Annotated in this window: 47 protein-coding genes and 1 tRNA gene (1 of these 48 running past the window's edge); 21 read left to right on the top strand and 27 right to left on the bottom strand. The window is 59.2% G+C overall.

All coding sequences use genetic code 11. The features are described 5' to 3' along the window. A protein-coding gene (locus AC0QKW_RS22440; protein ID WP_473153334.1) for a class I SAM-dependent methyltransferase crosses the window boundary here: on the bottom strand, window positions 1–307 show its start. Its footprint begins 653 nt before the window's first position; only the first 307 of its 960 coding nucleotides appear in the window; the start codon lies at window positions 305–307; the stop codon falls past the left edge of the window. A gap of 69 nt (window positions 308–376) precedes the next feature. Next, window positions 377–1,789: an NAD(P)/FAD-dependent oxidoreductase gene (locus tag AC0QKW_RS22435; protein WP_473153333.1), complete on the bottom strand. Its 1,413-nt coding sequence runs from the start codon at window positions 1,787–1,789 to the stop codon at window positions 377–379. 436 nt (window positions 1,790–2,225) lie between these two features. Between AC0QKW_RS22435 and AC0QKW_RS22430 the strand changes: the two genes are divergently transcribed. Further along, window positions 2,226–4,034, top strand: coding sequence for an aspartate kinase (locus AC0QKW_RS22430; protein WP_473153332.1), 1,809 nt, complete (start codon window positions 2,226–2,228; stop codon window positions 4,032–4,034). A gap of 307 nt (window positions 4,035–4,341) precedes the next feature. Here AC0QKW_RS22430 and AC0QKW_RS22425 read toward each other — a convergent pair whose 3' ends face one another. Both AC0QKW_RS22425 and AC0QKW_RS22420 read right to left on the bottom strand, forming a co-directional pair. Further along, the gene (locus tag AC0QKW_RS22425) at window positions 4,342–4,686 is read right to left on the bottom strand and encodes a DUF1815 family protein (protein WP_473153331.1); all 345 of its coding nucleotides are present in this window, start codon (window positions 4,684–4,686) and stop codon (window positions 4,342–4,344) included. Between the two features lie 451 nt (window positions 4,687–5,137). Continuing rightward, a complete protein-coding gene (locus AC0QKW_RS22420; protein ID WP_473153330.1) occupies window positions 5,138–6,928 on the bottom strand; it encodes an ABC transporter ATP-binding protein/permease in 1,791 nt (596 codons plus the stop codon). A 199-nt stretch (window positions 6,929–7,127) separates the two neighbouring features. Between AC0QKW_RS22420 and AC0QKW_RS22415 the strand changes: the two genes are divergently transcribed. After that, window positions 7,128–7,739 (top strand): PAP/fibrillin family protein, encoded by a 612-nt coding sequence (locus tag AC0QKW_RS22415; protein ID WP_473153329.1) that lies wholly within the window; start codon window positions 7,128–7,130, stop codon window positions 7,737–7,739. A 3-nt stretch (window positions 7,740–7,742) separates the two neighbouring features. Here AC0QKW_RS22415 and AC0QKW_RS22410 read toward each other — a convergent pair whose 3' ends face one another. Further along, entirely contained in the window at window positions 7,743–10,247 is a 2,505-nt protein-coding gene (locus tag AC0QKW_RS22410; protein WP_473153328.1) for an endonuclease MutS2, read from the bottom strand. 327 nt (window positions 10,248–10,574) lie between these two features. Here AC0QKW_RS22410 and AC0QKW_RS22405 point away from each other — a divergent pair, with 327 nt between their 5' ends. Then, window positions 10,575–12,473 (top strand): diguanylate cyclase domain-containing protein, encoded by a 1,899-nt coding sequence (locus AC0QKW_RS22405; RefSeq protein ID WP_473153327.1) that lies wholly within the window; start codon window positions 10,575–10,577, stop codon window positions 12,471–12,473. Here AC0QKW_RS22405 and AC0QKW_RS22400 read toward each other — a convergent pair. Next, a complete protein-coding gene (locus tag AC0QKW_RS22400; RefSeq protein ID WP_473153326.1) occupies window positions 12,470–16,042 on the bottom strand; it encodes an EAL domain-containing protein in 3,573 nt (1,190 codons plus the stop codon). The two genes, AC0QKW_RS22405 and AC0QKW_RS22400, sit on opposite strands and share 4 nt — an antisense overlap. Window positions 16,043–16,343: 301 nt before the next feature. On the opposite strand from AC0QKW_RS22400, the gene arsS reads away from it, so the two are divergent. Continuing rightward, complete coding sequence (gene arsS, locus AC0QKW_RS22395) at window positions 16,344–17,348, top strand: arsenosugar biosynthesis radical SAM (seleno)protein ArsS (protein ID WP_473153325.1); 1,005 nt, start codon at window positions 16,344–16,346, stop codon at window positions 17,346–17,348. 107 nt (window positions 17,349–17,455) lie between these two features. Here arsS and AC0QKW_RS22390 read toward each other — a convergent pair whose 3' ends face one another. Then, window positions 17,456–18,136: a riboflavin synthase gene (locus tag AC0QKW_RS22390; RefSeq protein WP_473153324.1), complete on the bottom strand. Its 681-nt coding sequence runs from the start codon at window positions 18,134–18,136 to the stop codon at window positions 17,456–17,458. Window positions 18,137–18,470: 334 nt separating this feature from the next. Here AC0QKW_RS22390 and AC0QKW_RS22385 point away from each other — a divergent pair, with 334 nt between their 5' ends. The 7 genes from AC0QKW_RS22385 (at window position 18,471) to AC0QKW_RS22355 (ending at window position 24,807) form a co-directional block, all read left to right on the top strand. Then, window positions 18,471–18,995, top strand: a complete 525-nt coding sequence (locus AC0QKW_RS22385) for a bifunctional nuclease family protein (RefSeq protein ID WP_473153323.1) — start codon at window positions 18,471–18,473, stop codon at window positions 18,993–18,995. 6 nt (window positions 18,996–19,001) lie between these two features. Then, on the top strand, window positions 19,002–20,129 hold the full coding sequence (locus AC0QKW_RS22380) for an aldo/keto reductase (protein WP_473153322.1): 1,128 nt from the start codon (window positions 19,002–19,004) through the stop codon (window positions 20,127–20,129). 116 nt (window positions 20,130–20,245) lie between these two features. Beyond that, complete coding sequence (locus AC0QKW_RS22375; RefSeq protein ID WP_473153321.1) at window positions 20,246–21,394, top strand: pyridoxal-phosphate-dependent aminotransferase family protein; 1,149 nt, start codon at window positions 20,246–20,248, stop codon at window positions 21,392–21,394. Between the two features lie 237 nt (window positions 21,395–21,631). Next, window positions 21,632–21,949, top strand: coding sequence for an ATP-dependent Clp protease adapter ClpS (clpS, locus tag AC0QKW_RS22370; RefSeq protein WP_473153320.1), 318 nt, complete (start codon window positions 21,632–21,634; stop codon window positions 21,947–21,949). Between the two features lie 27 nt (window positions 21,950–21,976). Beyond that, complete coding sequence (locus AC0QKW_RS22365) at window positions 21,977–22,276, top strand: DUF2103 domain-containing protein (RefSeq protein ID WP_473153319.1); 300 nt, start codon at window positions 21,977–21,979, stop codon at window positions 22,274–22,276. Continuing rightward, on the top strand, window positions 22,273–23,463 hold the full coding sequence (locus AC0QKW_RS22360) for a tRNA (guanine-N1)-methyltransferase (protein WP_473153318.1): 1,191 nt from the start codon (window positions 22,273–22,275) through the stop codon (window positions 23,461–23,463). Before AC0QKW_RS22365 ends, AC0QKW_RS22360 begins: the two co-directional genes overlap by 4 nt. 63 nt (window positions 23,464–23,526) lie before the next feature. Beyond that, window positions 23,527–24,807, top strand: a complete 1,281-nt coding sequence (locus tag AC0QKW_RS22355) for a serpin family protein (RefSeq protein ID WP_473153317.1) — start codon at window positions 23,527–23,529, stop codon at window positions 24,805–24,807. A 23-nt stretch (window positions 24,808–24,830) separates the two neighbouring features. Here the strand turns inward: AC0QKW_RS22355 and AC0QKW_RS22350 are convergent, their stop codons facing one another. The 3 genes from AC0QKW_RS22350 to AC0QKW_RS22340 all read right to left on the bottom strand — a co-directional run bounded on the left by AC0QKW_RS22350 (window position 24,831) and on the right by AC0QKW_RS22340 (window position 27,207). Continuing rightward, a complete protein-coding gene (locus tag AC0QKW_RS22350) occupies window positions 24,831–26,144 on the bottom strand; it encodes a hypothetical protein (protein WP_473153316.1) in 1,314 nt (437 codons plus the stop codon). Window positions 26,145–26,367: 223 nt separating this feature from the next. After that, entirely contained in the window at window positions 26,368–26,790 is a 423-nt protein-coding gene (locus AC0QKW_RS22345; protein ID WP_473153315.1) for a CAAD domain-containing protein, read from the bottom strand. A 240-nt stretch (window positions 26,791–27,030) separates the two neighbouring features. After that, complete coding sequence (locus tag AC0QKW_RS22340) at window positions 27,031–27,207, bottom strand: hypothetical protein (RefSeq protein WP_473153314.1); 177 nt, start codon at window positions 27,205–27,207, stop codon at window positions 27,031–27,033. A 65-nt stretch (window positions 27,208–27,272) separates the two neighbouring features. Between AC0QKW_RS22340 and hflX the strand changes: the two genes are divergently transcribed. Further along, window positions 27,273–28,958, top strand: coding sequence for a GTPase HflX (gene hflX, locus AC0QKW_RS22335; protein ID WP_473153659.1), 1,686 nt, complete (start codon window positions 27,273–27,275; stop codon window positions 28,956–28,958). 213 nt (window positions 28,959–29,171) lie between these two features. On the opposite strand, the gene AC0QKW_RS22330 is transcribed toward hflX, so the two are convergent. From AC0QKW_RS22330 to rpmI, 8 genes are all read right to left on the bottom strand, one after another. Then, a complete protein-coding gene (locus tag AC0QKW_RS22330) occupies window positions 29,172–30,116 on the bottom strand; it encodes a DUF1517 domain-containing protein (protein ID WP_473153313.1) in 945 nt (314 codons plus the stop codon). A gap of 127 nt (window positions 30,117–30,243) precedes the next feature. Beyond that, window positions 30,244–30,468: a sulfur carrier protein ThiS gene (gene thiS, locus AC0QKW_RS22325; protein WP_473153312.1), complete on the bottom strand. Its 225-nt coding sequence runs from the start codon at window positions 30,466–30,468 to the stop codon at window positions 30,244–30,246. Next, entirely contained in the window at window positions 30,468–31,553 is a 1,086-nt protein-coding gene (locus AC0QKW_RS22320) for a thiamine phosphate synthase (RefSeq protein WP_473153311.1), read from the bottom strand. Before AC0QKW_RS22320 ends, thiS begins: the two co-directional genes overlap by 1 nt. A gap of 58 nt (window positions 31,554–31,611) precedes the next feature. Further along, window positions 31,612–31,773, bottom strand: coding sequence for a hypothetical protein (locus tag AC0QKW_RS22315; RefSeq protein ID WP_473153310.1), 162 nt, complete (start codon window positions 31,771–31,773; stop codon window positions 31,612–31,614). A gap of 245 nt (window positions 31,774–32,018) precedes the next feature. Further along, complete coding sequence (locus AC0QKW_RS22310) at window positions 32,019–32,555, bottom strand: tetratricopeptide repeat protein (RefSeq protein WP_473153309.1); 537 nt, start codon at window positions 32,553–32,555, stop codon at window positions 32,019–32,021. A 43-nt stretch (window positions 32,556–32,598) separates the two neighbouring features. Further along, window positions 32,599–33,366, bottom strand: a complete 768-nt coding sequence (locus tag AC0QKW_RS22305) for a transporter substrate-binding domain-containing protein (RefSeq protein WP_473153308.1) — start codon at window positions 33,364–33,366, stop codon at window positions 32,599–32,601. Window positions 33,367–33,406: 40 nt separating this feature from the next. Further along, window positions 33,407–33,757 carry a 50S ribosomal protein L20 gene (rplT, locus tag AC0QKW_RS22300; protein ID WP_473153307.1) on the bottom strand — a complete coding sequence of 117 codons (351 nt, stop codon included), beginning with the start codon at window positions 33,755–33,757 and terminating at the stop codon, window positions 33,407–33,409. A 139-nt stretch (window positions 33,758–33,896) separates the two neighbouring features. Beyond that, window positions 33,897–34,094 (bottom strand): 50S ribosomal protein L35, encoded by a 198-nt coding sequence (gene rpmI / locus AC0QKW_RS22295; protein ID WP_473153306.1) that lies wholly within the window; start codon window positions 34,092–34,094, stop codon window positions 33,897–33,899. Between the two features lie 259 nt (window positions 34,095–34,353). On the opposite strand from rpmI, the gene AC0QKW_RS22290 reads away from it, so the two are divergent. Then, window positions 34,354–34,425: transfer RNA gene (locus AC0QKW_RS22290), tRNA-Asn, on the top strand. Window positions 34,426–34,962: 537 nt separating this feature from the next. Further along, window positions 34,963–35,685 (top strand): response regulator transcription factor, encoded by a 723-nt coding sequence (locus AC0QKW_RS22285; RefSeq protein ID WP_473153305.1) that lies wholly within the window; start codon window positions 34,963–34,965, stop codon window positions 35,683–35,685. 249 nt (window positions 35,686–35,934) lie between these two features. Here AC0QKW_RS22285 and map read toward each other — a convergent pair whose 3' ends face one another. Continuing rightward, window positions 35,935–36,741 (bottom strand): type I methionyl aminopeptidase, encoded by an 807-nt coding sequence (gene map, locus AC0QKW_RS22280; RefSeq protein ID WP_473153304.1) that lies wholly within the window; start codon window positions 36,739–36,741, stop codon window positions 35,935–35,937. A gap of 407 nt (window positions 36,742–37,148) precedes the next feature. Continuing rightward, window positions 37,149–38,819, bottom strand: coding sequence for a citramalate synthase (gene cimA, locus AC0QKW_RS22275; RefSeq protein ID WP_473153303.1), 1,671 nt, complete (start codon window positions 38,817–38,819; stop codon window positions 37,149–37,151). 130 nt (window positions 38,820–38,949) lie between these two features. On the opposite strand from cimA, the gene AC0QKW_RS22270 reads away from it, so the two are divergent. Continuing rightward, on the top strand, window positions 38,950–39,276 hold the full coding sequence (locus AC0QKW_RS22270) for a 2Fe-2S iron-sulfur cluster-binding protein (RefSeq protein WP_473153302.1): 327 nt from the start codon (window positions 38,950–38,952) through the stop codon (window positions 39,274–39,276). Between the two features lie 5 nt (window positions 39,277–39,281). On the opposite strand, the gene AC0QKW_RS22265 is transcribed toward AC0QKW_RS22270, so the two are convergent. Both AC0QKW_RS22265 and AC0QKW_RS22260 read right to left on the bottom strand, forming a co-directional pair. Then, entirely contained in the window at window positions 39,282–40,697 is a 1,416-nt protein-coding gene (locus AC0QKW_RS22265) for an aromatic ring-hydroxylating dioxygenase subunit alpha (RefSeq protein ID WP_473153658.1), read from the bottom strand. A gap of 233 nt (window positions 40,698–40,930) precedes the next feature. Next, complete coding sequence (locus tag AC0QKW_RS22260) at window positions 40,931–41,671, bottom strand: metal ABC transporter ATP-binding protein (RefSeq protein WP_473153657.1); 741 nt, start codon at window positions 41,669–41,671, stop codon at window positions 40,931–40,933. A 70-nt stretch (window positions 41,672–41,741) separates the two neighbouring features. Here AC0QKW_RS22260 and AC0QKW_RS22255 point away from each other — a divergent pair, with 70 nt between their 5' ends. Beyond that, the gene (locus AC0QKW_RS22255; protein WP_473153301.1) at window positions 41,742–42,839 is read left to right on the top strand and encodes a metal ABC transporter substrate-binding protein; all 1,098 of its coding nucleotides are present in this window, start codon (window positions 41,742–41,744) and stop codon (window positions 42,837–42,839) included. Between the two features lie 28 nt (window positions 42,840–42,867). Here AC0QKW_RS22255 and AC0QKW_RS22250 read toward each other — a convergent pair whose 3' ends face one another. Then, window positions 42,868–44,943: an amylo-alpha-1,6-glucosidase gene (locus AC0QKW_RS22250; protein WP_473153300.1), complete on the bottom strand. Its 2,076-nt coding sequence runs from the start codon at window positions 44,941–44,943 to the stop codon at window positions 42,868–42,870. A 77-nt stretch (window positions 44,944–45,020) separates the two neighbouring features. Here AC0QKW_RS22250 and AC0QKW_RS22245 point away from each other — a divergent pair, with 77 nt between their 5' ends. Next, complete coding sequence (locus AC0QKW_RS22245) at window positions 45,021–45,284, top strand: hypothetical protein (protein ID WP_473153299.1); 264 nt, start codon at window positions 45,021–45,023, stop codon at window positions 45,282–45,284. 23 nt (window positions 45,285–45,307) lie between these two features. Here AC0QKW_RS22245 and AC0QKW_RS22240 read toward each other — a convergent pair whose 3' ends face one another. After that, a complete protein-coding gene (locus AC0QKW_RS22240) occupies window positions 45,308–46,717 on the bottom strand; it encodes a collagen-like protein (protein WP_473153298.1) in 1,410 nt (469 codons plus the stop codon). A 176-nt stretch (window positions 46,718–46,893) separates the two neighbouring features. Next, the gene (gene cobN / locus AC0QKW_RS22235; protein ID WP_473153297.1) at window positions 46,894–50,928 is read right to left on the bottom strand and encodes a cobaltochelatase subunit CobN; all 4,035 of its coding nucleotides are present in this window, start codon (window positions 50,926–50,928) and stop codon (window positions 46,894–46,896) included. A 165-nt stretch (window positions 50,929–51,093) separates the two neighbouring features. Here cobN and AC0QKW_RS22230 point away from each other — a divergent pair, with 165 nt between their 5' ends. Further along, window positions 51,094–53,445 (top strand): hybrid sensor histidine kinase/response regulator, encoded by a 2,352-nt coding sequence (locus AC0QKW_RS22230; protein WP_473153296.1) that lies wholly within the window; start codon window positions 51,094–51,096, stop codon window positions 53,443–53,445. 36 nt (window positions 53,446–53,481) lie between these two features. Here AC0QKW_RS22230 and AC0QKW_RS22225 read toward each other — a convergent pair whose 3' ends face one another. Next, entirely contained in the window at window positions 53,482–53,661 is a 180-nt protein-coding gene (locus AC0QKW_RS22225; protein WP_473153295.1) for a hypothetical protein, read from the bottom strand. A gap of 66 nt (window positions 53,662–53,727) precedes the next feature. Further along, on the bottom strand, window positions 53,728–55,704 hold the full coding sequence (locus AC0QKW_RS22220) for an FAD-dependent oxidoreductase (protein ID WP_473153294.1): 1,977 nt from the start codon (window positions 55,702–55,704) through the stop codon (window positions 53,728–53,730). Between the two features lie 128 nt (window positions 55,705–55,832). Here AC0QKW_RS22220 and AC0QKW_RS22215 point away from each other — a divergent pair, with 128 nt between their 5' ends. The 3 genes from AC0QKW_RS22215 to AC0QKW_RS22205 all read left to right on the top strand — a co-directional run bounded on the left by AC0QKW_RS22215 (window position 55,833) and on the right by AC0QKW_RS22205 (window position 57,483). Beyond that, window positions 55,833–56,213: a helix-turn-helix domain-containing protein gene (locus AC0QKW_RS22215; protein ID WP_473153293.1), complete on the top strand. Its 381-nt coding sequence runs from the start codon at window positions 55,833–55,835 to the stop codon at window positions 56,211–56,213. A gap of 314 nt (window positions 56,214–56,527) precedes the next feature. Then, window positions 56,528–56,713: a TLTLP motif-containing protein gene (locus tag AC0QKW_RS22210; RefSeq protein WP_473153292.1), complete on the top strand. Its 186-nt coding sequence runs from the start codon at window positions 56,528–56,530 to the stop codon at window positions 56,711–56,713. Between the two features lie 260 nt (window positions 56,714–56,973). Then, a complete protein-coding gene (locus AC0QKW_RS22205; RefSeq protein WP_473153291.1) occupies window positions 56,974–57,483 on the top strand; it encodes an inorganic diphosphatase in 510 nt (169 codons plus the stop codon). Window positions 57,484–57,671 lie beyond the last annotated feature (188 nt).

Below are 57,671 nucleotides of genomic sequence, written 5' to 3'. Positions count from 1 at the left end.
CAGCCTCAAATGCCGCCTGCCAGCATAGGTTGCCCTCGCTGTAGGCGTGAAAGGGCACCTGGTAGTAGTCGGGGTAGACTAGGCTTGGGTTGGTCAGCTCGTCCATCCGCTGGCGCATCTCGGGCGTATCCAGCGCCACGCAGGTCTGCCGCCAGGGAATGTCATTTTTCTCGGCGGTTTTGATCATCACCTGGCGGGCCTGGCGCTTCATCAGCGCGTAGAGGGCCGGGGTTTGAATAGCGCGGTTGACAAGGCGCGAGAGCAGGTCGTCGCCAGCCCAATCGGGCTTGAGTTTGGTCGTGGTCATGGAGGGGTACGAGAGCCTTTAAGCTACTGTACCGGATTGACCGGCTGGTGTAGGAAATTCTTCCCAAGGCTATTCTGGGGCTTCGACTTTTTCTATCACCTTTTCGGTAATCAGGCGAGACCCCTGTTTGCGGGTGAGGTAGTTGGCGCCCCACTGGGTCATCACCATGAGTTTGTTGTCAAACTCGATCAGGTAAAAGATGTGTACAAATAGCCAGACAAACCAGGCAGGAAAGCCGGTGAGCTTGGCCCAGGGCAGGTTGACCACGGCGGCATGGCGACCGATCACCGCTAGACTGCCACCATCCTTGTATTCAAAGGGTGGCAGCGTTTCATCGTTGAGCTGCTTTTGAATCAGTTTGGCGACATATTTGCCCTCCTGCATAGCCACAGGGGCCACCCCCGGCAGCGGGCGATTCCCATCTGGGGAGGCGACGTCATCGCTCTGGTGGGCAAAGTGGGCCAGATCACCCACCACAAAAATATTGGGATAGGTGGGCAGGCTGAGGTCGCTGCTGACGATCACGCGACCCGAGCGATCGCGATCGGCCCCGGTGCGATCGGCCAGTAGACCACCCATGCCGGGGTCGCGCACTCCGGCAGCCCACAGTACCGTACCCGCACTCAGCGAAAGCACTTCATCACCCTGTTTGAGCGTAATCTGGTGCCCCTGAATGTCAGTCACCAGGGATTTGGTCATTACCTCGACCCCCATGTTCTCAAGGTCTTTTTGGGCTCGGGCCGATAGCTCGGTCGGAAAGGGCGGCAACACCCGATCCATGCCTTCTACCAGCAAAATGCGGGTGGCGGTGGTGTCAATGTGGCGAAAGTCGTTGCGGAGGGTGTGGTAGGCCAACTCTGCCAGAGAACCGGCTAGCTCTACTCCGGTAGGGCCACCCCCAACAATCACAAAGGTCAGCAGGCTTTTCTTAAGGTCTGGGTCGCTGGTGTTTTCGGCCTTTTCAAAGGCGGCAAAAATGCGTCGCCGCATCTCTAGGGCGTCTTCTACGGTCTTGAGCCCAGGGGCGGTCTCAGCCCAGTCGTCGCGGCCAAAGTAAAAGTGGCTCATGCCCGTGGCCACGATCAAGTTGTCGTAGGGAACTGTGCGCCCATCCTTGAGGGTAACTCGCTGCCCAACGGCATCAACATCAGTGACTTCGCCCATTAGCACCCGAGTATTTTTTTGAGCGCTGAGAATGCCCCGTAGCGGCGAGGCAATATCTCCCGGCGAGAGGCCACCCATCGCCACCTGATAAAGCAGCGGCTGAAACAGGTGAAAGTTGCGCTTGTCAATGAGCGTTACCTCCACGTCAGCGCGACCCAGCTGCTGAGCCGCATAGAGACCGCCAAAGCCGCCCCCAATGATGACGACCTGGTGCTTACCAGGGGTGACCGGCGGCACCTCAAGCACAGCACTGGGTGCTTCAGAGATGCGGCTCTGGTCGATCGGGTCGGAATCAAGGGTACGGGGAACAGTCTGCATGTCTATACCGGGTTGGCAGTTTGTTACTTTTTGTTATAAAGCAGGATACCGCTAAATTCTGTGCGCTGTGTTATATCCCTGCACAAGGGTCAAGATTAAAGCAAGTTAACCAAGAGCTGATGAAGCGGGAAGATAGGCTGATAAAATGAAAGATCTGGCTTTTGAGCTCGCTTCGACTTGCCAAGATCAATTTTGACCGCCAAGGCAGAGCGGGGAAGCTAGAACTTTGGGATTTTTGTTGTTGCCTGGGAGCGCTGAACCCGATCGCTTCAGGTAATATCTCCCCTAGGAATGGGCCTGAGCGGCCCGCACTGGCAACACTGAGCCCCGGCAATCGCGATCGCTGATTGAGATAAATACTTCTGGGGATTGATGACGAGATCTAGGGATCAAGACGGGCTGGCCGGGGAGTCGTGAAGAGGTAGATAGCAGAACCATGGCGCTGATCGTACAGAAATATGGGGGCACCTCCGTTGGCACCGTAGAGCGCATTCAAGCGGTGGCTCAGCGGGTAAAGGCGACGGTGCAGGCTGGCCACGATGTGGTGGTGGTGGTGTCGGCCATGGGCAAGACCACCGACGGTCTGGTAAAGCTGGCTGCCGACATTACCGATCAGCCCAGCCGTCGCGAGATGGATATGCTGCTGTCGACCGGAGAGCAGGTTACGATCGCCCTACTGACCATGGCTCTCCATGCGCTAGGTCAAGAGGCTATCTCGCTGACCGGTGCCCAGGTGGGCATTGTCACCGAGGCAGAGCACACCCGTGCCCGCATTCTCAAAATCAAAACCGATCGCCTCCAGCGCCACCTCAAGGAAGGCAAGGTGATTGTGGTGGCGGGGTTTCAGGGCATTAGTGAGACCTCTGATTTAGAAATCACTACCCTGGGCCGGGGCGGGTCTGACACCTCGGCGGTAGCCCTAGCGGCGGCGCTGACGGCAGAAAAATGTGAAATCTACACCGATGTGCCGGGCATTCTCACCACCGACCCGCGCCTGGTGCCCGAAGCCCAGCTCATGGAGGAAATTACCAGCGATGAAATGCTGGAGCTGGCCAGCCTAGGTGCCAAGGTGCTGCACCCCCGAGCGGTAGAAATTGCCCGCAACTACGGGGTGATGCTGGTGGTGCGATCGAGCTGGACCGATGAGCCCGGCACTAGAGTGGTCTCGCCTCGACCCCAGCCCCGCCCCCTAGAGGGCTTAGAACTAGCCCAGCCCGTAGACGCGGTGGAGTTTGACACCGACCAGGCCAAGGTGGCCCTGCTGCGCATTCCCGATCGCCCCGGCATTGCCGCCCGGCTGTTTGGCGAGCTGGCGACCCAGGCGCTGAACGTAGATTTGATTATTCAGTCGATCCATGAGGGCAACACCAACGACATCGCCTTCACCATGGTAAAGGGCAACTTGGCTCGGGCCGAGGCGGTGTCGGTGGCGATCGCCCCTGCCCTACGCAGCGACCCCACCGACACCACCCAAGCAGAGGTGATGGTCGACCAGCAGATGGCCAAGATCAGCATCGCTGGGGCAGGCATGATTGGCCGACCGGGGGTAGCCGCCAAGATGTTTTCATCCCTGGCGGCGGCGGGTATTAACCTCCAGCTGATCTCTACCTCTGAGGTCAAGGTGAGCTGCACCATTGCCGTGGAAGACTGCGATCGCGCCATTGCGGTACTCTGTGAGGCCTTTGATGTCACCTCCTCGCCCATGCCCCAGGGCGAGCCCACCCCTAGTGCTAAGGCCCCTGAGGTGCGCGGCGCGGCCCTAGATACCAAACAGGCGCGGGTAGCCATTCGTCATGTGCCCGATCGCCCCGGCATGGCGGCCCACATCTTTCAGCTGCTGGCTACCCACGGCGTCAGCGTAGACATGATCATTCAGTCCCAGCGCTGTCGGCTGGTGCAGGGCCAGGCCACCCGCGACATTGCCTTTACCGTGGCCCAGGGCGATGCCCAGACGGCGCAGACGGTGGTTGAGGCAGCGGCAGCAGAGCTAGGCTTTGGCGGTGTGGCGGTAGATGAGGCGATCGCTAAGGTGAGCGTAGTCGGCACCGGCATGATCTACGCCCCCGGCGTAGCGGCACGCATGTTTAAGGCGCTCTCAGAGCAGGGCATCAATCTACAAATGATTGCCACTTCAGAGATTAAAATTAGCTGTCTGGTGGCCGAAGATGAAGGGGTAACCGCCCTGCGCGCCGTGCACAACGCCTTTGGCCTGGCGGGGGTAGAGCGTACCGTGGTACCAGCCTAAACCACCGCAGGTTTGCTGTAGAGATCAGAGGTCTGCCCTTAGTATCTATAGTCCGTGGCCAATGGGCTATAGAACTCTGGGATCTGGCCACACCACCCTGGTGCTTGAGGCGATTTCTAGAAAATAGCTACTCCAAAGGGTAGGCAATGCCTACCCTACAGCGGCAACCCTCTCTAGACTCAAGCTCGTATTTTCTTTCTAGGTCAAGCTGAGGCTCTAAAGCAAAAAACACCGCTGGTGGCCATCGGTGCAGCTCCCCAACCGGGGAAATGTACGTAGAACTCAACGCCAAAATGAATCAGGGACTCTAAACCTGGGTGGGCACTGCCTTGGTAGAGTCGCTAGGCTGAATGCGAAACTTCACCAACGTGGCTAACTCCTGGAGCTGGTGGATGGCTTCGGCCCCTTCTAGCTTCATGAGTTCGCGATCGTCGCGCATTTCCGTCCAGGTGATGCCGTAGTCAGACACTAAGAAGCGAATCAAATGGTCATCTCCCAGGCTCACCATAAAGGAGGCACTGTTCATTTGCCCTCCGCAGGTGTAGCAAGACGCCAGGTAGCCCATGCCTTCAAGCACCGTAGCTAGGGCCTGCAGGTTCATGACCAGGTCTTTAACAAATTGGCGATGCTGCTCGGCAAGTCTGACAAACATAACGACACTCCTCGTTACCCATAAAAATTGTAGCCCAAAAAATTAATTCATTCTTAAGAAACTAAATAGGATGCTTAAATTTTGGTTTGCAATTCATCCATCTTAGCCACCTTATTCGAATATGCCCTCCATTCCCTCTCATTCACCAAGCTATCTCTCGCCATCGGCCCAAGGACGTAGGCTGGGCAAGGATTCTATAGATTGTGAAAACTTAAGAACTGCCCAGCTCTAGTCGGCGACCTGAGGCGACTGCTGAAAAACAGCGTTCTCAACGGTAGGCAGCACCCTCTCTCGAGCATTGACAGCCCCTGGAGTAAAGCTGTTGTCGGCTGGTCTAGCAATCTCCTGACGTACAGATAGCGCTTCACTCCCTATCTTTTAACTCTGGTTAAGGGTATGCACTAGCTTCGGGGCGATCGGTAGCAATGACCACGAAATCGGTGGCTGAATGTCATGCAATTTTGGGAATTTCAAGGGTTTTCTCTGCCGTGGCTGGGTCGGGAGCTTTTAGACTCCAGGTGTGATCTTCGCCCAGTTCGAGGCGGTTTTGGTGATACTCATGGAGCGATTCGCGGTGGCCGACGCTGACGAAGGTAGTGCCGGTGTGGCGCAAATGGTCGTAGAGTTTGGCTTCGTTGGCCAGATCTAGGGCGCTGGTGGCTTCGTCGAGGATGGCAAAGGCAGGCCGTTGTAGAAGAATACGGGCAAAGGTCAGCCGCTGCTGTTCACCCAGCGAGAGCACGTCGCCCCATTCTTCTACGGCATCAAAGCCGCCAAAGCGATCGCCTAGATCAGGCAGGTTTACTTTTTCCAGGGTTTCTTGCAGAGTGGTGTCGGCGATGTCTTGGCCAGTGTGGGGGTACAGTAGCTGATCCCGCAGGGTGCCAAGAATCATGTAGGGCTTTTGGGGCAAAAACAAAATGTCGTCGAGGGCGGGGCGATGAATAGTGCCGCTGCCGGACTGCCAGAGACCGGCGATCGCCCGCAGGAGAGAGCTTTTGCCACAGCCGCTCGGCCCCACGATCAGCAGTCCGGTTTTGTCGGGAATATTGACAGAGAGGTTTTCGACCAGGGTGCGCTGGTAGTTGGGGGTTTGCAGAGTGAAATCTTTTAGCGCTAGGGACTCAGCCGTTTCGATGGCGATGGTGGGGCGATCTAAGGCGGTTGAGCCGTCTGGGGATGCATCAGGATCTGACTTCTCTGACTGTTCTGGCTCAGACTCTCTGCGGATCTCCCCATGGTTGAGGGCTTCGGCAAAACTGTAGAGGCGATCGATGCCCGCCCCAAAGGAGGTTAGCTCTGAGAACCGCGCCACCACCACATTGAGCGAAAAGAACACCCGCATAAACGCCCCCTGGGCCTCCGACACTTTGCCTACCTCAAGATCGCCTGCAAAGACGGCGGGAGCAACGACGATCGCAGGCAGCACAAAGGGAATAAACTCGTAGGCGTTGGTCAGGGCGTTGAGCCCGAGTTCCCACACAATCAGCTTTTTGAAGTTGTCAAAGGCGGCCATAAAGCGGTGGTTGACCTGCTCGGTTTCCTGGGCCTCGCCCCGATAGAATGCGATCGCTTCGGCGTTTTCGCGAATGCGCACCAGACTAAAGCGAAAGTTGGCCTCGCGCTTAAGCTGCTCAAAGTTCAGCCGCACCAGGGGCTGGCCAAAGATCCCCACTGTGACTACTGTTCCCAGCAGGGCATAGAGCACCAGAAACCCCACCAGCGACTTAGAAATACCCCACAGCACGCCGCTAAAGGCGATCACCTGAAGCACCGAACTGACCACCACCAAACATAGGGCCAACGACTGCTGGGTGAAGTTTTTGACGTCTTCGGCGATGCGCTGGTCAGGGTTGTCGATGTCGGGCTGGAACTGCTGAATGTCGTAGAAGGCGCGATCGCCAAAATAATCGCCCACAAACCGCCCCGTCAGCCAGCGGCGCCACTCTAACCCCAGGCGCTTTTGCAGGTAGTCGTACCCGGCCATCAGCGGCGCGTAGGCCACCAGCACCCCAATGAACACCAGCACCGTCTCCCAAAACCGAGCTTCGTCTTGGGCCGACAGGGCCGAGATCAGCACGCCGCGCTTGTTGTTGAGCACCACACTGAGGCCGGTGTAGCCCAGCAAAAACACCGCAATCAGTAGCAGCAGCCCCCCAGCTTTCCACTTTTCGTCGCCTAGCCAGTAGGAGCGGGCGATCGCCCAAAAGCGCCGAAATCCCTTGAGGTTAAATCGTTCCATGGGCTAAGTGGTTCTCCTGCGGTGCGATGGAAGTGCGATGGGGTGCTGGGGTCATCTTACAAAAGTCAACGCAGTTGTGCCGGGCAGATCCGACTGGAGGAATTGCCCAGTTTTAGGAACGCTGAGATGATCGTCGCTGGGTATCCTAAAGCTCTAGACCTAGGCCATCACCGGCCACCCCATCACTGTTTTCATCACCATGACTCTGATCTCCCAACGCCGCACCCAGCTCAAAAAATTGCTGATCCAACAGATCGATGCCCTCGATCCTGAAGACGCCATTCTCCCGGCTGAGCACCCTGCTATCGACCAGATTATCTGTGAGCTAGAGGGGCTCACCCCCATCGACCAACCGCTGCGAAAAGAGCACTGGCCCCTGCTGCTGGGGTCATGGGCACTGGTCTATGCCTCCAGAGGCACGGTGGTAACCCGGCGTATTGGCCGCCAGATCCCCTTACCTATAGGCATTCGGCGGGTGTGGCAGCGGTTGACCGACCCCGAAGACAACGGCGCTGCCATTGGCACCGAAAACGGCGCAGTGATTTCTCTGCCGCTGTGGGGCGAGATCACCGCTACGGCCCAGGGCATTTGGCAACCCTACGACGAGGGCGAAAGTGCTCGGGTCAGTTTTGGCGCGTTTAGCGTGCAGGCGACCCGCCTACTCGGCATTGCCGGGCTGCACCTGCCCCAGATCACGGTGCCGGTACTCGAATTTCTCCGCCAGGAGGCACTGTGGATTACCTCTTACTTAGATGAAGATCTGCGGTTTGGGCGCGGGGCCACGGGCAACCTGTTTGTGTTTCGCCGCTAGGCTCTAAAAGTAAGCTAGGGTCACCCCAGTACCACCGTCAGCCTGGGCAGCGGGCTCAAACTTTTGAATTTGGGGGTGGCGCTTGAGGTACTCGTGCACGCCAGCCTTGAGCTTGCCGGTGCCGTGGCCGTGAATGATCCACAGAGCACCGCTGCCTTTGGCGATTGCCTCTTCGATTACCGATTCGGCCTCGGCCACCCGCATGCCCCGCAGGTCGATTGTGTTGCGGCTGGTGCGCACGGCGGGGGCGGGCGGGGCCGCCTGGGGCGGGGGTACGGTGTCTACGGGTTTGACTTTTACCGGCACCTCGGCCTTTTCGCCCCGCAGCGACTCGATGTCGGCCAGGCTGACGGTGGTTTTCATCAGGCCAAAGCGCACGGTAATGCGGTGGTCGTCGTCGGGGGCGGTGAGCACCTCGGCGGTCTGCCCGAGGCTGGGAATGCGGATGCGATCGCCCACCGCGGGCCGATAACCCGGTTTCGTGGGGCTGGGGGCAGCGGGCAGGTGGGCTGCGGCGATCGCATCCACCGCCGCCGTGGCCCGCTGGGCATCTTGAGCGGTGGCGTCGCCCTGCTGCAGGCGACGAATTACCTTAGCAATGTCGCGCTTGGCTTCGGCGATCGCCTGCTGTACCGCCTGCTGCTGCTGAAGCTTGAGATCTTGCTCACGCTCGCGCAGCAGGTCGGCCTTACGCTGCACCTCGTTGTGGAGCTTTTCGGTAGCGGCCAGCAGATCCGCCGCCGCCTGGGATTTTTCCTCCTGGTCGCGGCGCTGGGCTTCGAGACCGGCAATCACCTGGTTGACATCGTCGCTAGAGCCAATGGCCATCAGGGCTGCGGCCTCATCGACCACGACGGCATCTAGGCCCAGACGCCGGGCAATGGCCAGGGCGTTTGACCGACCGGGAATACCCCACAGCAGCCGGTAGGTGGGCGACAGAGTGGCCTCATCAAACTCCACTGAGGCATTTTCAAACCGTGGGTCTTGATACTTCAGCGCCTTGAGTTCGCCGTAGTGGGTGGTGGCCATGGTCAGCCGGGCTCGGCTGGCCAAATCCTTGAGTAGCGCAATGGCGAGAGCCGTGCCCTCGGTAGGATCGGTGCCCGCACCCACCTCGTCGAGAAGGATGAGGTCGTTGGTGATGGGGTAAGGGCGTAGTGATGGAGTGGGATCTAGAGGCTGGTTAGGGTCATCCCAGTCCCCTTTAGGAGCCTCGATCTCACCCTCTTCCCTAGGCCCTAAGGCTGCCAAAATTCGCCCAATGCGGCGAATATGGCCCGAAAACGTGGAGAGACTCTGCTCGATAGATTGCTCGTCGCCGATGTCAGCCAGCACCTGATCAAACCAGGGCAGCTCCACCGGCTCGCGGGCGGGTACGAAGAGGCCGACGCGGGCCATGAGCGCCGCTAAGCCAAGGGTTTTGAGGGTGACGGTTTTGCCTCCGGTATTTGGCCCGGTGATCGCTACCACCCGCAGCTCTGGGCGCATCAGCAGCGTGGTGGGCACGACGGTTGGCCCCTGTTCGTGGCGCTGCTGCCACACTAGCAGCGGGTGGCGCAGCTCTCGCAGGGTGGTCTGCTCGTAGGGTTTGATAAAGCGGGGCGGGTTGGCCCCTAGCCACAAAGAGTAGCGGGCACGGGCACAGGCCAGATCGAGAGCGGTGACGATGGCCACCAGCTCAGCGAGGTCGTCGTAGACCTCGGCTACGGCCTGGCTGAGCTGGCGCAGCACTGCTTCTTCTTCAGTTTTTTCTTGGCGCAGGAGCTGGCGCAGGCGGTTGCCCAGCTCCACCACGGCCTGGGGCTCGATGTAGAGGGTGGCACCACTGGCCGAGGCGTCGTGCACAATGCCCGGTACGGCGTCTTTTTGGGGCGCTTTGACCGGCAGCACAAAGCGATCGCCCCGCTGGGTGATCAGGGGCTCTTGCATGGCCCCAGCCTGACGCTGGAGAATGCGCTGGAGCCGCTGCTGAATGTCTTGACGGGTGGCCTTGAGGCGATCGCGAATGCCCCCGAGTTTAGGGCTGGCCCGGTCGGTCACATCGCCGCGATCGTCAATGCAGTGGTAGATCTGCTGCTCTAGGTCGGGATGGGTGCGCAGATCGGCCACCAGGGCTTGCAGCACCGGCAGATCTTCGGGCGGCTGGCTGTCGATGGTGCGGCGCAGCTGGCGGGCACCGGCCAGGGTAGTGGCGATCGCCAGCAGCTCTTCGCCCCCCAGCAGCCCCTGACGATAGGCCCGCTCTAGGGCTGGGCCAATATCGCGAACCCCGCCAAAGTTGAGGGTATCGTTGCGCTGATCGAGGTCATAGACCTCCTGGGTTTGAGCCAGCAGGTGGGTACTGGTCGCTTGGGAATCGGGCAGACTCAATTGCTGGGCGGCCAAAGCACCCATCTTCGTAGCGGCAAAGGTCGACAGGTGCTGGCATAGCCGAGGCCATTCCAGCAGTTCTAGGGTCTCATGCTGAATCGGCGACAGGTCAGACAGGGGCTCAGGCTCACTCAACATACTCTTTTAAGTATAGAGAACTCCCCAGATGAAAATCTCATCCCTTCAAAAGCCCAAACGATCGGAGAAAACTATTGGCCCCTAATTCTATTGGCCCCTAATTCCCGTAAAGTTACGCAACCTTTCTGCGCCCAGGATTGTTAAGTCCACCTCAATGTATGGCCAAACTAGCCCCGATTCGGGAACTCTAAGCGCCCCAGGGTTCAATACTGGTATAACCAGTACTACTCCTAGAGGTAGGGCTGTCGCCGTTGTAGACCGATAACCGCAACGGCGCAGCAATGTCCCATGGTTACAAGTACCAACTCCCTTCTGAGCGCCTGAGCTGTGCTTGACAATGACCTGGCAAAACCTGTTCCAGCCGCCGCTGTGATCGATCTATCGCCCCTGACGGTGAAGGTAGATGACACGCTGCAACAGGTGTTGTCTGCCATGGCAAATGCCGCTAAAACTTACGCCTTAGTTAACCGGGGCGGCACCCTGGTTGGCATCTTTAACTACGAGAATGCCGCCCAAGCCGCTGGTAACCAGGTCGACTTTAGCCAAACCCCCGCCGAGAAGTGGATGACCCCCCTCGCCCAGCTACAAGCCCTAGGCACTCCCCTGGCTTGGCCCTTAGTGTTTGGCGACCCGCACCCCGATCAGCCCTTCCAGCCTATCGTTGACCAAGCCCACCACTGGCTGGGGCTGCTAAGCCATGGAGAGTTTTATACCCTGGCTGCCGCCCCTGGACAGATCAACGGCTACACCGCAGAGCTGACGGCCTGTCACTACACTGCGGCCCTGTTTCAGCAACAGCAAGAGCGACTAGCCTTGGCCATAGAAGGAGCCCAAATGGGCACCTGGGACTGGGATCTCTCCCAGGGCGTAATCGTTATCTCTGAAGGGCAAGAACGGCTGCTGGGGCTGGCCCCCGGCGAATTTGACGGCAGCTACGACAGCCTGTTTACCTATCTGCACGCCGATGACCAGGCCACGGTAAACCAGGCCCTACAGCACGCCATTCGCCACGGGCAGCGCTACGAGATTGAGTTTCGCGTGTGCTATCAAGGCGATCGCACCCGCTGGCTGTCGGCCCGAGGCCAGGTGTTTGATCACGGTCAGCCACCGCCTCGGCTGGCCGGTGTCACCCTCGACATCACTCGCCAAAAGCGAGCCGAAGCCGAAATTAAGCTCCAGTTCCAGCGGGAGCGACTGGTGGCCGAAATCGCCCAGCGCATTCGCCATCTGCTCGATCTCGACAGCATTTTGGCCCAGACCGTGAGCTCAGTGAAAGAGTTTATTGAGGCTGACCGGGTCATTGTCATCCAGTGCGGCCCCGACATGGGCGGCGAGGTGATTCAAGAAGCCTGCTCTCCCGACTACCCCAGTATGCTGGGCTGGACATTGCGCGATCCTTGGTCAGTGAGCGAAACCTTTCTCAGCCACTATCGGGCCGGGCGGGGGCTGGCAGTTGAAGACATCTACGCCCAAAACCTGCCCCCTAGCCACCTGGGGTTTTTAGAATATTTTCAAATCCAGGCGGAGATTGTGGTGCCTCTGCTAAAGGACAATACTCTATGGGGGTTGCTGATTACCCATCAGTGCCGATCGCCCCGAGCTTGGCGGACTTCAGATGTGCGGCTGTTGCAGAGTCTGTCCACCCAGGTGGGCATTGCCATTCAGCAGGCCAAGCTACACCAAGACCTCACCCTAGCCAACCAGCGGCTCAGGAAAATGGCCTACCTCGACGGTCTCACCCGTGTGGCCAACCGTCGCCGTTTTGAGCAACACCTCGATCAAGAATGGCGCCGCATGAGTCGAGAACAGGGGCCATTGGCTGTGATCATGGCCGACATCGACTGCTTCAAGGGGTTTAACGATCGCTACGGCCACCAGGCGGGCGACAACTGTCTACAGTTAGTGGCCCGTACTTTGAGCCGAGCCGCCAAACGCCCCGGCGACTTGGTGGCCCGCTACGGTGGCGAAGAATTTGTCATTGTCTTACCCAATACCGATCTCAAAGGAGCCGAGGCAGTCGCCGAGGAAATCCGCCTGCTGGTGCGCAGCCATCGCATTCCCCACGCTGGGTCTACGGTGGCCAAAGTGGTGACCATGAGCCTGGGGGTAGCCAGCATGACCCCCAGTGGCCTAGAGGGCAGCCCTGCGGCGCTGGTAAAACTGGCAGACAATGCTCTCTACAAGGCCAAAGACGAGGGGCGTGACCAAGTCAGGCTAGCTCCCTAAACGGCATCATTGTGGCAGGCCTGAGCCAGCAAATGTCTGGCCGCATCTGCGTCTAGGGGCCGAGAGAACAGGTATCCCTGGCCCAGGCTATAACCCAGCTGACGCAGATAGTCGCGCTGGTAGTCGGTCTCTACGCCCTCGGCAATGGTGGCCAAGCCTAGCTCGTTACTCAGAGCCATGATGGTAGCGACAATGGGGTGGTTGGGCAGGCCCGCCTGGGCCTGGGCCACGAAAGATTGATCGACCTTGAGGTAGTTGACCGGCAGCCGATGCAGATAGCTCAGGGATGAATAACCAGTGCCAAAATCGTCAATGCTAATCTGTACGCCGCGAGTTTGAATTTGCGCCAGCAACTCAATGGTGGCCTCAATATCGTCAATCAGCATGCTCTCAGTAATTTCTAGAATGAGACAAGGGCCAGGCAGGGTGCTGTTGGCTAACACCCGATCGAGGGTGGTGAGCAAATCGGGCTGGCGCAGATCTTGGGCTGACAGGTTGACACTGATGGTCAACGGCCCCAGGGCAGGGAACTGACGCTGCCAATGGGCCATCTGCTGGCAGGCGGTGGTCATGGCCCAGTAGTCGAGCCGACTGATCAGCCCCAGTTCTTCAGCTAGGGGGATAAAGTCACAAGGGGGCACAGTGCCCCGGCTGGGATGTTGCCAGCGGGTCAGGGCTTCAAAACCCACCACGGCACCATTGTCTAGGGCGACAATGGGCTGGTAGTGCAGCAGCATATTGCCCTGGGCGATCGCCCGCCGCAGATCACTTTCTAAATGCAGCCGGGTCACGGCCTGAATGTGCATCTGGGCGTCAAAAATTTCGTACCGGGCCTTGCCCCTGGCCTTGGCCCGGTACATGGCAATGTCGGCATCGCGCAGCAGGTGCTCGGCCTGTCCGTAGCTCCGGTGGCCCAGCACCACGCCAATGCTGGCAGTGGCATATATTTCGCGCCCGGCCACGGTGAAGGGAGCCACCAGGGCAGCAAAAATCCGCTCGGCCTGGGCGATGGCGGCCTCAGCCTGATTGGTGGTCTGGTCGAGCTGGCGCATCAGCACCACAAACTCGTCTCCGCCCAGGCGCGCCGCCAGGTCGCCCAGTCTCAGGGTGGCTTTGAGCCTGGCCGCAATCTCGATCAGCAGCTGGTCGCCCGCCAGATGCCCCAGGCTGTCGTTGATCACCTTGAAGCGATCGAGATCGAGAAACAGCACCCCAAAGCAATAGCTGGGGTCGGATTGAGAGCGAGCAATGGCTTGGCCAAGGCAAGCCATCAGGCGGTGGCGGTTGGGCAGTCCGGTGAGGACGTCGTGCAGGGCATCGTGCTCTAGCTGCTGTTGGGTGCGGACCCGGTCGGTGACATTGCGGGAGGTGGTCTGGAGCTGCACCACTTGCCCAACCCCATTGACAATGGCTCGGATCAGGGTCTCAAACCACAGGTAGTGGCCCCGGCTGTGGCGAACTCGGTAGGTGACGGGGTTGGCCTTGTCGCCAGCGACGGCGATCGCCACCTCAGCCCAGAGGCGATCGCCATCGTCAGGGTGGACAAACTGATCTAGGGGCTGTCCCCGCATGGCTTCGTAGTGATAGCCCAGCAGCGCATAGCAGGAGGGGCTGGCGTAGAGGTACTCACCCTGACGACTGTGGAGACAGACCAGATCGTTGGTGTTTTCGGCCAGCAGCCGATAGCGGGCTTCGCTTTCTCGCAGGGCGGCTTCGGCCTGCTTTTGGCAGCTGATGTCGGTGACGAAGCCCTCTAGGTAGAGCAAAATGCCGTTGCTGTCGTAGGTGCCCTGGCCCCGCTCCCAGACCCACTTTTCTGCGCCAGCCTTGGTGATCAGGCGGTATTCGCACTCGTAGGGCCGCCGATTAGCCAACCCCTGCTGTACCTGTTCCCAAACCCGCTCACCATCGTCGGGGTGAATCTCTTGCCCACAGGAGATGGTGCGGCTGACCAGATACTCCTCAACGGCATAGCCGGTAATCGCCTCTACCCCCTGGCTGATGAAGTCGGGGGTGTAGTTTGGGTCGTTGCGCACCCGGTAGACGTAGCCGGGCAGGTTGTCGATCAGGGTGGCAAGCTTGCGCTCGCTGGCGGCAAGGGCGGCTTCTGCCTGCTTGCGATCGCTAATGTCGATGATCAACCCATCCCAGACCACGTCACCGTTGGGCTGGGCCGTGGGGCGGGCGACGACCTGGAGCCATTTCACCACCCCGGCTGGAATGATCGCCCGGTACTCAACCCGCCAGGTCTCTAGGGTGCGACAAGAAACCTCCATAGTCTGCCGCAGGTGGGCAATGTCGTCGGGGTGAATCAGGTCCCACACCACGCTGGTATCGATGAGCGCCCCGTCGGGCTCAAAACCGTAGACGTCGCGAAACCCAGAGCTGATATAGACAAATTGGTCACTGCCGTCAGGCCGCAAACGATAGCCATAGAGCACTCCAGGGACGTTGTCCGCCAGACTCTGGAAGCGAATTTCGCTAGTCTGAAGCGCGATCTGGGCTTTTCTGCGATCGGTAACATCAAGAATGAGGGTGTCCCACAGGGTGCCACCGTCGGCCTCACGGATGGCCTGGCCGCTGGCTTCAAGCCACTTTTCTAGCCCTGAAGGAGTGGTAATGCGCCAGGCGAAGTGCCAAGGGGTGAGGGCTTGGGCCGAGGCCAGCACAGAAGCGTACATGGCGGGCCGGTCATCGGAGTGCACCATGGCCCACAAAATGCTGGCATCGGCTACCACAGCCTCTGGTTCTACCTCCCACAGACGGGTGCAGCCAGGGCTCATGTAGAGTACGCTGTCGGTGCCGTCGAGATTGAGCCGGTAGCGAAAAATTGCCCCCGGCAGATTGGCCGCCACCGCCTGCCAGCGGGCCTGGCTTTCTTTGAGAGCGGCCTCGACCCGGTGGCGTTCGCCTAGCTCAAGCTGCACCTGACGGTAGAGGTGAGCTTGCTGAATCGCCACTTCAAGCTGGTGGGCGATCGCCTGGGCCAGCTCGATCTGGTCGCGGCTCCAGCGATGGGGCCGCTGGGTCGCCACCATCGAAAAGCTGCCCCAGATCTGCCCCTCCACCGCGATCGGAGTCAGCAACCAGGCCCCTGGTGTAGTCTCAGCAACGGAGCGGTTGACCTCATGTTCAACGGCGTTGGTATCGTCTAAAAACACCGTCTCTAGACGGCGGAGCTGCGCCGAGAACGGGTTGCCCGCGTCGGCGATCTGAAACCCGATGGTAGGAGGCAAACTGGGGTCATGGCGGTACTCAGCTACGGTACACCACAGCTCGGTCTCAGCCATGTACTGCGAGACATAGCAGTCGAGGGGGGCCATCAGCTGGGCCGCTTCGGCGGTGGCGGTGGCAAAAACAGTCTCAAGATCGAGGGAATTGCGAATCGCCTGGACAACCCGATTCAAGGCTTTTTCTCGCTGAATCTGAGCCTGGAGCGCCAGGATATCTGGATCAGTTCCCGCATTTGCAGCCAGCAGCGACCTGACCAGAGACTGAATGCTGGTCGGGGTGTTGCCCCACTCCTCTGGGGAAATAGACTGGGGTAATCCGGCGGGAAGAGAGTCCATAGCCGCAGCTAAAGCGTTAGTGTCAAGTCTACCCACTGGCTTTGCCAAGACCAATGGCATTCTGGGCTAGGCCTAGATCTCAGGATATTTTCAGGTCGATGGGGTTTAATAAATTTTATCTAAGCCCAGGGGTAGAGTTATGCCGAGGGAAAAACCACAGCCCCCTATCTAAACTCGCCCAGGCGGGACTTGATACCTTCAAAAGACTGCCCCGAGGTAATCTCTGAGCCCAAACCCAAGGGGCTGGGTCATCGTGTCCGGAAATCCTGTTAAATTGACGCTGTTTTATCGCCGTAGGCTCATGGTTCAGTCTCCCCCATCCCCAGTTCATCAGGTTACCCCCTTTGATCAGCGCCTTGGGCAGCCCCTCAGCAAGCTGCCGGTGACGGTGCTGCAAATTAACCTGGGTCGCAAGTGCAATCTGGCCTGCACCCACTGCCATGTAGAAGCTGGCCCCAAACGCACTGAAGAACTCTCGCCCCAGACCACTGACCAGCTGATTGAGCTGCTCCATCGGTTTCCACAAATTGCCACAGTCGATCTGACCGGCGGCGCACCGGAGATGAACTACGGCTTTCGGCCCCTGGTAGAGGCGGCTCGATCGCTGGGCAAGACAGTGATAGTGCGATCGAACCTGACGATTTTTTGGGTGCCGGGCTACGAAAATTTGCCTGAGTACTTTGCCCGTCACCAGCTCCAGGTGGTGGCCTCGCTACCCTGCTACCTCGAAGACAATGTCGACCAGCAGCGGGGAGCCGGGGTCTACGGTGACTCGATTCGCGGCTTGCAGCGTCTCAACCAGCTGGGCTACGGCCACAGCCCGGCGCTGAAGCTAGACCTGGTCTACAACCCGCCTGTGCCGCGCAGTGCCGAGTTTAGGCTGACCCCCAACCAGGCGGCACTCCAGCAAGACTATGCAGCCTATTTGCGATCGCACTTTGACATCACCTTTAACCAGCTCTATACCATCACTAACCTGCCCATTGGCAGAGTCAAGCATTCTCTGGAGGGTAAAGACCTCTACTGGCCCTACCTGCAATTTTTAGCCGACCACCACAACCCCGCCACCGTCGCCAACCTGATGTGCCGCCAGCAGCTCTCGGTTGACTACAAGGGCAACCTCTACGACTGCGACTTCAACCAAATGGAGGCCGTACCTAGCCGGTCTACCCACGGTCAGGTGCTGACCGTGGCCGATCTGCTCACAGCCAACTCCCTTGAGCTGATTGGAGCGGTGCAAACCCGTACCTACTGCTACGGCTGCACCGCTGGGGCTGGGTCGAGCTGCGGTGGGGCGCTGGCTTAGGGAATGGCCGTCAGGCTGACCTAGGGTTGCAGTTCACGACAGTACTGGACTCTGGTAAAAATCAAGGGGCAAAATCAGAGTCAGGGCGCTGGGGCGTCTCTAGGCGATCAATAGCCGTGTTCGGCCAGAAAGTCTAGCGATAGCCCATCTGATCGCCCCTCTGGCCGCCTGTCCCCTACGATCGCCTCCCCCCCAGCCACAAACTTCTCCACATATTTGCCCAGTACGTCACCCTCTAGGTTCACCGCCTGGCCGGGGCGCAGGTATTGCAGCGTGGTCTCGCGGTAGGTCACCGGAATCACCGCCACGGCAAACCAGTTGCCGCTGGGGCTACAGTCGGCCACCGTCAGGCTGATGCCATTGACCGCAATGCTGCCCTTGGGCACGATATAGCGAGCCACCCGGCGATCGCCCACGGTAAAGCTCAGCCGCCACGAATCTGCGGTGGCCGTCGCGGCTTCTAGATGCCCCTGCCCGTCAATGTGCCCGGTAACAAAGTGACCGCCAATTTTGCTGCCCACCCGCAGCGACGACTCTAGGTTGACCCGGCTGCCGTCGGCCAGCTGGCCCAGACTGGTGCGATCGACCGTTTCGGGTGATACCGCCGCCACAAAGCCATCGGGCAAAATCGTCTCCACCGTTAGGCAAATGCCGTCTACGGCAATGCTATCCCCCAGCTCAACGGGGTTAAAGGCGGCGGGGGCAGCACTGGCCCCCCAGCGAATGTAGACCTGAGTGTCGCCCTTGTGAAATAGGGTGCCCTGGGCCTGAATGAGTCCGGTGAACATGGCTGACCTGAAGAATTTTTAGCCTGCCCTCAGACCCCAGGGGCGCGATCGCATCCTGAACATTTTTTGGGGTTCTCCAGGGCGCGAGCCGGGCATACTGAGAGCAATACGTTTTTTCTTTGTTTTTTTCTTTAGAGTATCTCGAATTCGATCAGACCACAGATAAGCTTAGATAGGCTCCAGAAGCCTGTTTTGCCGCCGCCAACGGACGGTTTCCCTCCCCAGCTGCCCCATAGTCCAGTATTCAATCATCCCAGTACACTAGAGATATCGTTTTCAGATCTTTAGGTAACGCTAGAGCACGCCAGTCAAATGGATCTAAGAGGCCAGACCAATGATTGAAATGAGAGTCGCTGGGATTGCCCTCGATGCCATGTCGCGAACTCCGGTGATCTTACTGCGCGATACGACCGATCGCCGTCAAGTACCGATCTACATCAGCAAAGAGCAGGCCAACTCTATCATTGCGGTGCTCGAAAACCAGCCCGCGCCCCGCCCCCTCACCCACGATCTATTTGTCAACCTGATCGACGAGTGGGATATGACCCTTGAGCGGGTAGTCATTCACTCCCTGCAAGACAACACCTTCTTTGCCCTGCTGACCATTTCTAAGGGCGAGATTCGCCGGGAGCTAGACTCTCGGCCCAGCGATGCGATCGCCATTGCCCTCCGCCTCGACGCCCCGATCTGGGTGATGGAAGAGGTCATCGCCGAGGCCTCTCTCCCCGTCGACACCGACGCCGACGCCGCCGAAACCCAGGCTTTCCAAGCGTTTTTGGCCAACATCAACCCTTCCGACTTCATCCATCGGGGTAAGTCTTCCACCAGCAACGACACCCTAGAAAGTTCAGATTCCTGACGGAGCATGCACTACCGTCGCTTTGGCCGCACAAATCTCAACCTCTCGGTGCTCTCCCTCGGCACCATGCGCGCCCTAGGGTCTGAAGAAAACTTTAGCCACACTCTGAATGCCGGGCTAGCGCTGGGCATCAACCACATCGAGACCGCCCAGGGCTACGGTGCCAGTGAGCAGTGGCTGGGCAATTTTCTCAAGCAGACCGACCGACCTGAGCCGCTCATCATCACCACCAAAATTACCCCCCAGCCCGACGCCGCCACCATGGCCGATCGGCTAGAGCAATCCTTCAGTCACCTGGGTCTCGATTACCTCCCCTGCCTCGCTATCCACGGGGTGAATACGCCAGAGCATCTGGCCTGGGTGAGCGACCCCTCGGGCTGTATGGCGGCGGTGCGGCAATTTCAGCAGGCTGGCCGCATTGGCCATGTGGGCTTCTCAACCCACGGCAGTCGGGCGGTGATCGAGGGGGCGATCGCCACTGACCAGTTCGACTTCGTCAACCTGCACTACTACTACTTTTTCCAACACCACGCCCCAGTGATCGATCTGGCGACCGAGCGGGACATGGGTATTTTTATCATCTCTCCCGGCGACAAGGGGGGTATGCTCTACAGCCCGCCAGCCCAGCTAGAGGCTCTCTGCGCCCCCTTCACGCCGCTAGCACTTACCTACCGCTGGCTGCTCAGCGATCCGCGTCTTACCACCCTCAGCACCGGCCCCGCCACCCCCACAGAGCTTGCTCCCCTCACCACCCTCGCCCACCAGACCCACCCCCTCACCCCTGACGAAACCACCGCCCTCGATCGCCTCTCAAACCATGCCGCTGCTACCCTTGGCCTCGATCGCTGTGCCCAGTGCTACGCCTGCCTGCCCTGCCCCGAGGCCATCCACATTCCTGAGGTGCTGCGCCTGCGCAATCTGGCCGTTGCCTACGATATGCAGCCCTTTGGCACCTACCGCTACCGCATGTTTGAGCAGGCGGGCCACTGGTTTCCGGGCCGCAAAGCCAATCGCTGCACCGACTGCGGCGACTGCCTGCCCCGCTGCCCCGAAAATCTAGACATTCCCGCCCTGCTGCGAGATACCCACAATCGCCTCCAGGGGCCAGCCCGCCGCCGCCTCTGGGACGATTAACATCCTGAGTACCACCCTAAGTTTTGGGCAATAGACCAAAAAAAATCAACAGGCTCTGCCCTTGTTGATAAGCTGGAGGTTTGTTCCTTCAGTTGCAGAGTTGGGTAGTAGCAGGCATGGAAAACAAGTTGATGCTGATGATTCCGGGGCCGACCCCCGTGCCAGAGCAGGTGTTGTTGGCCATGGCCAAGCACCCCATGGGCCACCGCAGCGGCGAGTTTAGCGCCCTGATGGGCGAGGTCACCGAAAACCTCAAATGGCTGCACCAGACCCAAAACGACGTGCTGGTGCTGGCGGCCAGCGGCACCGGGGCGATGGAAGCCGGCATCATCAACTTTCTCAGCGCCGGCGACCGAGTGCTGGTGGGCAACAACGGCAAGTTTGGCGAACGCTGGGGCGAGTTGGCCCGCGCCTACGGCCTCAACACCCAGGAAATTGTCGCTGACTGGGGCAAGCCGCTAAACCCCGACGACTTTAAGGCGGCGCTAGAGGCCGACACCGCTAAAGAGATCAAGGCGGTGATCATCACTCACAGCGAGACCTCCACCGGGGTGCTCAACGATTTAGAAACCATCAACCGCTACGTTAAAGCCCACGGGGCGCTGATCATTGTCGATGCCGTGACGAGCCTGGGGGCTTGCTCTGTACCTGTGGATGAGTGGGGTCTAGATGTGGTGGCATCCGGTTCCCAAAAGGGCTATATGATTCCGCCGGGGCTGGCCTTTGTCAGCGTCAGCGCCAAAGCCTGGGAGGCCTACGAGACCGCCACGCTGCCCAAGTTTTACCTCGACCTCAAGCCCTACAGCAAGGGCGCGGCCAAAAATACAACTCCATTTACGCCACCGGTGAACCTGTTCTTTGCCCTGCATGCTGCCCTGCAAATGATGCAGCGAGAGGGGCTAGAGGCGATTTTTGCCCGCCACGATCGCCAGAAACGAGCCACTCGCGCCGCCATGGCCGCCCTCAACCTGCCCCTGTACGGCGCTGACGACTGCGCCAGCCCGGCAATTACCGCCGTCATGCCCCAGGGGGTAGACGCCGAGCAAATTCGATCGGTGATGAAAAAGCAGTTTGACATCGCTCTGGCCGGTGGCCAAGACCACCTCAAGGGCAAGATCTTTCGCATCGGCCACCTGGGCTTTGTGAGCGATCGCGATGTGCTGACCGCCGTGGCTGCGATCGAAGCCTCGCTGACGAAGCTGGGCTACGACCAGTTCACTCCGGGGTCGGGGGTTGCAGCGGCGGGCCAGATTCTGCTGGCCTAGGCTATATCAACCCAATCGATACCAAGTCCATGGGTTTGGTATTGGTTTCGGGTCGGCAGTAGAGTTAACCCCGTGGGTGGCAGCCCACGGGGTTTTGTCGTTACCAAGATCGCTCTGGGGCCAATCAGCAGAAAACCCCATCACAGCTTGGGAAGGGCCACAGAATTCGATACACTAGTGAAATTAAAATCTGATTTCGAGAACACTAGCAGGACAATACTTTCAGGATTCAGCCCTATGACTCCGGTTTTGCCCCAAGCGGTTTCTTCAGCCCCGACCATCGCCCCCGAGAAAACCCGCCAAACCACCCGCCAACCCTACCCCAACTACAAAATCATCGTTCTCGACGACGATTTCAATACCTTTCAACATGTAGCCGAATGTCTGATGAAGTACATTCCGGGGATGGGCAGCGATCGCGCCTGGGAGCTGACTAACCAGGTACACCACGATGGTCAGGCAATCGTCTGGGTTGGCCCCCTAGAGCAGGCCGAGCTGTACCACACCCAGCTCACCCGCGCCGGTTTGACCATGGCCCCCTTAGAAAAAGCCTAATTTCATAACCTCCTCCTACAACTACCCATGACACAAGCCTCGGACGGTCGCCTAGTCTGGAACCACTCCACCCATTTACCTGGGCTGATTCCCATCCTCGAACGGCTTTTAGAACAACCGGGCATTGGCACCGTTACCCCAGGGGTAATCGCAAATGTGAGAGCCCACTCCCCAGCGCTGCGGGTCAAGGTGTCGGTGCCTATTCGCGGTGGCTTTAAGCTGATCGCCCGCAAAGGCAAGACCGTGCAGGAGGTGTTTGTCCTCACCGAACTCGACAAAGTTGCCCTCGAAGGGGCGATCGCTAAGGCCATTGAGGCCGCCCGGTGATACCCGGCCCATCCCAGAATTCGCCATGCCAGAACACGGTATTTCATAGTTCAGCGCCCCAGGGCACGCCCCCTTCTGACGCACCCCTTGTACAGGAAGGCCAGGCCACCTTTGCCGTCGGAGGGGCCTTTTACCGATCTAAAAGTGCGATCGCCCGAGATCTGGCGGTACTGGCTGCCGCCGTCTATCGGCAGCGCCACGGCCATCTGCGGGTGCTCGACGCCATGACCGGCTGCGGCGTACGGCCCCTGCGCTACGGGCTAGAGGCCGGGGCCGACTTTGTCTGGGCCAACGAGGGCAACCCTGACCTGGCCGATGTGCTGCGGGCCAATCTAGCGGCTTTGCCCGACGGCACCTACCGCCTCACCCAAGGAGATGCCAACCAGGTGTTCTTCTCCTGCTATCAGGGGCGAGACTTTTACGATTTGGTCGATATTGACAACTTTGGTAGCCCGGCCCCCCACGTCGAAAACGGCCTGTGGGCCACGCGGATTGGGGGTATGCTCTACCTCACCAGCACCGATGGGCGATCGACCGGTGGCCACGACCCAGAGCGCAGTCTGCGCACCTACGGGGCCTGGGCGCGATCGCACCCCGCCGTCCATGAGCAGGGGCTGCGGCTGATGATTGGTCACGCGGCCCAGACGGCAGCGGCCCGGGGGCTGGGCATCGAGCCAGTCTTCTCGCTGTTTACAGGACAGGTGCATCGGGTCATGGTGCGGCTGGTGAACAAGCCCACGCTAAACGCCAGCAACTATGGATTTCTAGGCTACTGCCACGGCTGCGGCCATTTTCAAACGGTGGCATGGCGACAGTTGGGCCGGGTGAGGTGCCCCTGCGGAACGCAGGATGCCCCAGTGGTGAGCGGGCCCATGTGGCTGGGGGCGCTGCACGACAGGACAACTCTGACGGCCATGGGGCAGCTGGCTGAAAGCTGGGGCTGGCAGGCCCAGGGACGGCTACTGACAATCATGGCTACCGAGATTGACCTGCCGCCCTACTACTACCCCCTGGGGGAGATTGGCCGCCGGGGGCAAATCGATATTCCCAACCGCGATCGCCTCATCGAGGCGCTGCAAACCCAGGGCCATCGAGCGGCAGTGCCCTCCATAGATCCTCAGGGGGTCAAGACCGACGCGGCGTTTTGCGATTGCGTGAGCCTTGCCAGGCAGTTTCCATTCCGGTAACCGCTCTATCTGCGCCGTACCCCTATGCCAAGGTAGGTACAGCGTTAATCAATAACCGTTGTTATGAAACACCTATGGATGGCCTGGGCCGCGTTGTCTGGCGGTCTGGCAGCTCTGGCAATAGGCTGTGCCCAGATCCAGGCTCAGCCCCCCCTTGCCCCTACACCGACGCCCTACGGCAGTCAGCCCTCCACCCGTTTGACCCAGGCCCCTACCGTGACTAGAGACCTTGTCCAGGCTCATTTAGACTTTGGCTTTGCCCTATTTGACCAACTGCGGCAAGCGTCGCCCAACGAAAACGTGCTAATGTCGCCGACCAGTGTGGCTCTGGCCCTAGCCATGGCCTACAACGGTGCCGGGGGTGAGACTCAGACGGCGATCGCAAATACCCTAAAGCTCCAAGGCCTAGACATTGATCAGCTCAATGCAGGCAACCAGGCGCTAACCGAGTATTTGACCCAGATTGACCCCGAGGTGGCCCTGGCGATCGCCAACTCCCTGTGGGTCAACGACCAGCTGCCGGTGCGCGACGACTACATCCAGCGCATGGCGGCTAGCTACGGGGCCGAGGTGGCGGCCCTCGACTTTAGCTTGCCCACCGCCGCCGATCGCATCAATCGCTGGGTGAAAGAGCACACCCGCGATCGCATTCCCACCATCGTGGATGACCTGCCCGCCGGCCAGCTCTTAGTGCTGGTGAATGCGGTGTACTTTAAGGGGTCTTGGAGCGAGGCTTTTAAACCGGCTTTCACCGTCGATCGCCCCTTTACCCTAGCCAGCGGCGAGACCATTCAGCATCCCCTGATGGCTCAAAATGGCGACTACCTATATCTCGAAACCGACCAGTTTCAGGCGGTGAGTCTGCCCTACGGCAGCGGTGCGCTCAGTTTTGAGGTGATTTTGCCCAAGTCTGGTGCGGATCTGTCCACCGTGGCAGCCCAGCTCGATGCCGACACCTGGCAGGGCTGGATGAATCAAATGCGATCGCGCCCCGGCAGCATTCAGCTGCCTAAATTTCAGTTTGAGTACGAGGCCAACCTGATCCCAGCGCTGAAAGCCCTGGGCATGGGCATTGCCTTTGAGCCTGGCCTGGCCGATTTCTCCGGCCTGAGCGAGATCGAGGCTTTCATCAACCAGGTGCGCCACAAAACCTTCATCGAGGTCAATGAAGAAGGAACCGAAGCCGCTGCCAGCACCGCGATCGGCATCATGCCCACCTCCATCGCGATGCCGCCAGAAGACTCGTTTGAAATGGTGGTAGATCGGCCTTTTGTAGCTGCCATTCGCGATCGCAATACCGGCGCGCTGCTGTTTGTGGGGGCGATCGTCGATCCACGTCCGTAGGGGCACTGCATGCAATACCCCTACTACGATCCGCCTCGCTGCTCCAACAGCCGCTGCCACTCAGCGTCGATCTTGTCCTTCTGGGCAATCTCCTGCTCGGTCAGATCGGTCTCAGTGGTGTAGGCCAGGTCGTCGGTACCGAGCACCGTTTGGGCGGTGAGGGTCTGGGCAAAGGCCAGCTTTTCGCGCTGGTCGTCGGTGAGCTGTTTGAGCGCCTCGGCCCGCTGTTCGCGATCGGCGTTACGAGCTGCGATTTGGCTATTTTGTCGCTGCACCCAAAAGTAGCGCACCAGGGGAACGACCAAGAATGCCGCCCCGTAGCCCAGCAGCACCCAAAAAATAGAGCTGACAAAGACCACCAGGCTACCCGCCTGGGCCACCAGGCCTGGGTCTTGCAGCATGCTGCGAAGCACCAATGCCCCAATCAGGTTGGCGCTGCCCAAGCCAATGGCCCCCATAATTTGACCAGAGGTTGCCTGGCTAAATTTGCGGGGCAGCTCCTGCAAAAAGCGGGGCGGGGTAATTTTGCGCTGGGCCTTGGCCGTCACCTGTAGCTCAGGAAACTGATAGACAATACCGCCTTGGGGGCTAACCTGGGGCAGACCGTTAAAACGGCTCAGCACTGGCACCATAAAGTCTTCGAGGTCTTTGTCCCACCCCTGACCTAGATCGCCCAAGAAGGGGGTAATTTGCTCAGCCACCACGGCACCATCGTTTGCCTGAATGACTTGGGCAACGCTCTGCCAACGGCGATCGTCGAGATCGGCGTTGGGGTCGCCGTCGCCAAACAAGAACGAAAACACCGCTTCGAGAAAGTTCATCTCTGAGGGCGTGCGGGGCTGCACCCGGCGACGACCCGGCGGCTCAAACATACGAAACGGGCTCGGGCCAATCCACATGCGAGGTAAAAAGATCATGCCGCCACCGCCGTCGCGGCGGCGATCGTCGCCCTGCTGATTGGCGCTGCTGGCGGCCACTGCTAGGAGGGTAATTGCCACTACGATCAGCACTAGCGACAAAATTAGCAGCACGCCAAAGGAAATGCGGATCAGGTAAAACAGCACCCGCCACACCTTTTCCCAATTGCTCTGCAATCGCAGCCGCCAAGACTGGCTCCACAGCACTGCCTGAAGATTTTTGGGAAAGACGTAGGCGATCTCCCCCGACTCAGACACCTGGAGGTGAGCTTGGGCGGCAGTGGCTAGATCTAGAACCCCTCGCTGGGCTTCTAATAGCGGCAGACCAGCCTCGGCGGCGACATCTCCCACAGTGACCCGATGGCCCAGGCGCTCAACGGCCTGGGTGATAGTTTTTGTCTGCGCTACAGTTTGCGCCATAGATGTAATAACCCCCTGGACTCTAACGACCACGCTAAATCAAGCGACCGGCTATGTTACCAGTATAGGAAGCGAGATTGGCAGCCACAGGGGGCGGTTACCGTACCGGGAGAGAATAATCTTAGATCATTGAACCCGCTGCCCGTCGGGCAGCGGGTTCAATGGCCTCAGCCAGGCTGAGACCAACCGCTAAAATCCAAAATCTCTAAGCCAAAACTTCCCGCTAGCCTTTACCCAAAACCTGGTCACGAATAGCGGCAATATCGCCCAGCAATTCTTGCCGGTTCTCGGCTTTGAGCAGGTAGCGATAGAGGAACCAACCACTGTAGATTAAGCCGATTAGCTCAAAGGTAGGAGCCAGCAGCGGAAAGTCGTTAATCGCACTGAGTAGAGCCAGTACTAGCTTGACTGCAATAATAGCGGCGACAATCAGCCCTACGGTGACGATAGGGCGGCGGTACTGCTTAAAGAACTCGGTGACGTAGTCGGGCAGGTTACCCAGTAGGCCAGAGACTTTTTCCCACACCTGTTTGACCTGGCGGCTAGTTTCCTCACCCAGGGCATCAGCGGCAGATTCTGATGCGTCTACATCGAGCACCGGCTTCTCAAGATCTGTATAGGCATCTGACTGAAATTCTGTACTCATGACGGATTATCCCAAGGGCTTGGTTAAGGGCTAATGGATATCAAGTCCAGTTCGGGAAATATAGCTTTCCCACGGGCACAACTCCACATCTGAACTTGGCTCAGAGTTAAACTCGAAATAAGAATACACCCAATCTTCATTGAGTGTTAGGAGATTTATAAACCGAATTCAGCCGTGGATCACTTTTTGCTGGGCAGCTAGAACGGGCATCGCCCGCGATCGCGGCGCTAGAGGGGCGGTCTATTCGCCCGACAGACCTTCTAGAGAGTCTAAATACTTGTAAAGCTGACGGCGATCGACTACAAACTCTGGGTCTGGTACAGAGCTACGCCCTCGGCTGCGGGCTGGGCATGACCAACGCAAAAGACTACCTTGACGGCGATCGCCCGCAGGATCATTAGAATATTGAAGGGTCATTGACGCTCTCACTTCGGCCCAATTACTATGGCATATTCCACTGTACCCAGGAGTTAACTAGCCCTATCGAAACGGTCTACGGCAATCTCAAGGGCCTCAAGCCCAGCCAGCTCAAGCAGTTGCAGCGCCTCTATCACCAGCGTCTGCCTGGAGACTGCGTCGTCACCCCTGAATTTGCCCAGCGCCTAGCGGCGGTGAGCACCGATCTCGATAGCCCGGTGTGCGCCTACGTCAACCGCCGTGGCCAAGTTATTCGCGTCGGAGTGGGCAGTCTACGACAGACCCAAATTCCACCCCAGGAGCTGCCGCGCTACGGGGCCGAGCGCCTCAGCGGCATTCGCTGCCTTGCTACCCAGTTTGAACCCGACCCTCCCGGCGAGGCCATTCTCACCACCATGGCCCTGCAGCGGCTAGATGTGTTGGTGGGGCTGGCGCTGACGGGCACCGGCTTTACCCGCCGGGGCGGCGGTGCCACAGGCTACATCGCCGGAGCCTATGTGGCCCATCTGGTGCCCCACCCCGAGCAGCGCTGGACTGTGTCTGGCCTTCTCAGCCTAGAGGACTTGGCTGAGCAAGACTTTGTCGCCCTGGCCGAAGGTATTGAGGCAGAGTTTAGCCGCGCCTACACCAGCCGACAGGTGGAGGACGATCGCGATCGCGTTCTGGTTGTCGGTCTGTTTACCAACAACCAGACCATGGCCCACTTTGAGCAGCGTCTAGCGGAGCTAGAGCGTCTGGTAGACAGTGCTGGCGGCGAAGTGCTCGACACCCTCTACCAAAAGCGGGCTCGGCCCCACCCCCAAACCGTGCTGGGGGCGGGCAAGGTGCAGGAGGTGGCCCTGGCCGCCCAGACCGTAGGGGCCAATCTAGTCGTATTCGATCGCGATCTATCGCCTACCCAGGTGCGCAACCTGGAGAGCCTGACGGGCATTCGCGTAGTCGATCGCACAGAGCTAATTCTCGATATTTTTGCCCAGCGGGCCAAGAGCGGAGCGGGCAAGCTACAGGTCGAGCTGGCCCAGCTTGAGTATCAAATGCCCCGCCTGCGGGGGCAGGGCCAGGCCATGTCGCGCCTGGGGGGTGGCATCGGTACCCGAGGGCCGGGGGAAACCAAGCTGGAGACCGAGCGCCGTGCCATTCAGCGTCGCATTAATAAACTCCAGCAGGAGGTCAATCAGCTTCAGGCTCACCGGGCGCGCCTGCGCCACCGCCGCCAGGACGACAATCTACCCTCCATCGCCGTGGTGGGCTACACCAACGCGGGCAAATCGACCCTGGTGAATACCCTGACTAACTCCGATGTCTATGCCGCTGACCAGCTATTCGCCACCCTCGACCCCACCACCCGCCGTCTGTCTATTACCGACCCCCAAACCCACGAGGCCACCCAGCTGGTGCTCACCGACACTGTAGGGTTCATCGAAGAGCTGCCCGCCTCTCTGATGGATGCCTTTCGCGCCACCCTAGAGGAGGTCACCGAGGCCGACGCTTTGATCCACGTCGTAGATGTGTCGCACCCCGCCTGGCCAGACCAGATCCACTGGGTGACGCAGATTCTCAAGCAAATGCCCATCGTGCCGGGGCCGATGCTGCTGGTGTTTAACAAGAGCGATCGCATTAGCAGTGCAGACCTGGCGATCGCCCAAGACGAATACCCCAACGCGCTATTTGTCTCTGCCACCGAGCGGCTAGGGCTAGAAACCCTGCGATCGCGATTGCTGCAACTGATCGACTACGCGGTGACGGTCTAAAGTCTCCCCAAGCCTCCGAGACCGAGTCGAGATTCAAAGCCCTGACTTTAGCTCAGAACAACACCGTCCCCTCCCGTGGAGGAGTGCCCGGAAGGCGGAACGGGTCAAACGGCTGCTGTGGCGCGATGTCCCTAAACCAGAACTCCCGGCAGGCGTCCCTGATTAGAGATGCCCACCGGGAGTGATGACTACCCTACTAGCCAAATCAGCGGCTTAGATCAGCTTCAGCTCCGGATAGTTAGCAACCAGCTCATCAGCACTCAGGGTTTCTCCAGACTGTTGAGGAGTCCACAGCACCTCTACTGCCAACAGATTTTCGCTAGAGACAGCCCCAATCTGGCTCAAAGCCTGGCGTAGATCAGCCGTAGCGTAGATATCAGGCAGGTCTAGTTTGCCCTGAGTAGCCACCACCACAGTCGCAAGAATGTATTCTCCAGGAGCCTGGTCACCATTGCCCGGCAGCATGGCTTTGGGCTCTGCTTGGGTAATTTGGTTGTTGACGTTAGAGAGAGTTTCAGCGCTAAATCGGCTGCGGGCCGAGAGGGTGTAGCGGTTAAACTCTTGCTCAGCGCTGAGTAGGCGAGTCTGCTTATCTTCACTAGCGGCGTAGGCCCAGTAGTCGGGGTGGCGCAGCAGAGACAGAGTAGTCTCTTGCAGCAGCTTAGCCAGCCCCTCAGAGGTGCCAGTGTCAGCGGTGGTGGCCAGACGGTTGAGGTCATCTTGCAGCTCTCGGGCCTGGGCCAAAAGCCCCACCTGCAGCTTGGCTACAGCCACCGGTGGGTTGCTGCTGCCAGCGGGGGCTGCATAGCCGTCGTCAGAGGTGGCCCCGCGCAGACCGCGCACCACCACATTGGCAATAGCGATAAAAACCAGCAGGCCAAACAACCCGCCAAAGCCGCCCCCAATGCCAATAAACGGAAACAGAAAGGGAAAACCAAAGCCACCGCCAGGATAGTAACCACCCCCGCCACCAGGGGCGTAGGTGCGGGGGGCAGGGCTCATGCGGGGGGCAGGCGCACGGAAGCTGCCGCCGCCGATGCGACCACCGGCAGCAGCCCAGGCCCCATCGGCGTTGCCAAAGACTAAAACCAAAGCTAAGACCAAGACCATCAGAGGCTTGATCAGGGGCTTCAGGCGTTGAAGGAGTTGTTTAACCATCGGGTAAAAACGAAGTCTTAACGTGAATTGCTGTGTCTCTAATTTAACGCGAAGCGCTAGAACTACTGGGGCTGACCTCAACAAATTAACGGGGGAAACCCGTACTCTGGGCACTAGATACTACTCGCTAGCCACCGCCGACGATAGTGACAATCTCAAGCCGGTCATCGGGGCGCAGACGGGTAGTTTCCCACAGCTGCCGATGGAGAATTTCACCGTTGTACTCTACGGCTACCAGGCGTGGGTTGAGCCCGAGGGCGCTGAGAAAGTCTGGCAGCAGGGTACTGGTTTTACAGGGCTGCGACTCGCCATTGACCAGAACGTAGAAGGTGTCGATGGTGGGATCAAGCATTAGCCTATCGGGGTTGCAACGGTGTGAAATGTGTGGCGATGGTTAGTTTGGGCTGCAAAGTATTGAGCTATCAGAATAGGGTTTTCGGCATCGATAATGGCTCGCACCACGGCTACTCGCTCGGCCCCAGCCTCGAGCACCTCGCTGAGATTGTCGGTGTTGATGCCACCGATCGCATACCACGGTACGGTGGCATACTCGGCAGCATAGCGCACGTAGTCTAGCCCGGCGGCAGCTTTGCCCGGCTTGGTGGGGGTGGCAAAGACTGGCCCAACGCCGATGTAGTCAGCGCCCTCGGCGATCGCCTGCTCCATCTCATCGGGGTTGGTGGTGGAGCGGCCAATGATACGCTGACTACCCAGTAGCTGGCGGGCCGTAGCAATGGGTAGGTCAGTCTGCCCCAGGTGCACCCCGTCAGCCTCGACCGCCAGGGCAATATCGACGCGATCGTTGACCAAAAACAGCGCCCCGTAGCGGTGACAGAGATCCTGTAGCTGCTGGGCCAGCTCTAGCCGCAGGTGATCGTCAGTGTCTTTATCGCGGTACTGAACCAGGGCGATCCCCCCTTGGAGAGCAGCCTCTACTACCGGCAGCAGGCGATCGCTGGGGGAGGTGACCAGGTAGGTCAATCCCTGGCGCAGCCGCTGCAATCGGTGCCCCCCAAGAATTTCACTCTCTAACGTGTAGACCTGGTAGCGCATTGATTTGGCTCCTGCCGCCAGGTCACTGCGGTAGAGCTTGCCGTACTCCTCTAAAACCCGCAGAGCCTCTTGAACGCGACAAAAGTTGGCCTGGAGCACTGCGGTTACGCTAGTGCGCTCGGCCTCCTGAGGATGGGTGATCACCGTCCCAGGGTCGCCAGGGGTGTCGCGGCACAGCCGCAGCTCAGCGGCGTGCCACTGAGCCAAGGTTTGGCGCAGATGTTTGAGTTGTTCTGTGTGAGCTGGATGATTGAGGCCAAAGCGACACCATTCTTCAATGATGCGCAACCCTTCGCGGGCCCGGTCTAGGTTGGCATCTAGAATACGGTAGACAGCCGCATCAGCACGACTGGGCAGCGCTGGCGACCCCGACAACTCCGACATGACAATGGCTCAGCAGAGAACTTTCACATCCTAACAGGACAGGCGATACCAGCGGCGACTACTGCTGCCGCTGCAAAATCTCTTGAATTTCCTGCAGGGCTGGGTCAGATTGCCAAGTCTCAAAAGCTTTCCAGCCCACTAGGCCAACCAACCCTAGGGCAGCGATCGCCGTCAGCGACGATAAAACGCGAGCAATAGACGAACCGTAATAAAGGCGCATAAACCACTCCCTGGAAACAACAACAGGTCGAAAGAGGTAGATTCACCGGTGAGAATTGCGGAACTCAAAGCAATTTCTGGACGATAGTTTTCCCTATGGTGGGCAGCTCCTGTCCTAAAGCGGCTACGGTCGCTAGGTTGAGCCGGTATCTTCTTCTTAGAAATTCCTTGAGATGACCCTACTTTCTATATACCCCAAGGGATGCGATTTGCGATCAGGGGGCAAAAAAATATGGGGATAGCCGACTAGCGATCGCTAGGAGCCAGACGCTTTTTAAGAGAATCAGCGCGACGACGGGCCGTATTATTGCTGGGTTCCAGTTCGAGGGCGGCGGCGTACATATCTAACGCCTGAGCGGTCAGCTGCTTGCGCTCATAGCTGTGACCTAGATTGTTGAGCGCAGTGACGTACTCAGGAGAAATCTTGAGCGCCTCTTTGTAGTTGCGAATGGCCAGATCGTACTGTTCTTGGGCAAAGTATGAGTAGCCCAGGGCGTTGTAGACCACAGCAGCATTTTCAGTTTCATCGTTACCAATCTGCTTGAGCGCCTGCTGCAGATAGAGGGCCGCCTGGGTATAGAGCTTTTTATCGAGCAGCAGGCTACCCAGTTCGTAGTATTCCTGGGCGGTGCCCTTTTCTTTGGTCAGCCTCGACTGGAGTCGACCCAAGGTGCTCTCAATGCGGCGGGTCTTGAGCACTTGGCGCACCACAAAAAAGGCGGCAACGCTCAGCAAGGCCAGCAGAATACCCAGATATACGAGGAGCAGGTTGCTGTTTTCCATCCGGTCTTTGTCCGCAGTTGAGATTTACTTTATATTGCCATGGCTAGGGCAACCCCCAGAGCGTAGCTCGATCTTCTAGCCAGCCGCTTTGGTGCCAGGCACTGACCGTCTGGCTGACTAAGCGGCGCAGATCGGTGTACTGGGTGCCCTTAGGCAAGGCGATCGCCAGAGGTTCTACCGACAGCACACTGGGCACGAAATGGTAGTTACTGTGGTCTTGCTGCCATCCGGTCAGCACCGTTACGTCGCCAGCGAAGCCGTCAATTTGACCGGTGCTGAGCTGACTAAACGCGCTCTGGTAACTATCTACCGGCGTCAGGCTAACCAGAGGCAGCAGATAGCGGACAACGGCCACAGCGCTAGACCCCTGCAAAATACCCAGTTTTGCCCGCTGGAGGTCTTGCAGACGCCGAAAGCGAGGATCGCGAACCAACACGCCAGTGCCGTCTAGATAGTAAGGAGGGCTAAAGTTTACCAGCCGCTGTCGTCCTGGGGTCAGGGTGATACCGGCGATCGCCACATCGGCGCGATCGTCTAGGACAGCGTCCAGTCGGTCATGGTTGGGCACCACAATCCATTCCACCGCGTCGGGGCGACCAAAAATCTCTGTGGCTAGCCCCTGGGCAATGTCGATTTCAAAACCTACTAAGCTGCCGTCGCCGTCGCGAAAGCTCAGTGGTCGCCACCCCTCGCGTACTGCCACTATAAGATGACCGCGATCGCGAATAGTGTCGAGATCAGCAGCAGAAACTGGGAGCACAGACAGCTGTACCCCCAGTGCTAAACCTAGCCCAAGCAAGCTCCATCGCATAGCGTTGTCGCGGAAGGTTTCCAACGACCTAGGCTACGCCCTAGGCCCGATTTGCGACTTCAACCACCTTCGCAAAGCCGCTGGGGTCAAGTACGGCCATCTGGGCCAGCATTTTGCGATTGATGTCAATGTTGGCCTTTTTAAGCTGACCAATCAGCTGGCTGTAGCTCAGACCATGCATACGGGAAGCCGCATTGATACGGGTAATCCACAGACGACGAAAGTCGCGCTTCCGGTTGCGGCGATCGCGATAGGCATACCGCAGGGCTTTCATAACCTGCTGATTAGCAGTACGAAACAGCTTAGAGTGAGAGCCTCTAAACCCTTTGGCCAGCTTGAGAATTTTGTTGCGGCGCTTGCGTGCTACGTTGCCGCGCTTGACACGTGCCATGACTACTAAACCTTTGGGACGATGGAGATTGAAACTGACATTACAGCGATCCTGGCTTTGAAGAGAAAAACTGCCTTCAGGCAAGCGTTTGACCCAGCACCAAGCCAAATAGATCTGCGGAGGAACCTACCGACTCACCCTAGAGATAGGGCAGCATCAATTCTACGTTTGGGGCATCTTCCTCGGCCACTACGGCAATCTTAGACAGCCGAGAGCGACGACCAGCATTCTTGTGCTGCAAGAGGTGATTTTTAAACGCCTTGCGACGCATAATTTTGCCGCTGCCACTGCGGCGAAAGCGCTTGGCAGCAGCTTTGCGAGACTTGAGCTTAGGCATAGTTACTAGATTTCGACACAGTCTTAAATCATATCACGGGTTCTCCAGTTCTTAGAATCAGCGCGGCTAAAATTCTCCAATCAAGGTCTTCTAAGCAGCCCCCGCCCCTTGTCCAGGACTCTGGCACCGCCGCCGCCAGCCATCTCCCCTTATGCCGCGCCGCCACCTCTCTGCATCCGTCCGTCGGATTCGGCAGGAAAAATATTTTTTGGGGTTGTCAAGATTGCACTCTTGTCGCTATTATAAGTTTTGCGCGTAATCCTCAGTAGCTCAGTGGTAGAGCGGTCGGCTGTTAACCGATTGGTCGTAGGTTCGAATCCTACCTGGGGAGTTTTTAGTTCTGAGATGCTTGATCAGCAGAGTTTTCCCAGAAGCTTTTGCTGGCGTTATGCCGAAGCTCTGCTGACGCATAAGAATTCTCCTATCCGTCAGGTGGAGCCCTACGGTCAGGTCGGCCACTGGCCCCTGAGGGTAAAACTGACGATTGGCTCAAATCTAGGTCAACCTGAGCGTTTTGTCTCTATCGCCTAAACGTAGTGGGTGCATGGCGTTGGCATAAGGCTGACAGTCAGCGCCACCTCCGAACCAAGGTTTTCAGAGAGCGATGGAGACTTGGTCAATGGCATTTCACGACCGACCAAAGCAGCGCCAAATCCAAAGAAAAGCTTAAGTCGAGCCGCAGCATATAGAATGCTGGAGAAACTGAAGCGGCTTGCTTATAATTTGCTGCAAAAGGTATTGTTCCGACATAGCTCTTTACATGAGGGTGTTACATTACTTGTAGCCCTGGGCTGCTATCCCCATGCCGACCGAGTTTAGGAACGACACAGCGTCAGGGTAATGTTTAGTTTGTGAAGTTTGAGTAGTAATGCCTCGTATTCTCGTCATTGATGATGATCCGGCGATCGCAGAACTTGTCTCTGTCAACTTAGAGATGGCGGGCTACGACGTAAACCAGGCGGGAGATGGTATTAAGGGGCAAGCCCTGGCGGTGCAGCTACTGCCTGACCTGATCATGCTCGACCTGATGTTGCCCAAGGTAGATGGCTTGACGGTGTGCCAGCGTCTTCGCCGCGATCGCCGCACCACAGAGATCCCCGTGCTCATGCTGACCGCTTTGAGTCAGACCCAGGACAAGGTCGATGGCTTTAATGCTGGTGCCGACGACTACTTGACCAAGCCCTTTGAGCTAGACGAGATGCTGGCCAGGGTGAGGGCTCTGCTCCGCCGTACCGATCGCATTCCTCAGGCGGCTAAGCACAGCGAAATTCTTAACTACGGCCCCCTGACATTAATCCCAGAGCGCTATGAGGCGATCTGGTTTGACCGCACCGTTAAGCTGACTCATCTGGAGTTTGAGCTGCTGCACTGTTTACTCCAGCGTCACGGGCAGACTGTCTCTCCGAGTCAGATACTGCAAGAGGTGTGGGGCTACGAGCCCAACGATGACATTGAGACCATTCGCGTCCACGTGCGTCACTTGCGCACTAAGCTAGAGCCAGACCCCCGGCATCCCAAGTTTATTAAGACGGTATACGGCGCTGGCTATTGTTTAGAGCTACCTGCCAGTGCCACCTCAGCGAGTAGCTAGGTACTGGAAATAAACTCAGAGCATTTCCCCAAAGCCAATCTCCGAGTCACAAGCCGTTCTACCGTAGGGGTGAACGGCTGTTTGACTAAGGCAGGAATGTGCTTTTTGGAAAAGTAGCCTAGTGTTGGTAGGCGGAGGTGCTCAACCATTGCTGCGCAGATGTCGTCAATACGGCAAAGTCAGAGACCTGAGCGCCGATAGATATATTCGCACTATCAGGGCATGGCAATGGCTAGACTAGCCGCGCCCCTAGGCCAGCACCTTGGCAGGAGATAGGGTTAGCACATCTACCCCGTCGCGGGTGACGGCGACGGTGTGCTCAAACTGGGCAGAGAGCTGTCGATCAACGGTAATAGCCGTCCAGCCATCGACCAAGATTTCAGCTTCGTAGCTGCCCACGTTGATCATGGGTTCGATGGTGAAAACCATACCAGGGCGCAGTTTTTTGCCTTTGCCCGGCTCGCCGTAGTGGGGAATCTGCGGTGCCGCATGAAATATGCGGTGCACCCCATGTCCGACAAAGTCACGCACCACCGAAAACCCTTCGCCCTCGGCGTATTCCTGAATAGCGGCCCCAATGTCGCCCACTCTGGCTCCGGGCTTCACCGCGCGAATGCCGCGCCACATGGCTTCTTCGGTCACTTCGACCAGGCGGCGGGCAAGGGGAGAAGGCTCGCCCACTAAAAAGGTGCGGCTGGTGTCACCGTGATAGCCGCCGAGTATGGGGGTAACGTCGATATTGATGATGTCGCCATCGCGCAAAACATCTTCACCGTTGGGAATGCCGTGGCAGATCACCTCATTAATGCTGGTGCAGATGGATCGGGGGAAGGGCATCACTGTGCCAGCGTAGCCTAGAGGGGCGCTTTTGGCCCCGTGCTGCTGGGTCCAGTCTTCGGCTAGGTCGTTGAGTTTTTGGGTGGTCACCCCAGGCTTGACAAAGGAGGTGAGGTAATCGAGCAGCTGAGCGGCGAGCTGGCAGGCTTTGCGCATCTGCTCTAGCTCGCGGCTAGAGAGCAGGGTGATAACTTCGGAGGGTTGTTTTTGTTCTTCCACGGTATGCGTCGGCTCGATGAGTGATTGAGAAATGCCCTGGACTTAGTTGCGATCGGCATTTCATCGACCGCAGGGCCTCTAGAAGGTAAAAACTCCTAAATGCGCCGTCAAAAATGCCACGCTGTTAGTATAACAATCGATCTTTCCCTGATTGCGGTGGTATGGCCATAGCTTTAGTTAGGGCAAACGCAGGCTCAGTAAGAAATTGCTCTGGCTACCACGATGCTTAACAAGTAAGGGCTGGCCTAAACCGCAGTACGCTAGGCTCGCCTATCGTACTCAATCGAGATGTCTAACCCTCGTCGGGGTCGATGCCCAGGGCGCACAGTAGATCGGCTAGGCAACGGCCCGCGATCTATCCATTCAGTCTAGCCTGGAGGGCAAGGGGCCATCGCTCTGTCACCGGATCAACAGTCTAGCCTGGAGGCGATCGCACAGTGGGGCCGCTCGGTTTCGATCATCAGCCCATACTCTAGCCCCTCGGTCACCGCCTGGTACGAGGCCTCAATAATGTTGGTCGAGACTCCCAGGGTGGTCCACCGCTGGGCACCGTTGCTTGACTCTACCAGCACGCGGGTTTTGGCCGCCGTGCCCGCGCCGCTGTCGATGATCCGCACCTTGTAGTCAGAGAGGTGAAAGTTGGCGATCGCCGGATAGAACGTCACCAGGGCCTTCCGCAGGGCCGCATCCAGCGCTGCCACTGGCCCATTGCCCTCGGCGGCGGCGAGAATGTCTTCACCACTGACCGCCACCTTGATGGTGGCGAGGGACTGGCTGCTGTGCTCAGCGCCGTTGCCCTGGTGCTGGCAGTTGATGTGAAAGCCCTTGAGGTCGAAAAAGCGGGGGCGATCGCCCAGCGCCTCGCGCATCAGCAGCTCAAAGCTGGCCTCGGCGGCCTCAAACTGGTAGCCCTCGTTTTCCAGGGCTTTGATCCGGGTGAGCAACTGACGGGATGCTGGATTCTGCCGATCTAGCTCTAGCCCAAAGCTGCGGGCCTTCACCAGCACATTGCTCAGCCCCGCCTGGTCAGACACCACAATGCGGCGGCTGTTGCCCACGGTGGCGGGGTCGATGTGTTCGTAGGTCTTGGGCTCGCGCTCTACGGCACTGACGTGGATGCCGCCCTTGTGGGCAAAGGCGGAGCGGCCCACGTAGGGGGCGTGGTCATCGGGGGCCAAGTTCACCACTTCGCTGATGAAACGGCTGGTTTCAGCCAGAGTCTCTAGCCGGGCCGGGGCAATGCAGCGGTAGCCCAGCTTGAGCTGCAAGTTGGGAATCAGCGTGCAGAGGTTGGCATTGCCGCAGCGCTCGCCGTAGCCATTGATCGTGCCCTGCACCATCGTGGCCCCGGCCTCTACCGCCGCCATGGCATTGGCCACTGCCGTGCCGCTGTCATTGTGGGTGTGAATGCCGAGCTGGGGCCGAGAGTCAGGGAACTGCTGAAGCCATGTGTGCACAGCGGCGACGATCGCACTTACATCCTGGGGCAACGTACCACCATTCGTGTCACAGAGGACGAGCCATTCTGCCCCGGCGTTGACCGCAGATTCTAGGGTTTGCAGGGCGTAGTCTGGGTTCGCTAGGTAGCCGTCAAACCAGTGCTCGGCGTCGTAGATCACCCGGCGGCCCTGGCTGCGAAAGTAGCGAATGGTGTCGTCGATCATGGCCAGGTTTTCGGCCAGGGTGGTTTGCAAGCCGGTGGTGACGTGCAAATCCCAGGATTTGCCAAACAGAGTAATCCACTCGGTGCCTGCGGCCAGGACGGGCTGGAGCATGGGCTCTTCGGCGGCGACCTTACCAGGGCGGCGAGTAGAGCAAAAGGCCGTGACGCTGGCCTGGGTGAGGGGCGTTTCTTTGAGCTGCCAAAAAAACTGCACATCTTTGGGATTGGCCCCCGGCCAGCCGCCTTCGATAAAGGGCACTCCCAGGGCATCGAGCCGCCGGGCAATGCGCAGCTTATCTTCAATCGACAGAGCTAGACCCTCCCGCTGGGCACCATCCCGCAGGGTGGTGTCGTAGATATGGATGGTGCCGCGTTGTTCCTCAAAGGTCGGGCTTTGCCCATTGCGCTGAGTCATCACCAGGGGTGCTCTTAAACGTTCCAATAATCTTCCCAATTATCTAGGGTAAGCCCTAGGTTGGGGGTGCTTGAGAGATTGGGGGCGATCGCGTTATAAAACGTAGATATTCTGCCCCCAGAGGAAAGCCATGCCCACCGTCACCGCCCAGGGAAAAACTATGCAGTGCGAAACCGGGGCTAACCTGCGCCGGGTATTGCTCAACAACGGCGTTGACCTCTACAACGGTCAGGCCAGGGTGATTAACTGCCGGGCGATCGGCACCTGCGGCACCTGCGCGGTGCAGATCGAGGGTGAGGTTTCTGAGGTGAACTGGAAAGATAAGGCGCGTAGGTCTTTGCCACCTCACAATCCAGACCGGAATTTGCGCCTGGCCTGCCAAACCCAGGTGCTGGGCGACATTATCGTCACCAAGTACGACGGCTTTTGGGGCCAGGGTGAAGTCGTCCTCTGGTGACCCGCCTAGCCCTGGGCCGCAGACTTGCGATCGGGGAGGTTGCGCGGTGGCACCGCTCGGCCCTCGGAGAAGCCCCGCTCTAGCTTACTTAGACCGGCCCAGGCGACAGCGGTGGCCAGGGGCAGCAGGGACATCATGACTGCGCCCAGCCCGGAAAGGCTACCGGTGGCGATCGCCACCGGCACCAGCGACCACCCCACTGCACTCACCCCCAGCAGCCCCCAGCGCAGTTTCTGGATGCGGGCCAGGGCAGTGCGGCAGCTCTTGCAGTGCTGGGTGTGGGATTGGTAGCGATCGAGCAGGGCCGCCTTTGTCCACTCGGGGTCTAACAACTGACCGGGAAATGGATCGGCCTTGAAATCACTCACCCAGTTGCGAAAAGCCAGCACGTAGCGATCGGCCTGGGTCGGCAGGTAGCAGGCCTGGGCATAGCTGCGCCCAGCTTTTTCCAGCTCCCGTTCTTGGATGTGCAGAAAGATCTGGTCGTCTTCGAGTACGCCGTTGTTGCCGATATGGCTGTACCACCGGGGCGTCAGGCCGATCACCGTAGCGGGTATTTTGGACGAAAACTTGAAGGGAAAGCGGGCAAATAGCCGACACTCGCCCTTGCGCATAGGGGTGGCATAGACCACGGTCAGGGTGCGACCAAACTGTTTGGAGGTGAGGTCGTGGTACATCAGCGCCGGGGCGATGAAGGTGGTGTGCTGGGTGCCCAGCTTGCCCTTGCGTGGCCCTTCGGGCCACAGTCCACGAAAGCCCTGTTTACCAGCTTCTAGCACCTCCATTTCCATGGGGGCGGCGTTTTCACGCTTGCCGACAGTTTTGTGGTGGGTGTAGGGAATGTGGCTGGCATCCAGCACGTTTTCGAGCAGGGTGAGGGCGTCGTAGGGCAAATCGCGAAAGGTATTGAGCAGCACCCAGCCGTCGGGCTCGTCTTCTACCGAGCCGACAATGGGCACCTCGACCTGGGGGGCATTGGCGGCGGTACCGGGGTAGACAAACAGCAGGCCCTGGGCGATCGCCGTCGGCAGCGCCAGCGCACAGGCCCGAGACGATTGATTACCAAGACCCTCAGCGGGCTGTTGGGGAATGTGGGTGCAGGCACCGTCCCCAGCAAAGGTCCAGCCGTGATAAGGGCACTCCAGTTCACCGCGATCGTTTAATCGGCCCTCAGAGAGGGGGGCTAGACGGTGGGGGCACTTGTCTTCAAACACCCGCCAGGCGCTGCCCTGGGCGTCCCACCAGATAACGATGCCCCGCTCTAGCAGGGTGAAACGGGTAGGCCGGGCTCTGTCTAGATCATCGAGATAGGCCACGGGGTACCAGGCCTCGGCCCAGTCAAAATGGTTGGGGTCGGGGCCACCCGCAGGTAAAGCCTGGGGCAGTGAAGTCAGCTGGGGGGCGATGTCTTGGGTGGCCATCATAGTCATCCGTGGCGATGGGTTACTCTCCCTCCATTCTGTTACAAAACTTTGCAGGTTGTGCGATTCAGGGCGTATTGGTGATTGCACCGCCACTGCCTTGATCACTCGTTGCGTTAGAAACGCGGATCTTTCTATGGTGCAATCCTTTCAGAACAGGCATCTTTTCTGGCTGTAGATAGCCAAGATGGCTCCTCCACATTATTTAGCGATCAATTCTTAGCAAAAGCCGCTCAGCAGAAAAACTCAGCATAGGCGCTGACTGGGGTAGTGGGCTGCCCCTGGCCGTAGGCCCGCTGAATATTGTCAAAGGTCATCACGGCGGCGGGGATGTCGTCAGCCAGCAGGTGACGGTTGAGCAGCAGCAGGCGATCGTAGCGGTGCAGATCGTCACCCCATTCGTGGCTGCACACAATTAATGTCTTGCCCTCGGCTTGCAGCTCGGCAAAGATGCCCAGCATCAGCGCTTCGGTTTTTTTGTCGATGCCGGTAAAGGGTTCGTCGAGTAGCAACAGGTCAGCGTCTTGGGCCAAGGCGCGGGCAAGAAAGACCCGCTGCTGCTGCCCGCCAGAGAGCTGCCCGATGGGGCGATCGCTCAGGTGCAGCATATCCACCCGTTCTAGAGCCACCGTGACCCGCTGCTTGGCCCGTCGACTAGGGTAGCGAAACCAGCCCGCCAGGGCCGACTGCGCCATCATCGCCACCTGCCCGGCGGTAATGGGGTAGTCCCAGTCGATGCGCGATCGCTGGGGTACATAGGCCACCGCCTGACGACGACGACGCAGGGGCACGCCCTGAAACAACACCTGCCCTCGACTCGGCACCAACCCCAGCAAGGCCTGAATCAGGGTGCTTTTACCCGCTCCGTTAGGGCCGATCAAACCCACCAGCTCCCCCGACTTTACCGCCAGAGAAACATTCTCAAGGGCGGCAACACCTCGGTAATTGACAGACAGGTTTTGAACCTCTAGCATGATGCCCATGAAATGATAACCATTATCACTATCATACTAGTTCAGTTATCCATTTCTAGGAGAATAGGCAATGTTTTTCAACACAGGGGTCAGCGAACTGGTGGACAGGGCAGAGGTTGGTAGAACCCGCCGCCAGATTCGTGGTTGGAGCGCTGGAGCGCTGCTAGCCCTAGGCGTTGGGCTAGTAGGGTGCAGCGGCGAAGAGGCGACCACTATCGCTCCAGCAGACAACGCGCCCGTAGCGCAGATCGCTAGCCCCGTAGTGGTGGCGACCACCAGCGTGATCTGCGATCTAACCAAACAGATCGCAGAGGCTACCGTGGCTTTGACCTGCCTGCTAGATCCCGGTACCGACCCCCACACCTATCAGGTGCGCCCTTCCGATCGCCAGGCGATTGAGCAGGCAGACCTAATTCTCTACGACGGCTACGACGCGGCCCCCGCGCTCATCGCTATGGTCGAAGGCAGCACCACCAGCGCCACCCGGCTGGCGGTCTACGAAGCGGCGGTGCCCAACCCGCTGATGGGAGAAGCTCACGACCACGACCATGAGGGCCATAGCGACGACCATGGCCATGACCATAGCTCCACCGCAGAGGCCGCACTGGTGCCCGACCCTCACATTTGGCACAGTGCACGCAACAACGGCGCGATCGCCCAAGTTATCGCCGAGCAGCTGGCTCTGGTCAACCCTGACGAAGCCGATCGCTACGCCGAGAATGCCGATCGCCTGGTCGCCCAGTTTAACGATCTAGACGGCTGGATTGCGGCCCAGGTGGCCACCGTATCCCCAGATCAGCGTCAGTTGGTCACCACCCACGATTCCTTTGGCTACTTTGCCGAGGCCTACGGGTTTGAGGTCAAAGGTGCCCTCAGCGGCCTCAGTACCGAAGAGCGGCCCACCCCCGGTGCCCTGACGGCTCTCGTCGATCAGGTCAAGGCGGCCCAGGTACCCGCTATTTTTGCCGAAACCACCACCAATCCTCAGCTGATCGAAGCTGTGGCCAAAGACGCGGGGGTTAAGGTGGCCGATGCGCCCCTCTTTGTAGAAGGCCCTGGTGGCCCAGGCACCGCCGCTACTACTATCCAAGAAATGCTGGTAGCCAATACCTGCGTAGTGGTTGAGGCGCTGGGGGGGGCCTGCGATCGCGCCAGCGCACCGCTCTAGACGCCGCTAGTGTTATTGCCAGCCCCGACTACTCTTTCATCAGCGGTCGCAGTGAGGTACTCATCCGCAGCACCTCCGCCACCGACCAGGCCTGGGCAAAGGCTCCTCGGGGCTGCATGGGGGCATCGCCGTCAAAGATCTCGCTCAGGGTGCCCAGGCAGCCGCTCTCCAGATGAGAAATCAGTGGGTCTAGAAAGCTATGGGCCAGGTCGGCGTCTTGATAAACGCGCCAATGGGCCTGCACAAACGGGCCGATCAGCCAGCCCCACACGGTGCCCTGGTGGTAAGCGCCGTCGCGCTGCATCGGGTCGCCGCCATAGTGCCCTTGGTAGCTGGAATAGGCAGGGTCGAGCGATCGCAGCCCATGGGAGGTCAGCAACCGCTGGGCCACCGTATCGACCACCGCTCGCTGTTGGTCGGGGCTGAGACAGGGGGCACCCAGGCCGGGGTCGGGCAGCGCCACGGCAAAAATTTGGTTAGGCCGCAGGGCGGCATCGGGGCCGTCGGGGCCATCGAGCAGATCGTAGCAGTAGCCCACATCGCCATTCCAAAAACGCTGAAATCCTTGGAGGGCCTGGGCAGCCAGATCCTGGTAGAGAGAGGCGGACTGTCCGAGTAGCCGGGCAAATTCTGCTATCACCAGCAGGGCGTTGTACCACAGGGCGTTGACCTCAATCGGTTTACCCTGCCGAGGGGTGACCACCCAATCACCGACCTTGGCATCCATCCAGGTGAGCTGCACCCCAGCTTCCCCAGCGGCCAGTAGCCCATCAGCGCTGTCGACCTGGATGCCGTGGCGAGTGCCCTTGCAGTGCCAGGTAATCACCGCCTGTAGCTGAGGAAAGAGGTCTTCGATTAAAAGCAAATCACCGGTAGCCCGATGGTAGGCGCGCAAAGCCTCAAAGTACCAGAGGGTGGCGTCTACAGTGTTGTAGTGGGGGGCTTTGCCGTCTTCAGGGAAGGCATTGGGCAACATGCCCTGGTTCAGGTAGCGGGCGAAGGTCTGCAAGATGAGCCGGGCGAGGGCGGGGCGGCCCGTTGCCAGGGCAATGCCCGGCAGGGCAATCATGGTGTCGCGGCCCCAGTCGCCAAACCAGGGGTAACCCGCAATGAGGCTTTTGCCGATCTCTGCCCCGGCATTTTGCTCATCTTCAGCAGGCTGTGGTCTGGGGACAGCGGGATGGTCTAACGACTCAACAGCCTGAAGCGGGCGACTGACCACAAACTGGTCGGCGGCCAGCACCATCTGATCGACCCAGGGGGGAGAGTCGGGGGGCTGCACCGTTTGCCCCTGGGCGAGCAGATGTTGTTCGTAGGCCCGGCGGCGCAGCAGGGCGCTCTGCCCAGAGCGATCGGCCTCGGCAGTGGTGGTGGCCACCAGGGTAAACGACTGCCCCTGGCCCAGGGTAGGGGTAACGGTGGCAGCGTGCAGGTGATCGTCGTAGGGGTCAATGCCCCGCTCAATTTCGATCGCCAGGTGGTAGCCCCGATGCCAGACGTGGGCAGGCTGCACGGGAACGGTTTCGCTCAGCAGGTAGAAGGGCTGAACACCTTCTTTAGCCTGAATTTGCAGCCCCTGGGGGATGGCTGCAATCGACATTTGCCAGCCATCGCCCTGGGTGCTGTGGTGGTGGTTACGGTGGTTGACCAGCACCTTGAGGTTGAGATCGACCGGGGCAGTGGCGCGGCTGACGGTGTAGCGCAGATAGGTGGTGTTGGCTCCCGGCTCCATCCACACGCGCTTTTCGATGCGGGCATCAGCGACAGCATAGACCCAGCAGGGAATGGTGCCCTCCAAGCGAAAGGATTCTAGGTGTAGGTAGCCCTCGGGGGATAGGGTGCCGTCAGCCCAGCGATCGCAGTAGAGATCGTAGGCTTGGCCCAGATAGGTGACGGTTTCGTTGACCTTGGTCACCAGCAGAGTGCGCTCTAGGGGCGGATTGAGAGCCGCTACCAGCAGCCCGTGGTAGTGACGGCTGAGCAACCCGGCCACGGTGCCACAGCCATAGCCGCCGATGCCGTTGGTGATCAACCATTCGGGCTGAACGGGCTGGGTGGCCATCGCCCGGCTGCTCAACCGGTGACGCCCAAAGGAAATAGTCATACTGTCAAAACCTGTGGGATAAAATAGCTGCCCGCTTGGCAGCTGGGGCTAGACCGTTTTATACCCAGCGCTGGCCATTGCGATGCGGGCAGCTGCCCCTTCTAGGGACACCGCCACCAGCGGCCAGCGGCTGGACATGCCTGATTGTTGATGACGACGATTTTCACTCGCTCGCCACTATAGCCAAAATGCAGCGGGGTAAGCCGTTGACCGATGGCGATCGCACCCTCTGGCTCAAGTCTTTACAGCAATTTATTCAAAACTTGTTGGAAACTGGCCAAGGAGCGGTAATTGCCTGCTCTGGGCTCAAAGCCGCCGATCGCCAGCAGGGGGGCCAATAACAATGCGGTCAACGTGGTGCCGTCTAAAACTGCCCCTGCCATGACAGCACCTGCTCGGCCCGGTTGTTGCCGAGCGATCGCACCGCTGTCAGCTCAATTTGAGCATAGGTACCCCGGCTCAGTCTGCCGCGATCGATGGGCATCTGCCCCAGGGCGATCTCAAATCTATTGTTGTCTAGGCGCACCTGGCTGGCGGGCACCACATCGTCGTAGACGGTGAAGTAGCGCGGGCGGCGGTTGTCTCTGGGGTCGTCGTTAGTGGTTTTGAGGGTGAGGCGAAACTGGGTGTTGAGGTAGGCCGACTCTCCAGCCAGGTCGAGGACGGCGGCGGTAAGGCTAGCCCCGTTGCCCTGCACTCCACCCCAGGCGAGACGGGTGGCGTCGCTACCCCGTACCGCACGGGTGACCACAATGGCCATTTCATCTCCCGCCCGGGTGGTGGTGTAGTCGGCCCACAGCCCCTCCGAAAAGGTGGCGGTGAGCGCCCCATCGGGCTGAATGTCAGCCTTGAGGTTTTCGCCAGCAAAGCTGCCGATGGGCCGGGGAGCCTGCCAGTCGAGGCTGACATTGCCCTCTACACGCCCGGTGTATTCTCGATAGTTGTTGGCGACTCGTGAGCCTGGGGCTAGCAGCCCGTTGGCCCCAGAGCGCTCGGCCCACAGGTTGCGAGAGAGGCGCACAGGTTGACTCGCCAAGGCTTGCAGACCCACGCTCTGACTCGGGTTCTCGGCCTGGAGGGGCTCTAGCTGATTGACCAGCCACAGCTGCCCGTCGGTGCCGGGGGTGCCGTCGCGACCAAAGCTGCCGGATCTGCCATTGCGGCCATCTTGACAGCTGTAGCGGCGGGTCTGGCAACTGTAGCCGGGCTGGCCCGGCACCCCGGTGCAGGTCTCAACCTCCCACCGGGAAATGTCACAGCGACACCCGATCGCCCCATTGCCGCCGCGCCCGCCGCGCCCAGATCTCCCCCCCTGGGCATCGACTACCACCCGCTGGAGGGCAGCGCGATCGCCGTAGTAGATCACCAAACTGCCGCCGTTACCGCCGTTGCCGCCGCGCCCGCCGCTGCCCCCGGAGCCACCGTCGGGGGCGCTCAGGTTATAGCTGACATTGCGGGGCTGACCGCCACAGCGGGGGCGATACCCATCTTCGCCGTTTTCGCCGTCTAGACCATCGCTACCGGGCAAAAAGAACCGGGCGGGGTTGCCGTCGACCACCGTTGTCTGGCTGGGGCCAGAGTCGCCGTCACGCCCGGCTCGGCCATCGCGCCCGTTGCTGCCCGAACTGCCGTAGCTGCGCAGGTCTTGAGCCCAGGCAACGAGCGAGCAGCCGTCGGTGCCAGGGAGGGGCAGGGTAGTGGCTAGCCCCAGGGCCAGTGGCAGAGCAAGGGCGATCGCCCTCAGAGAACGGAGGTTAGCCAACGCCATAGTCATGGGAGAGTTCCTGAGGTTAACGCCGACAAATCTGCTGGGGCTATTGGGCAAAAAGTGATTTCAGATTAACCGGCGATCGCTGCGATCGGCAGAGGTTTAAGTATTGTCTTTACAGTGCTTACCCTGTGTCATCTCCACCCAAGCCAGAAAAATCTCAACCAGGCCGCCTGCCATTCTCATCGCGATTCCAAAATTCCTTCGGCAGCGTGAGCAATCTGCCGTAGGGCGTCGAGCATGGGTTCCTTAGCTGAGTTCCACAGGCCCCGCTGATGGGCTTCGAGCAGGCGCTCAGCCATGTCGCGCAGCGCCCAGGGGTTAGATTTTTCGACGAAGGCTTGCGCGGCTGGATCGAGCACGTAGGCCTGGGCGACGCCCTCGTACATGTGGTCGGCGACACAGTGGGCGGTGGCGTCGTAGGCAAACAGATAATCGACAGTGGCGGCCATTTCAAAGGCTCCTTTGTAGCCGTGGCGCATGACGCCCTCGATCCATTTGGGGTTGACCACGCGAGAGCGGTAGACCTTGGCAATCTCGGCTTCTAGCGATCGCACCTTGGGCTTCTCTGTCACCGCATTGTCGCCAAAGTAGGTGGCGGGCTGCTGGCCCTGGAGGGTGCGCGCCGCCACCGTCATCCCCCCCTGAAACTGGTAGTAATCGTCAGAGTCGAGCAGGTCGTGCTCACGGTTGTCTTGGTTGTGCAGCACCACCTGCAGGTGGCGCAGACGCTGCGCAAAGGCTTCGGGCATGGCGTGGCCCTCGGCTCCGCGACCGTAGGCGTAGCCGCTCCAGTTCAGGTAGGCGCGGGCCAGATCCTCATCGCTGTTCCAGTTTTGCGACTCGATTAGGCCCTGTAGGCCTGCGCCGTAGGCCCCCGGTTTAGAGCCAAAGATGCGGTAGCGCGATCGCAGCTCCGCCTGCTCTACCGTTAGCCCCTGCTGCACCCACTCGGCACTCTCCTGCCGCACCCGTGCCGCCAAGGGATTTTGCTCGGGCGGCTCTTCCAGGGCGGCCACCGCCGTCACCGCTTGGTCAAACAGGTCGATCAGGTTGGGGAAGGCGTCACGAAAGAAGCCCGAAATTCTCAGGGTGACATCCACCCGGGGCCGCCCGATCGCCGACAGCGGCAGCACTTCAAAATCCACCACTCGCCGGGAGGGGCCATCCCACACCGGGCGCACCCCCATCAGGGCCAGGGCTTCCGCCAGGTCATCCCCGCCGGTACGCATAGTCGAGGTGCCCCACACCGAGAGGCCCAGGGTCTGGGGATACTCGCCGTGGTCTTGGGTGTACTGCTCCACCAGCACTTCCGCCGCCCGTCGCCCCACATCCCAAGCGCTCTCGGTGGGGATAGCGCGAATATCGACCGAGAAGAAGTTGCGCCCGGTGGGCAGCACGTCGGGCCGGTTGCGGGTGGGGGCTCCGGCAGGGCCGCTGGGCACGTAGCGTCCGCTGAGCCCCTTGAGCAGATTGGCGATCTCGTCAGTGGTGCGGGTGAGGGCAGGGAGCAGGGTGTGCTGGATCCAGTGGAGTTCGGCGGTGAGGGGATTGGGGTACGGGCGCACAGCAGTGCGCCCGTACGAGGGCAGGGGAGGCGGGGAGGCAGGGGAGAGGGATTTTTGTAGGAGTTCGTCCACCAGTCGGTTGGCTTCGGCTTCGAGGAGGGCGATCGCATCCCCAGCATTCCGGCAGTGGGGGAGGGGCGCACCGCTGTGCGCCCCTACTGGGTGGGGGGTGAAGGGTTCCCCCGGATCGGCGGTAAGGGGGTCGAGGTCGAGACCCCAGAATTCGGCGATGGCGCGGGTAAATCCCTGGCGACCAGGGCCAGGGTGACGGGCGATCGCAACCACCAAATCCCTCAACTGCCGACCATCGGGGCAGCGCCCAAAAATATGCAGGCCATCACGAATCTGAGCCTCCTTGAGATCGCAGAGGTAGGTGTCGAGGGTGGGGAGGATAGTGGGGATTGGGGGCGTGGGAGGTAGGGGCGCACCGCTGTGTGCCCCTACAGGCGGGGAGACAGGGGAAATTTCGGCAAGCAGGTGGGTTTCGGTGAGGAGGGTGAGGATGCGATCGCCAATCAGCCCTAGCCGCGATGGATCGAGGCTTTGGGCTTCGTAGTATTCATCCACCAATCCCTCCAGCTTCTCTAGCGGGCCGTAGAGTTCGGCGCGGGTCAGCGGTGGAGTGAGGTGGTCGAGAATCACCGCCTGGGAGCGGCGTTTGGCCTGGGAACCCTCGCCGGGGTCATTGACGATGAAGGGATAGAGGTGCGGCATAGGGCCAAACATGGCCTCGGGGTAGCAGTCTTGGGAAAGACCGACGCCCTTGCCGGGCAGCCATTCTAGGTTGCCGTGCTTGCCCAGATGCACGATCGCCTGAGCCCCGAAGCTGTGTCGTAGCCAGGTATAAAAGGCCAGGTAGTCATGGGTAGGCTCCAAGTCGGGAGAGTGATAGTTGAGCGAAGGGTCGAGGTCGTAGCCTCGGCTGGGCTGGATGCCGATGAAGACATTCCCAAGCTGGAGACCGGGAATGGGGAAGGCGGGGGATGGGGGGATGGGGGGATGGGGTGGCGAGTTTTGAATTTTGTTCGCGTAGCGTCTCCGAAGGAGAAATTTTGAATCTTGAATTTTATCGCCATCTCGCCATCTCGCCATCTCACCCTCTCCATTGGGAGCGCCCCAGCGAGCAGCCATACCAGCACGAACAGCCTCCGGCAGTTGCTCAAAGTGCTGAAGATAATCCTCAACGGGCAGCGATTGGTAAACCTGGCGACAATCCCTCCCCTCCGGGTCATTGGTAATGCCGGTGGTGAGTTGGTGAATCAGCGCGTCGCCGTCAGGGGGAATGTCGCTAATACAGTAGCCTGCGGTTTTGAGGGCATGGAGCACGTCGATCGCACTCTGGGGCGTATCTAACCCCACGCCGTTGGCGAGGCGACCATCGCGATTGGGGTAGTTGGCGAGAATGACGGCAATGCGGCGATCGCCCACGGGGGTACGGCGCAGGCTGGCCCACCGAGCGGCCAGGTCAGCGACAAATTGGATGCGATCGTCCACTGGCTCGTAGGTCACCACATCGGTCTCAAGAGCCGCACTGCGCTGGTTAGCGGCTTTGAACGACACGGCGCGGGTGATGATGCGACCGTCCACCTCAGGCAGAGCCACGTTCATGGCAATGTCACGGGGCGAGAGGCCCAAGCTTTGGCTTTCCCAGGCGTCCTTAGTTCCTCCACTAAGAATGACTTGCAGCACGGGTACATCTAGGGTTTCCCAGAGCTGAAGGTTGGGGGTGGCCCCGTCGAGCTTGGCCACCGAAAAGCTGGTGGTATTCAGCAGCACATCAATGCTGTAACCCTCCTTGGGCTTCAGCAGGCTGACTAAATCCTCCTGCACTTCAGGATCTTGCAGGGAGGAAACGAAGACAGGAATGGGATTTAGGTTTCTCTCGACCAGAGCTTCACAGAGAGCATCGATGGGGGCGGTGTTGCCCGACAGGTAGTGGGCGCGGTAGAAGAGTAAGCCAATGTTGGGTTTTGAATTTTGAATTTTGAATTTTGAAGACAACTTCTCCAGTTCCCCTCTCCCAGGGGGAGAGGAGCTAGGGGTGAGGGGTGAGGGGCGCAGAGGATTTTGGATTTTGGATTTGGGAAAAAATGACTCCGCAGGGGGGTGGGCATAGACGCCAACTCTGGGAATTTCCTTGGGCTCTGGTGGGTTGTAGGCGGTGCCGAGGATGCGATCGCACAGCCACATTAAGCCATGCGCCATATTCTCAACGCCGCCCTGGTTGAGGTAGCGCCAGAGCTGGTTGGCGACGGTGAGGGGCACGGTGGAGAGGCTGATCAGGTCGGGGGCGGGGCGATCGTCCCCCGGCAAAACCACCAGAGCCGTGCCAGTTTCGGCGGCCACATCCCGAACCACTTCCAGCCCATAGGGCCAGTAGGCGCGGCCCCCCAGCAGGCGAATGACGATGAGTTTGGCCTGGCGCAGCACGTCGTCGGCGTAGGTGTCGATGGCGAGCTGCTGCTGAAGCTGGAGCAGGTTGGCCACCCGCAGGGCGGGAAAATCGACGGGAAACTGGGCGCAGTCCAGACTTTGAATTTCGGTGTCAGCGGCAGTGAGAAACACCAGCGGGGCCGGGGTTTGCTCGACAAAAATAACGCCCTCGGTATCGGGTGTCCAGCCGCCGGGGGTGGCCGCTAAGCGATGCATGGGCAAACTCTAGACAAAACAGCAAATCTGAAGGAACTCTAGCGTATGTCAGGGTGAGGCCAAAACGAAAGCTACTATGGGGGCTGCCAAAAACGTAAGGCTTTCTTCCACTCAAACCCAGTTGCAATTCACCCCAATGGTCGTATTCGGCCTCAATATGTAGGAATGCCTGAATCTTTAGACCGTGGCACCGAACAGGTAATGCCCAGGGTAGCCTTGGCTCTGCTGGGGCAGTTTTTGCGTCAGTATGCGCAGCAGCACCAGCTGACCCTGCTCACCGAGTTAGACCTACCCGCCGACAGCAACGGCGGCAATTTTTGGTGCCTGCTGGGGCCAGATCTGTCAGTAGTGGTTACCGCTCATCCCCAAAATGCAAGCCAAAATGGCGTTTTGAGCAACGTTCAAGCGCCAGCCCAAAGCGACTATGCTGGTGAAACATCTGGTGAAAACCGCGTCGCTGTGCGCTTGGTAACGGATGCCGCAACGGTAGATGATTGCCTGGGGCATTTGGGCCTGGCCGATGGCTACCAGACTCTCGCTCCCACCAGCCTGCCCGCCCTGAGCCAGTTTATGCTGGCCTGGGTGCAGGTCTGTGCCCAGGCTGGTTTGGCCGATTCCGAGCCCGCCGCTGAGGCCGTCGATAACCGCCAGCAGGAGCGGCGTCTGCTGCTCAACCAGGTGATCGCCAAAATCCAGGGCAGCCTCGAATTATCGGAAATTTTAGAGACTACCGTGGCCGAGGTGCGCCGCTTTCTCCAGGCCGATCGCCTGCTGATCTACCAGTTTGAGCAGTCTCTGGCGGGCACGGCTAAACCCATGGCTGAGGGAGATTCCGACCAGCTCAGGGCAGCGTTTTCAGAGCACAAATCCACTGCCCCAAAGCTTTCTGGGTTACTCAATGTAGTGGGCTACATTACCTACGAGGCGCGATCGAGCGATCGCCTCGCCTCAGTGCTCAACTACACCGAACAGCTGTGCTTTAAGCAACATCCCGACTATCCCAAACGTCATCTGCACCATCGCCAGGGTCAGACCTTGGCGATCGATGATGTGGCTGAGACCTACCAGCACGCCCCCTGTATGCTCAGGTTTCTAGACCAAATGGAGGTGAAGTCGAAGGCTGTTGCCCCGATTATAGTGGGGCAACAGCTCTGGGGGCTGGTGATTGTGCACCAGTGCGATGCCCTACGCCAGTGGCAGCCCTGGGAAATTGAGTTTTTGCAGCACATTGCCGAGCACCTGGCGATCGCCATCAACCAGGCCCAGCTCTACCACCAGCTGCAACAACAGACCCAAAACCTTGAAGTCTGCGTGGTCGAGCGTACCCAAGACCTGCGCGATGCCCTGGTGGCCGCCGAGGCCGCCAACCGAGCCAAGAGCGAGTTTTTGGCCACCATGAGCCACGAGCTGCGTACCCCCCTGACTTACATCATTGGCATGTCGGCCACCCTGCTACGCTGGTCACTGGGCGATCTCTCACCCCGCCAACGCGACTACCTCACCACCATTCAGGCCAGCGGCGAGCAGCTCTTGCGGGTGATCAACGACATTCTCGACGTGTCAAAAATTGAAGCGGGCCGCACCGTCCTCGATGTGCGTCCCTTTTCCCTGGCCTCCCTCAGCCGCCAGAGTGTCGATGCCTTTCGTAACGAAGCCACCCAAAACGGCATTGATATCAACCTCGACCTTAAACTGCCTGAGGGTCAAGACACCTTCGTAGCCGACCAGCGCCGGGTACGGCAAATTTTGACCAACCTGCTCAGCAATGCCATCAAGTTCACCCCCGCCGAGGGCAAAGTCACCCTGCGGGTGCGGCGCGAGCAAAACGACACCGTCTTTCAAATCGAAGACACGGGCATTGGCATTCCCCCTGCCGCCCAGCCCCTGCTATTTGAAAAATTTCAGCAGCTCGAAAGCGTGCGCCAGCGAGAGCATCAGGGCACCGGGCTGGGTCTGGCCCTTACAAAACAACTGGTCGAGCTCCACGGCGGTACCGTCAAGGTGGCCTCAGAGGTGGGAGTAGGCTCGGTCTTTACCGTGAGAATTCCCCTCCAGCGATCGGCCACACCCCTGATGGCCGAAGCCGCTGACACAGCAGAACCGCTGGTAGGGCGCATTGTACTGGTGGAAGACAACGAAGAAACCGCCAGCCTGATCTGCGACATGCTCACCGCCGCCGCCTACCAGGTGATCTGGATTGTGGATGGGTCGCGCGTGCTCGATCAGGTCGAGCTCCTCCAACCCTCCGCCGTAATCACCAGCATGACCCTGGCCAGCGCCGATGGCGGCGACATCATTGCCGCCCTGCGCCAGGGCACCAATTCCCAAAAACCTAGGGTGCTGGCTCTCCTATCTCATCATGACGACGCTTTAGTGCAACAGGCCCTGGGCATGGGGGCTAACGACTGCATTGCCAAACCCGTCGATCCTCGGCTGCTGCTGACTACGGTCAACGCCCTAATGGCTCCCAACCTGATACGAGGGCAACCGATAGGAAATGGTGGCGATCTGCCGTAGGCGATTTGCCTTCCTATTGCCTTCCTAGGCAATTAATTAGACCTCGCTACTGACCCAGAGAGCAAAGTCGGGGCCGGGGGCAATCAGCATATCGACGACATCTATAAAAAGGGTAAGGCCGCTATCGGCCACGATCGCACTCTTCAGCCTTCTCTGGGTGAGCACCCTCGACTCATCAAGCACCCAGCTCGCGCAAGCGCAATCGACCTCTTCCATACCATCGGCCTGGAGGTGGTGAATTCTGGCATTGCCCTCGAAGGTGCAATAGGCGATCGGTATCCCTCACCAGTAGGTGCGCAACCCCTGCAGCCGCATCGTCTCCTGTAGTGCCCCCATATAGCCACTAGGAATCACCTCCGGCGGATCGAAGATCGGGGTGGCGGGAGATATTAACCACCCCGCAGTCACCCCTGCCGCTGAGCCTACCGCCCACTCCCCGTAGTGAACGCGAGTAGAGGCATTGGCGATGTGGGTAGCCGCCATAGCTTTGCCACCGATCAGCAGATTGTCGACCCCCTGGGGAATCAAACTCTCTAGGGGAATCTGCACCGGCCTGACTCGGGGCTCTTGGGCCGGTGCGCTGACGGCGTCGCCGGAGGGTTCCCAATTGCGGTAGCGACAGCCGTGGATATCGATCGCATAGTGAGTCACCCCCACAGCCGTGGCACTAAAGTCGCGCTGTGCTGGAAACCCAATGCGCAGATCGTTTTCGCGAATCATAAACTCGTCTTGGCCATAGGCGGCGCGCCCCAATATCCGTCGCCCCTCGCGAAAGTAGGGCACCATGCTGAGCCCCGACAGGGTGCCCATGGGGCTGTCAGGGCCGTACAGGTAGGCCAGGGGATAGCTGGGATCGGCTTTGGTTTCGAGCAGCCAGTGGGCAAACATCAGGGCGTGCTCTTCACCAAACTTGAGGGCCGACTGCGATAGCCCCCCCATCCAGTTTTGGTACTGCCCCGAGGTGGCCAGGGTGTCAGCTTGTAGCACCAGAGGCGGATCCATCCAATTGAAGTCGTTGCCTCGGTTCCAGTTGATCATGGCGATGTCGCCGGGGGCGGGGGTGCCAGTATAGGGGTTGTTGCGGGTCTGACTGACAATGCGGCGATAATGAAAAAAGCTCTTGCCCGCCAAAAAGGGAAAGCCCTCCATGTCGTAGGCCGACCGGTGCTCGTGGATACCGTAGGTGGGCTGTAGCCGAGACAGAGCAGCCAGGCTGTCACCGCCGTCATTGTGTAGGGCGATCGCAAAGGGGTAGGTAAAGGCCTGGGTGCAGTCGGGATTGTCGAAAGCGGCGGCATTGGGCTCGCCAGTAGTGGCCTTTGACTCAGACCCTAACCGGTAGGGTACCTGCGCCCAGGCCACCAGCTCGCCAGTGTCAGTGGCGTCAATGACAATCATCCGCTCTCCCGGTGGCGGTTGCAGCTTAACGGGGGCCTTGTCGTAGTCGGCTGTAGGCGACCAGCTATACCAGGCGGCCAGCTCCACCGACAGCCGTCCCTGGGGCAGATGATGGGGGTCTTTGGGAATACGGCGCACCCCGTACACCGCCGTGATGCGGCGACCTGTAGCATCAAACTCAGCCCCTTTAAAAGCTGTCATGGTGGCCCAGCGGCTGGTTGGCGCGCTGGGCTGGGTGTCGACCAAAAACTGTTCGGCGGCCTGGGCTCCGGCCTGGGGTGGAAAGCACAGTGCCCCCACCCAGCAGCTGTTAATGTCGGTGACCGATCGCGCTGTGCCGCCAGGGCTCCAATCGGGTAAATCAACCACCTGCTGCTTGATCAACTGACGAAAGCGTAGCCAGCTAGCAGAAAAGTTGTTGGCCTGGCGCATGCGCAGCGACTCGTCAATGGCCGAAACCCCCTGGGAACTCACCTGCCCGCCCAGCCAGGGGGCCACCTCGATGAGGCAGGTAGTAGCGCCAGCGGCCATGGCATGGGCGGCGGCGGCCACGCCACCGAGGGAGCCGCCAATCACCGCCACCTGGCACTCCCATACCTCCTCAGAGCGGGGCAGCGGGTTGATCTTGGGTCGACCATTAAAGACCAGAGGCTGAGGCACCTGATCTAACCTCAAGGCCGGGGTGATTTCACCGCCCGCTCCCGGCGAGGGCGTGGGTGACCACCGCGAAGCCGTCAGCCCCGCCACCACCCCAACGCCAAACATGACGGCAGCTAAGCCCGATAGATTGCGCCATCGAATCTGTCGCCAAACCTGTCTGCGATCGCCCTTCAATACCCATAGCCTGCTTAACACTGCCACGGTTTTAACACACCTCGTCCTCGACGACTGCATCCGATCCATAGCTTTACGAGACCGCAGATGTTCTCGGCGCACCGGCCCCAGGAGAAGCTGGTAAAGTAGCCACAGATTTGCTATCCATTTCCCCCATGACCCCCGACTCACCCTTCGCCGCTGCCCCTCCGGAAGCAACCTCCGAGGGCATGCCGCTGCTGACCGTAGACGACGTACAAAAGTACCTCAACCGGTCACGGGCCTCGGTTTACCGCTACGCCAACACCGATCCCGACCTGCTCAATCCTCCCTACGACAGCGCCAAACTCAACCCCGAGATCCGCCGAGACAAAGACGCACCGCTAGAGTTTCGCCCCCAGGAAGTACGTCGCTTCGCCGAAGAGGTACTAGGGCTACATCCCACCATTCAGGTGCAGCCCCCCTCCGAAACCCTTACCCATGACCTGATGCGGCAGATGTTGCACGAGTTGCGCACCATCCGACAGCTGATCGAAAAGCAAGTATTAGAGGAGTAATATCCGTAATTTGCCGCAGAGGCGGGGAATGTTAAATTCAGAGTCCGTTGTCACAGCTAGGCTTACTTATCTCCAGGGTCATCCCTAGGGGAGATTAATGTCATGGATTGATTGCCATAACCTAGCGTATGGTTTTAATGGAACTGTTTTCCACCTCAATGTCGTCCATAATTCTGTCCATGATATGAGCACGACGTGGGTGACCTTCTTGTAGGGCCACCCCTGACGGTTGGAATGTGGGATTGTTTGGGCTTTCGGAGCCTGGCTCTGACCTCAAACCACAAATCCCTTGTCGATTTCTGTTACTACACTGTATGGATTCTGCCAGTCAACCTGACACCCCTGCGGGGGAACCTCCCAGTCCTTCATCAATGTTGGGCATTTTAATTGCAGTACTGACACTCACCCTGCCACTGTTTATGGTCGCTCACTTCTCATCCACTGCGGCAAATCTTGAGAGACCACCTACCTTTGCAGTGCCCGCTTCTACAGGTCGATAGGGAGACCCAGCTATGGCCCTCGTACCACTACATCCTGCTACTCAGCTGGTGATAAATTCCTAATGCTGACTATTGGTCACTCAAAATTCTCAGCCTAGGCCTCTAACTCTGCGGAAAATGAGTCACCGCCCCGTAGAATACTATGTCGGAAGGGCGATCGTTGGAGCTTAGCCGTTTCTTGGGCCCTAGCCAAGATAATCTTAGGCCTCCAACGATCGCACTGTCTGTAAAGTGAACGTATCATCCATTGGAGTATCGTTGTGGACCTATCCCGTATCCCAGCCCAGCCCAAGCCTGGACTGCTGAACGTGCTGGTGGAAATTCCTGGCGGCAGTAAGAATAAGTATGAATTCGACAAAGATTTGAATGCCTTTATTCTTGACCGGGTACTTTTTTCGTCAGTTCAGTACCCTTACGACTACGGCTTTGTCCCCAACACCCTAGCTGACGACGGTGATCCCCTCGACGGCATGGTGCTGATCGATCAGCCCACCTTTCCTGGTTGCGTAATAGCCTCTCGCCCCATTGGCATGCTAGAGATGATCGATGGCGGCGATCGTGACGAAAAAATCCTTTGCGTACCCGCCGATGACCCCCGCTATGCTGGGATCAAATCGTTAGATGATGTGGCCCCCCACCGCCTAGACGAAATTGCCGAGTTCTTCCGCTCCTACAAAAACCTAGAGAAAAAGGTGACCGAAATTCTAGGCTGGCAAAATATCGACAAGGTGGCAGCCCTAGTCGAAGAATGTGTAGCAGCGGTTAAGTAAAGCTCAACCTACTTAATTTTCTCTGCCTAGCAGAGGTGTATAACAGTTGCACCTCTGCTAGGCTTAACGTAAAGCTGTGGGCATCACCTTCCAACAAAATATCCTCAGTCCATGTGGGCTGAGGATATTTGCATTAGGGACCTGGCATCGAGCTATTTTGACAAGGGGCAACCCCCTCACTATCTTCG

It is taken from the genome of Pseudanabaena sp. PCC 9330, assembly GCF_055795045.1.
Note: the sequence above shows the minus strand (reverse complement) of the source record. Positions and strands in the feature narration are given on the sequence as shown.

Bases quoted from the DNA above. Each gene is read 5' to 3' on its own strand.
- AC0QKW_RS22435 (WP_473153333.1), bottom strand. From the start codon at position 1,789: ATGCAGACTGTTCCCCGTACCCTTGATTCCGACCCGATCGACCAGAGC.
- AC0QKW_RS22430 (WP_473153332.1), top strand. From the start codon at position 2,226: ATGGCGCTGATCGTACAGAAATATGGGGGCACCTCCGTTGGCACCGTA.
- AC0QKW_RS22425 (WP_473153331.1), bottom strand. From the start codon at position 4,686: ATGTTTGTCAGACTTGCCGAGCAGCATCGCCAATTTGTTAAAGACCTG.
- AC0QKW_RS22420 (WP_473153330.1), bottom strand. From the start codon at position 6,928: ATGGAACGATTTAACCTCAAGGGATTTCGGCGCTTTTGGGCGATCGCC.
- AC0QKW_RS22415 (WP_473153329.1), top strand. From the start codon at position 7,128: ATGACTCTGATCTCCCAACGCCGCACCCAGCTCAAAAAATTGCTGATC.
- AC0QKW_RS22410 (WP_473153328.1), bottom strand. From the start codon at position 10,247: ATGTTGAGTGAGCCTGAGCCCCTGTCTGACCTGTCGCCGATTCAGCAT.
- AC0QKW_RS22400 (WP_473153326.1), bottom strand. From the start codon at position 16,042: ATGGACTCTCTTCCCGCCGGATTACCCCAGTCTATTTCCCCAGAGGAG.
- arsS (WP_473153325.1), top strand. From the start codon at position 16,344: ATGGTTCAGTCTCCCCCATCCCCAGTTCATCAGGTTACCCCCTTTGAT.
- AC0QKW_RS22390 (WP_473153324.1), bottom strand. From the start codon at position 18,136: ATGTTCACCGGACTCATTCAGGCCCAGGGCACCCTATTTCACAAGGGC.
- AC0QKW_RS22385 (WP_473153323.1), top strand. From the start codon at position 18,471: ATGATTGAAATGAGAGTCGCTGGGATTGCCCTCGATGCCATGTCGCGA.
- AC0QKW_RS22380 (WP_473153322.1), top strand. From the start codon at position 19,002: ATGCACTACCGTCGCTTTGGCCGCACAAATCTCAACCTCTCGGTGCTC.
- AC0QKW_RS22375 (WP_473153321.1), top strand. From the start codon at position 20,246: ATGGAAAACAAGTTGATGCTGATGATTCCGGGGCCGACCCCCGTGCCA.
- clpS (WP_473153320.1), top strand. From the start codon at position 21,632: ATGACTCCGGTTTTGCCCCAAGCGGTTTCTTCAGCCCCGACCATCGCC.
- AC0QKW_RS22365 (WP_473153319.1), top strand. From the start codon at position 21,977: ATGACACAAGCCTCGGACGGTCGCCTAGTCTGGAACCACTCCACCCAT.
- AC0QKW_RS22355 (WP_473153317.1), top strand. From the start codon at position 23,527: ATGAAACACCTATGGATGGCCTGGGCCGCGTTGTCTGGCGGTCTGGCA.
- AC0QKW_RS22350 (WP_473153316.1), bottom strand. From the start codon at position 26,144: ATGGCGCAAACTGTAGCGCAGACAAAAACTATCACCCAGGCCGTTGAG.
- AC0QKW_RS22345 (WP_473153315.1), bottom strand. From the start codon at position 26,790: ATGAGTACAGAATTTCAGTCAGATGCCTATACAGATCTTGAGAAGCCG.
- AC0QKW_RS22340 (WP_473153314.1), bottom strand. From the start codon at position 27,207: ATGACCCTTCAATATTCTAATGATCCTGCGGGCGATCGCCGTCAAGGT.
- AC0QKW_RS22330 (WP_473153313.1), bottom strand. From the start codon at position 30,116: ATGGTTAAACAACTCCTTCAACGCCTGAAGCCCCTGATCAAGCCTCTG.
- thiS (WP_473153312.1), bottom strand. From the start codon at position 30,468: ATGCTTGATCCCACCATCGACACCTTCTACGTTCTGGTCAATGGCGAG.
- AC0QKW_RS22320 (WP_473153311.1), bottom strand. From the start codon at position 31,553: ATGTCGGAGTTGTCGGGGTCGCCAGCGCTGCCCAGTCGTGCTGATGCG.
- AC0QKW_RS22315 (WP_473153310.1), bottom strand. From the start codon at position 31,773: ATGCGCCTTTATTACGGTTCGTCTATTGCTCGCGTTTTATCGTCGCTG.
- AC0QKW_RS22310 (WP_473153309.1), bottom strand. From the start codon at position 32,555: ATGGAAAACAGCAACCTGCTCCTCGTATATCTGGGTATTCTGCTGGCC.
- AC0QKW_RS22305 (WP_473153308.1), bottom strand. From the start codon at position 33,366: ATGCGATGGAGCTTGCTTGGGCTAGGTTTAGCACTGGGGGTACAGCTG.
- rplT (WP_473153307.1), bottom strand. From the start codon at position 33,757: ATGGCACGTGTCAAGCGCGGCAACGTAGCACGCAAGCGCCGCAACAAA.
- rpmI (WP_473153306.1), bottom strand. From the start codon at position 34,094: ATGCCTAAGCTCAAGTCTCGCAAAGCTGCTGCCAAGCGCTTTCGCCGC.
- AC0QKW_RS22285 (WP_473153305.1), top strand. From the start codon at position 34,963: ATGCCTCGTATTCTCGTCATTGATGATGATCCGGCGATCGCAGAACTT.
- cimA (WP_473153303.1), bottom strand. From the start codon at position 38,819: ATGACTCAGCGCAATGGGCAAAGCCCGACCTTTGAGGAACAACGCGGC.
- AC0QKW_RS22270 (WP_473153302.1), top strand. From the start codon at position 38,950: ATGCCCACCGTCACCGCCCAGGGAAAAACTATGCAGTGCGAAACCGGG.
- AC0QKW_RS22265 (WP_473153658.1), bottom strand. From the start codon at position 40,697: ATGGCCACCCAAGACATCGCCCCCCAGCTGACTTCACTGCCCCAGGCT.
- AC0QKW_RS22260 (WP_473153657.1), bottom strand. From the start codon at position 41,671: ATGCTAGAGGTTCAAAACCTGTCTGTCAATTACCGAGGTGTTGCCGCC.
- AC0QKW_RS22255 (WP_473153301.1), top strand. From the start codon at position 41,742: ATGTTTTTCAACACAGGGGTCAGCGAACTGGTGGACAGGGCAGAGGTT.
- AC0QKW_RS22250 (WP_473153300.1), bottom strand. From the start codon at position 44,943: ATGACTATTTCCTTTGGGCGTCACCGGTTGAGCAGCCGGGCGATGGCC.
- AC0QKW_RS22240 (WP_473153298.1), bottom strand. From the start codon at position 46,717: ATGACTATGGCGTTGGCTAACCTCCGTTCTCTGAGGGCGATCGCCCTT.
- cobN (WP_473153297.1), bottom strand. From the start codon at position 50,928: ATGCATCGCTTAGCGGCCACCCCCGGCGGCTGGACACCCGATACCGAG.
- AC0QKW_RS22230 (WP_473153296.1), top strand. From the start codon at position 51,094: ATGCCTGAATCTTTAGACCGTGGCACCGAACAGGTAATGCCCAGGGTA.
- AC0QKW_RS22225 (WP_473153295.1), bottom strand. From the start codon at position 53,661: ATGGAAGAGGTCGATTGCGCTTGCGCGAGCTGGGTGCTTGATGAGTCG.
- AC0QKW_RS22215 (WP_473153293.1), top strand. From the start codon at position 55,833: ATGACCCCCGACTCACCCTTCGCCGCTGCCCCTCCGGAAGCAACCTCC.
- AC0QKW_RS22210 (WP_473153292.1), top strand. From the start codon at position 56,528: ATGGATTCTGCCAGTCAACCTGACACCCCTGCGGGGGAACCTCCCAGT.